A 57,671-nucleotide genomic window follows, 5' to 3' on the forward strand; every position below is an offset into this window, starting at 1 on the left:
GACCAGTATCCTCACCAACCTAACCGACATGATTGGGGCCAAGGTGCTGAACATTGCCAAGCAGGACTACGAGCCTCAGGGGGCCTCTGTGACCATTCTCATCGCCGAGGGCTCTATGATCCCTGCGGGGAAGACCCAGCTGGCTCATTTGGACAAGAGCCATGTGACGGTGCATACCTACCCGGAGTACCATCCGGAGACCAGCCTGGCCACCTTCCGGGTGGATATCGACGTAGCTACCTGCGGGGAGATCACCCCCCTGTCCACCCTGGACTACCTCATCGGGTCCTTTGATTCGGATATCATCACCATGGACTACCGGGTGCGGGGTTTTACCCGGGACCTGAGCGGCAAAAAGCTGTTCATGGACCACACCGTCACCTCTATCCAGGACTATATCAACCCCGAGACCCTGCGCCGCTACGACGCGGTGGACATCAACGTCTACGGGGCCAACCTGTTTCATACCAAGATGATGGTCAAGGACATTGACCTTCAGAACTACCTCTTTAAGACCGACGTGTACGAACTCCCGCCTCAGACCCGGCTGGAGATCATGAACAACCTGCGCCGGGAGATGATTGAGATTTTCAGCGGCCGCAATATCTACTGAGGAGAGGACCAAACATGAAGGAGCTGGACCAGACCAGGGCGCCCATCTATGAGGCTCTGGAGGAGTTTCGAAAAATGCGGGTGGTGCCCTTTGACGTCCCCGGCCACAAGCGGGGACGGGGTAATCCGGAGCTCGCCCGCCTGCTGGGGGAGACCTGCGTCAGCATGGACGTGAACTCCATGAAGCCGCTGGACAACCTGTGCCACCCGGTGTCGGTCATCCGGGAGGCGGAGGAGCTGGCGGCGGAGGCCTTCGGGGCCGCCCACGCCTTTCTCATGGTGGGAGGTACCACCAGCGCCGTGCAGAGCATGGTGCTGTCGGTGGTGAAGCGGGGTGAGAAGATCATTCTGCCCCGCAACGTCCACCGCAGTGTTATGGGAGCACTGGTGCTGTGCGGAGCCATTCCGGTCTATGTAAACCCGGAGTGCGACGACCGGCTGGGCATCCCCCTGGGTATGCGCCTGGAGGAGGTGGAGCGGGCCATCCGGGAGAATCCCGAGGCCAAGGCCGTGCTGGTGAATAACCCCACCTACTACGGTATCTGCTCCGACCTGCGGGGCATTGTGGAGCTGGCCCACCGGCACGGCATGCTGTGTCTGGCCGACGAGGCTCACGGCACCCACTTCTACTTCCACGAGGACCTGCCCGTCTCCGCCATGGAGGCGGGGGCGGATATGGCTGCGGTGTCCATGCACAAGTCGGGGGGCAGCCTCACCCAGAGCAGCCTCCTGCTCACCGGACCCGCCGTCCATCCGGGCTACGTCCACCAGATCATTAACCTGACCCAGACCACCAGCGCCTCCTATCTGCTGCTCAGCAGCTTGGATATTGCCCGGCGCAACCTGGCTCTTCGGGGCCGGGCGGAGTTTGGCCGGGTCATGGATATGGCCCGGTACGCCCGGGCGGAGATCAACGCCATCGGCGGCTATTACGCCTTTGGGCGGGAGCTCATCAACGGGGGCAGCGTCTACGACTTTGATGAGACCAAGCTGTCGGTGAACACCCTGGATGTGGGCCTGGCCGGCATTGAGGTCTATGACCTTCTCCGGGACGAGTACGACATTCAGATCGAGTTCGGCGATCTGGGCAACATTCTGGCCTACCTGTCCATCGGAGACCGGCCCCGGGAGATCGAGCGGCTGGTGTCCGCCCTCAGCGAGGTGCGCCGCCGCTTCGGCAAGAGCAAGGCGGGGCTCATGCGCCAGGAGTACATCGAGCCCCAGGTGGATGTCTCTCCCCAGGACGCCTTCTACGCGGACAAGGAATCCCTGCCCATTGACGAGACAGAGGGCCGGGTGTGCAGTGAGTTTGTCATGTGCTATCCCCCGGGCATCCCCATTCTGGCCCCCGGCGAGCGGATTACCCGGCAGATTCTGGACTACATCCACTACGCCAAGGCCAAGGGCTGTTCCATGACCGGGCCGGAGGACGCGGACATCCTCCGTCTGAACGTATTGAAAGGAGCGATTTGACCCACTATGGATCTCTGGTTTTCCGAGGCCCACTCCCCCGACGTGAAGCTGTCCATCCGGGTGGACAAGCAGCTTTACAGCGGACAGAGTGAGTTTCAGCGCATTGACGTGTTCCACTCCCCGGAGTTTGGCCGCTTCCTCACCCTGGACGGCTATATGATGCTCACCGAGAAGGACGAGTTTATCTACCACGAGATGATCACCCACCCCGCCATGGCGGTCCACCCTCATGTGCGGGACGTGCTGGTCATCGGAGCGGGAGACGGGGGCGTCATCCGGGAGCTGTGCCGTTATGACGACGTGGAGCACATCGACATGGTGGAGATCGACCCCCAGGTGGTGGAGGTGTGCCGGGAGTACCTGCCCAAGACCACCTGTTCCCTGGACGATCCCCGGGTGTCCATCCACTACGAGGATGGGCTGAAGTTTATCCGCCGGAAGGTGGACTGTTACGACCTCATCATCGTGGACTCCACCGACCCCTTCGGCCCCGGCGAGGGCCTCTTTACCCGGGAGTTCTACGGCAACTGTTCCAAGGCCTTGCGGGAGGACGGAATCATGGTCAATCAGCATGAGAGTCCCTTCTACGACGAGGACGCGGTGGCCTGCCAGCGGGCCCATAAGCGGATTGTGGAGTCCTTCCCCATCGCCAAGGTGTACCAGGCCCATATTCCCACCTATCCCTCCGGCCACTGGCTCTTCGGCTTTGCCAGCAAGAAGTACCACCCCCTGCGGGATCTGGATGAGAAGCGGTGGAACGAGCGGAAGCTGCCCTGCTGGTACTACACCACCACCCTGCACAAGGGAGCCTTTTATATCCCTGCCTATGTAGAGGAGTTATTAAGACATGTTGAAGCCGCAGATTGATGTTTATATGGGCTGCGACGCCCCCTGGGAGGAGGCGGAGACGGTGCTCTTCGGAGCGCCCTTTGACTCCACCACCTCCAACCGCCCCGGCACCCGCTTCGGCCCCTCCGCCCTGCGGCGGGAGTCCTACGGCCTGGAGCTTTACAGTCCATACCAGGACAAGGACCTCTCCGACTGCGCCGTGCTGGACAGCGGGGACCTGGAGTTGCCTATGGGCAGCTCGGCCCTGGCTCTGGAGGAGATTGAGGCCCGGGCGGCGGAGATCCTCTCCGCCGGTAAGCGGCCCTTCCTGCTGGGCGGGGAGCATCTGGTGACCCTGGGTGCCTTCCGGGCCGTGTTCAAGCAGTACCCCGACGTGCATATCATCCATTTTGACGCCCACGCCGACCTGCGCCAGGAGTACCTGGGGGTGGAGCTCTCCCACGCCTGCGTGCTGCGCCGGTGCTGGGACCTCACGGGAGACGGGCGCATTTTCCAGTTCGGCATCCGCTCCGGGGACCGCTCTGAGTGGCAGTGGGGACGGGACCATGTGTCCACCCACCCCTTTGATCTGGAGGGCTTGGAAGAACGGGTGAACGCCCTTGGCGACAAGCCTGTTTACTTTACGGTGGATTTGGACGTGCTGGACCCCTCGGTCTTCCCGGGCACCGGTACGCCGGAGCCTGGCGGGGTGTCCTTTGAGGCGCTGCGGCGGGCAGTAACCCTGGTTTGCAGCCGCTGCAACGTGGTAGGCTGCGATGTCAACGAGCTTTCGCCCCCCTATGACCCCAGCGGCGTGTCCAACGCCGTGGCGGCCAAGGTCGTGCGGGAAATGCTGCTAGCTCTGGATGCAAGTAAAAACACTTCACATTAAAATATGGGAGGAATTGGAAAATGGCAAAGGTTTTAATCATTGGCTGCGGCGGTGTGGCCGGGGTGGCCATCCACAAGTGCTGCCAGAACAGCGAGGTATTTGAGGAGATCTGCATCGCCAGCCGCACGGTGAGCAAGTGCGAGGCCGTGAAGGCTCAGCTGGAGGGCAAGACCAAGACTAAAATCACCACCGCCCAGGTGGACGCCGACAAGGTGGAGGAAGTGGTGGCCCTCATCAAGAAGGTGCAGCCCGACCTGGTGATGAACATCGCCCTGCCCTATCAGGACCTGACCATCATGGACGCCTGCCTGGAGTGCGGCGTCAACTACATGGACACCGCCAACTACGAGCCCGAGGACATCGACGACCCGGAGTGGCGCGCCGTCTATGAGAAGCGGTGCAAGGAGGAGGGCTTCTCCGCCTACTTCGACTACTCCTGGCAGTGGGCCTACAAGGAGAAGTTTGAGAAGGCCGGCCTCACCGCCCTCCTGGGCTCCGGCTTCGACCCGGGCGTCACCCAGGCCTACTGCGCCTACGCCCAGAAGCACCTCTTCGACCAGATCGACACCATCGACATTCTGGACTGCAACGGCGGCGACCACGGCTATCCCTTCGCCACCAACTTCAACCCCGAGATTAACCTCCGTGAGGTGTCCGCCCCCGGCTCCTACTGGGAGAACGGCCACTGGGTGGAGATCCCTCCCATGTCCATCAAGCGGGAGTATAACTTTGACCAGGTGGGGGAGAAGGATATGTACCTTCTGCACCACGAGGAGATCGAGTCCCTGGCCAAGAACATCCCCGGGGTGAAGCGCATCCGCTTCTTCATGACCTTCGGCCAGAGCTACCTCACCCACATGAAGTGTCTGGAGAATGTGGGCATGCTGTCCACCACTCCCATTGACTACGAGGGTCACCAGATTGTGCCCATCCAGTTCCTGAAGGCCCTGCTGCCCGATCCCGCCTCTCTGGGTCCCCGCACCGTGGGCAAGACCAACATCGGCTGCATCTTCACAGGCAAGAAGGACGGCAAGGAGAAGAAGGCCTATATCTACAACGTCTGTGACCACCAGGAGTGCTACAAGGAAGTGGGCTCCCAGGCCATCAGCTACACCACCGGCGTGCCCGCCATGATCGGCGCCATGATGCTGGTGACCGGCCAGTGGAACAAGCCCGGCGTCTACACCGTGGAGGAGTTTGATCCCGATCCCTACATGGAGGCCCTGAACAAGTGGGGTCTGCCCTGGCAGATCGAGGACAACCCGGTACTGGTGGACTGAGGCATGGAGCAGCTGCGCACCCCCTATTTTCTGGTGGATGAGACTTTGCTCCGCCGGAATCTGGAGATTTTGAAGGACGTGCAGGAGCGGGCGGGCTGTAAGATCCTTTTGGCTCAGAAGGCCTTCTCCATGTTCGTCTGCTACCCTCTGATTTCGGAGTACCTCTCCGGTACCACCGCCAGCGGCCTCTACGAGGCCCAACTGGGCCGGGAGCACTTCCCAGGTGAGGTCCATGTGTACTCCCCCGCCTACCGGGAGGAGGAGTTCGGGGAACTTCTCCAGTACGCCGACCACTTTGTCTTTAATTCCACCAAGCAGCTGGAGAAGTACGCTGCCCGCGCCCGGGCAGCGGGCAAGCAGGTGGGACTGCGGATAAACCCGGAGTGCTCCACCCAGGAGGGCCACGCCATCTACGACCCCTGTGCCCCCGGCTCCCGGCTGGGTACCACGTTGGAGAATTTCCGGCCCGAGCAGCTCTGCCTGCTGGACGGCCTTCACTTCCACACCCTGTGTGAGCAGAACTCCGATGACCTGGAGACGACCCTCCGGGCCTTTGAGGAGAAGTTCGGCCCCTACCTCAAGGGGCTTAAATGGCTCAACCTGGGGGGCGGCCACCACATTACCCGGGCGGACTACGACCGGGAGAAGCTCGTCTCCCTGGTAAAGGGCCTGCGGGAGAAGTACGGAGTGGAGGTCTACCTGGAGCCCGGGGAGGCAGTGGTCCTGAACGCCGGCTTCCTGGTCACCTCCGTGCTGGAGACCCTCCACAACGGCATGGATATCGCCATTCTGGACACCTCCGCCGCCTGCCACATGCCCGACGTGCTGGAGATGCCCTACCGCCCGCCGCTTAAAGACAGCGGCCAGCCGGGGGAGATGGCCTGTACCTACCGCCTTGGAGGCCCCACCTGCCTGGCGGGGGATATTATTGGGGACTACTCCTTCGACCAGCCCCTTCAGGAGGGGGACACCCTGGTCTTTGAGGATATGGCCCTCTACACTATGGTGAAAACCAATACCTTCAACGGCATGCCTCTGCCCGCCATTGTTTGGCGCAATACGGCAGGGGAACTGAGCGTTGTCCGGCAGTTTGGCTACCGGGACTTTAAGGGACGTCTGTCCTGAACGATGTTTCATAAAAACCGGTGGACCTTCCGTTTGGGGGTCCACCGGTTTTTTACAAGATAAAATTATGAAGTAAACTTCAGAATTTTCTTGACATGAGAAAGACACCGTGATAACATGAAGCTAACTTCATAAGAAGTTTACTTCACATATTGAGAGGCGGTGGGCTATGAAGACCAGAGTGAAAGAATTGCGTACCGCGGCAAAGCTGACCCAGCAGCAGCTGGCGGAGCTGGTTCATGTCTCTGCCCGGACCATTATTTCCATTGAAAAGGAACAGTACAGCCCCTCCCTGATGCTGGCCTACCGCATGGCCCAGGTCTTCGATGTGACCATAGAGGAACTGTGCTGTCTGAAAGAGAACAAGGAACTGGAGGATCAACAGTATGAAAATTTATAATCGGAAAGGATTTGCGTGGGGGCTGTTGTGGACGGCCTTGAGCGGCTGGCTGCTGATCCACTCGGTCCTGGCGCCGGAACCGGAGCCGGAAAAGCAAATCAAGAACATCGTGGTGGGGATTATCCTGCTGCTGGTGGGATTGAACGGGCTAAGCCGGGCGTTCTCTCGAAAGGCGTCCCGGGAGGACTACATTGAAGAGAAGGATGAGCGGAATCAGCTCCTGGCCCTGAAGGTAAAGGCCAGAACCCTGGATGTGATGATGGTGGCCATCTGCATTCTGGTGGTGGCAGGCGTGGCGGGATATATCCTCACGGGAAAACTTGAATGGTCATGCCTGGCTTTCGGCCCCTTCCTGCTGACGGGGGTCTATTGGATTTCGGAAGTGGTCATTTCTGTGCATTATGAGCGTCACAGCTGAGCAGAACGCATCCAGTCTTATAACAGATAAATTGCGCCGGGAACCAAGCTGGTTCCCGGCGCAATTTGTTGTTTATGAATGTACGCTTTGTTCCTCAATATGGGAAGGGGACTTCCGCCGGCGGCAAATCAGCCAGACTGCCGCCAGCAGAGCGGCAAGCCCGGCCCCACCCAACACAAAGACCAGGGGGGAGAGGCCGCCCTCATCCAGCAGGACCACCTGCCCCTGGACCGGGGCCTCCAGTACCAGATAGCTTCCGTCCAGCGTACTCTCGGCCCGGACCCAGGAACCGTCCTGATACAGGGCCGCCGCAGGATGCTCCGCGCCGTCCGTGCGCAGGCGCAGCGTGACCGTGTCCGACTGGCTTCCGGTGACGGTGTAGTTCCAGGCGGACACCGGCTGGGCGTCCACAGCGTCCCGGCCGGGGAGCTCAGCCTGGGTAACGGTCAGGGCCGCGTCCGGGGCAAAGGTCCCCTCCACCAGCAGCTGGGCCACGCCTTCCCGGTCAGCCAGAGTGGAGGTTGGGGACGCAAACTGTGCCTCAATCACCCGGGAGCGGCGAAGATTCGTTGCGGGGAATTGGGGCCACTGGCCGAATTCTCCATTTCGCTCCGGGGCCTGGGGTACCTTCGTGAGGTCCAGGTCGGCCCCGTAGGCAAAGGGGACCTCGGCCACAATCTTACCGTCCACCTTGAATTGATAGGAGAAGGTGAGAAAATCCTCCGGAATGCCGGACAACTGGGAGAAGGCATCGAAATCAAGCCCCTGGGCCAGTCCGGCCCGGTCCACACTGTCCAGCCCGGCCAAATCCTCAAAGAGATAGAAATTGTCGCTCAGATCGCCTTCCGCCTGGCCGGCAATGGCACCCAGGTACTCGCCCTGGCTGTCCGCCTGTACCATGCTTCGGCAGCCGCTGATGTCCTGACCCAATCCAGCGATGCCGCCCAGCCAGCTCTCGCCGGTGAGGTCCACCAGAGCGGCGCACCGGAGAATCTTGCCCCGGGTCCGTCCGGCAATGCCGGCGCAGTAGTCGCCGGTTACCTCCACACTGCCCCGGGCGGCGCAGTCCAGAATGGCGCCTACCTCACAGCGTCCGGCCACGCCGCCGCCGCACTCGTTCTTTACCGTCACGCCGCCGTCAAAGCGGCAGTCCCGGACCACGCAGCGCAGGGTAGCGTACACGTCGCTCAGCAGCTCCAGGTCTCCGAAGTCGAAGGTGGCCTCCGGATCGTCCCCCAGCTCTGGGGCGGCGGTGCCGATAATGCCTCCCACGTTGGTGTCACCGCTGACCTGAGCGGTACAGGTGCACTCGGCGATGAGGCCGGGCCCCTCCTCCACCTGGTCGGTGTCGGTGACGGTGAGCTCCGGCTCCTTCCCCAGATCCGCCACAGCCTGACGGACCTCCTCCAGCCGGTCCAGCATGGCCTGACTGGAGCTGTGGATGGCCTGACGGTCTTCCTTGGCCCACTGGGTCATCTGGTCGGCCTGATTCTGGATGACGGTGAGCTGAGCGTCAATCTCATCCGCCGCATCCTGCACCTGATTGCCCAGGGTGTCGGTGTAATCTTTCAGCAATGTCCGGATTTGCTCGGAGCCCTGACTGATGGCATCCAGATCGTTCTGGACGTCTTTGGAGAGAACGGACCACAGGTCCAGCAGGGTGTCCAGCGCATCATAGAGCTTGGACAGGCGCTTATCCATGTCCTTCCCTGTGTCCTTCATGGAGCTGGAGAGACGGTCGTAAATCTCCGACCACTGCTTGGGCAGCTGAGTGGCCAGCTGTGCAATCTCTTGGTTGGCAGCGGAGATGGCACTGAGATGTTCACTGAGACTGAGGTTAGGGAAGGGGAGCTGAAGGGCCTCGTCATACCGGCCCTCTGCCACCAGCGCGGCAACCTGAGCGATATAATCGTTCAGCTGATCCAGTTCTTGCTCCAAGGCCTGGCGGTGGGTACGAATGATCTGCAGCTGGGCGCGAATATCGGATAGCGTGCGCTCCATGACGGAAATGGAATCCTGAATTCCCGCATCTGCCTGGGAGAACAGCGTCTGCAAATCATCCAGCAGTTGGTCGGACTGATCCAAAACCGTCTGCAGTTCTTTCTCCGCGTCCTGATTGAACTGATCCAGACGATTGCTCAGGTGAGTCAGATTGTCGTGAATGGAGGTCGTGTAGTCATAAAGCTTGTCGGACATGGCCTGGAAATCAGCGTGGCCCTGACTGCCGGTGGAGTGGGTTTTGTCCTGAATGGCGGTGAGGGCATCGTGGATGACCTGGGCGTCCTCGATGCCACGGCCGGCCATGGCATCCAGCGTGTTGGTGAGATTGCTGAGTTCGTCCAACAGGCCGCCCAGACTGTCACTGAGAGCCTGGGTGGGGGAGTCGCTGTAGGTGAGGGTGGTGCTGGGCTCAAACTGGCCCACAATGCCGCCCACATCCTTTCGTCCCTGGATCAGGCCGGTATTGGAACAGCGGAGGATTTCCCCCGACTGCAGCCCGGCAATGCCCCCCATGTTGTAGCCCAGATGGGAGTAGCCCACCACGCCGGAGTTGGAGCAGTCCCGGATGGTGCCTCTGGACAGCCCGGCGATACCGCCCACGTTGGTGGGAATATCCTGGTTGGCCTGGGGATTGATAGAGCCGGAATTGGAGCAGGTATCCAGAGTGCCCAGGTTCTGCCCGGCAATGCCGCCGGCGTTGGTGACACCGGTGACCTGGGCGTTGCTGGAACAGGCCAGGAGGAGACCTTCTTCTCCGTTCAGACCCACAAGACCGCCCACATCCTCCTGCCCGGACACAGTGCCCTGGGCCGAGCAGCGACGGATGGTGCCGTAGTTCTCTCCGGCCAGAAGACCAACGGAGGAGGCGGTACCCTGAGGCTCCAGGGTGCCCGTCACCGTCAGGTCCTCCACCACAGCGCTCTGGGTGAGGGTGCGGAACAGGCCGATTTTGGAGCCCTTCTGGCTGCAAAACACACCGGAAATGGTGTGCCCGTTGCCGTGGAAGGTGCCCTGAAAGATGGGAACAGGGGTGCTGCCGCTGTCAGACAGGTCCAGGTCGGCGTTCAGCTCCACAGTCATCCCCTGGGACCACACGTCCCGGGTGCTCAGGCGGACAAATTCCGCCCAATCCTCCGGGAAGTTGATGGTAAATACCGCTCCCTCCGCCGCCGCGGGCAGAGTGAGGGAGGTGAGAAGGGCCAGACAGGTCAGCAGGGCCCAAAGACGCTTGGCGCGGTTCATGGTGTGTCGTCCTCCTGTTCTCCCGGGAGCTTCCGCTCCTGGTACTTGCTCTCGATGAGGGCGTCCACGCTGCCGTGGAGCACGCCCTTGAATTCGCCGTCCACGAAGCCGGAGACATGGCCCCGGATGTGGCCGTCCAAACGCATGGTGCCCTTGTTGAACCGCTGGGCCCGGTCGCGGTTGAGGGTGATGGCGGTGCGCTCGATGAGGGCGTCGCCCAGCATCAGCAGCTGGGGCAGCACGGTCATGACCAGAGCGATGGAGGTGACGGTGCCCCGGCCCAGGGTCTGGCCCACCGAGCCGATGGTGGCGTCGGTGGAGATGCCGCCGATGAGGAAGCCGGCCACTGCCATGATGGTACCCGAGGTGAGAATGGTGGGGAAGCTCTGGCTCAGGGCCTCCACTGCCGCCTGCTTCCGGTCCATGAGGGGTTTCAGCTCCAGATAGCGGTTGGTGATGACGATGGCGTAGTCGATGGTGGCGCCCATCTGGATGGAGCTGACCACCAGGTAGCTCAGGAAGAAGAGGTTGGTGCCGGTGAGTACGGGCACCGAGAAGTTAATCCAGATGGAGCCCTGGATGGTAAGGACCAGCAGAATGGGCAGGCCCGCGGACTTGAAGGTGAAGAGCAGAATCACCATGACAAACAGGGCGGTGAGAATGCTGATCTTCATGTTGTCCCCGGAGAAGGAGCTGGCCAGGTCAAAGGCATTGGTGGAGTTGCCCACCAGGATCACCTGGTCCCCATAGTAGTCCTGGGCAATGGCCCGGATCTCATCCAGCAGGGCGTAGGTGTCATCCCCCTCGGTGGGGACGTCGGCCACAAAGACCAGACGGGACCAATTTTCGCCCCGCAGCTGCTCCAGACCGATGTCCAGCTGCTCCCGCAGGTCCTCCACCTGTTCCTCCTGATCCGCTGTGAGGCTGACCACGCCCTTGTCCTTCTGCTCCAGAAGGAACTCGAATACGTCGATGAGGGGGACGGAGTAGTCATCCGGATTTTGGAAGATGGCTCCGTACTCCTCTACGCTGAGGCCGTAGGCCTGGTAAAGAAGCCGGGAAAGCTCAATGTCCACCCCGGCCAGCTCGGAGAACTGCCTTGGGTTCATCTGGTCGGTGAGCATCCAGCCGTCCTCCACCTCCTGGTTGGCAAGGCCGGTGGCCTGGGAGACCTGGGGGAGCTGGGATACCCGTTCCAGAATAAGCCCTTCCTTTGTATAGTCGCCCCGGGGAACCAGTACGGCGATGGTGTTCTTCTGGCCGAAGGTGTCGGCCACCTTCTCGTCGGCAATGCGCCAGTCGGGCTTGTTGTCGAAGTCGGTGTCGTTGGCGTCAAAGACGTAGTCACAGTGGGAGGACAGTACCGCCCCTACGACCACAACCACCAGGAAGATGGGGGGAAGAACATAGCGCAGCCGGACCACCGCTCTGCCCCAGAAGTTGATTTTGGGCACCAGATTACGGTGGCGGGTGCGGTCGATGGGCTTGCTGAAGAGCATCAGCAGGCCGGGCATCAGGAGAAAGACGCACAGCATGGAGTACACAATGCCCTTGGACAGGACGATGCCCATGTCAAAGCCGATGCGCAGCTGCATAAGCATCAGGGCCACCAGGCCGGAGATAGTGGTGAGGCTGGAGGAGGAGATCTCCACAATGGCCTTGCTCAGGGCGGCGATGTCGGCCTCCCGGGGCTCCAGTCCGTTGTCGCGCTCCTCCATGTACCGGTGGCAGAAGATGATGGCATAGTCGATGGCCAGGGCCAGCTGCAGCACCACGGCTATGGAGTTGGTGATGAAGGAGATGGTGCCGAAGATAAAGTTGGTGCCCATGTTCAGAATGGCGGCCGCCACAAAGACGATGAGATAAACGGGCACCTCCATGTAGCTTTTGGAGGTGAACAGCAGCACCACCACAATGACCACTGCGGCGATGGCCAGGATGACCGTCATCTCCTTCTGGAGGCTGGCGGACTCATCCCGACCAATCTGGGTAGAGGAATAGACATCATAGCCATCCAGCACCTGAAGGACCTGGTTCAGAGCGGCCTCAGTATCCGGATCACTCTCCTCCTTGTCGAAGGAGACGGCAAAGAGCGAGGAGGAGTCCTTGTAGTGGGCGTCGGTGTCATCAAATTCCACTTGGGAGACTCCGGGTACCTCGGCAATCTGCTCCGACAGGTCCAGAGCAGTCTCATAAGAGACGTTGGACACCATAATGTTAGCGGTGCCCAGAGTGATGAATTCCTCCTCCATAATGGTAAGACCCCGGCGGGTCTCGGTCTGGGCGGGGAGGTAGGAGGTGATGTCGTTGTTCACCTGTACCTTGTTGATGGAGGCGGCGGAGAAGAGAACCGCCGCAATAAAAATCAGATAGAAGGCCTTCCGTTTGTCCACAATGAAGCGGGCCAGCTTGGTCATGGGACTCTCGGTGCGGGTTTCCTGGGTCATGGGGTACACCTCACTGAATGGGAATAAACTGTTCCAGGTTGGCCAGCAAATGGCTGGCCGGGAGAGGGTGGCTGTCGGTAAGCCACCAGCGGATGAGGCCCAGCATGGCGCCGGTGTAGAAGTGGGCAGCCACCTGGGGATCCACCTGGGGCGATACGGAGCGGAACCGGGGCTCGGAGAGCAGGCGGCCCAGCTCCTGGGCGGCACACTCCTCCAGGGCGTGGACCTGTACGTCGGCTCCGCTGGTGATGCAGGCCAGGTACAGCTTCCGGTGGGCGTCAAAGAAGTCAAAGACATTCCGGGCCGCCGTCAGCAGGTATTCCCGCGGGCTGCGCTCCGGGTCGCGGGGCAGACAGGTGGAGATGCACTGCTGCTCCAGTCCCTCCAGCAGATAGCGCAGCAGCTCCTGCTTGTCGGTAAAGTGGGCGTAAAAGGTGGTGCGGTGGACCATGGCCCGGGCGCAGATGTCCACCACGGAGATGTCCGGAAAGGGCTTCTCCTCCATCAGGTGGGCCAGAGCCTCCACCAGCAGCTTGCGGGTTTTGCGCTGACGCAGATCCAAGTGTTCTTCCATGAGCTCTCCTCCAGAATGAAAGTGGAATGATCTTAGCATCAAAAACTACAAGTGTCAAGATAATATACAGATGTAGATTTAACAAAATGGAAGGAACCGGAAGCGCTCCTTTTGGCCCTCCCAGCAAAACCGCCCCGGAGCACAGAACTCTGGAGCGGAGAGCAGAAAATCCCCCGGCATGGACCCGTGATGCAGTCCATGCCGGGGGATTTTATAGATAGGGGAGATTACGCCGGTTCCTCGGCGAAGTTGCCGGTGTAGAGGCGGTAATAGGTGCCCTTCTTGGCGATAAGCTCGTCGTGGGTACCCCGCTCGATGATGCGGCCCTGATCCATGACCATGATGCAGTCGGCGTTGCGCACGGTGCTGAGGCGGTGGGCGATGACGAAGGTGGTCCGCCCGGTCATCAGGGCGTCCATGCCGTCCTGGACCAGCTTTTCCGTGCGGGTGTCGATGGAGGAGGTAGCCTCATCCAGAATGAGCACCGGGGGATCGGCCACGGCGGCCCGGGCGATAGCCAGCAGCTGCCGCTGGCCCTGGCTCAGGTTAGCGCCGTCGCCGGTGAGCATGGTGTCGTAGCCGTCAGGCAGGCGGCGGATGAAGCCGTCGGCGTTGGCCAGCTTGGCGGCGGCCATGCACTCCTCATCGGAGGCATTCAGGTTGCCGTAGCGGATGTTTTCCATGACCGTACCGGTAAAGAGGTGGGTGTCCTGAAGGACGATGCCCAGGGAACGGCGCAGGTCAGGCTTCTTAATCTTGTTGATGTTAATGCCGTCGTAGCGGATTTTGCCGTCGGCAATGTCGTAGAAGCGGTTTATAAGGTTGGTGATGGTGGTCTTGCCGGCACCGGTGGCGCCTACGAAGGCGATCTTCTGGCCGGGCTTGGCCCAGAGGCTGATGTTGTGGAGCACCAGCTTGTTTTCGTCGTAGCCGAAGTCCACGTCGTCAAAGACCACGCCGCCCTCCAGCTTGGTGTAGGTGATGGTGCCCTCCGCCTTGTGGGGGTGCTTCCAGGCCCAGACGTTGGTGCGCTCCGCACTCTCCACCATCTGGCCGTCAGCGGTCTCCTTGGCGTTGACCAGCTCCACGTAGCCGTTGTCCTCCTCAGGCACCTGATCCATGAGGTCGAAGACACGCTGGGCACCGGCGGCAGCGGTGACCACGAAGTTGACCTGCATGCTTACCTGGGAGATGGGGTTGGTGAAGCTCTTGTTCAGACCCACAAAAGTGATGACCGTGGCCAGATCCACGCCGGCCATGTTGTTGTTGATGGCCAGAATGGCGCCGACGATGGTTACCAGTGCATAGCTCAGCCAGCCGATGTTGGCGTTGATGGGCATAAGCAGGTTGGAGTAGCGGTTGGCCAGGTTGGCGCTCTGGCGCAGCTCCTCATTTACCTTGTGGAAGTCTGCCATGGCGGCGTCTTCATGGCAGAAAATCTTGACCACCTTTTGGCCGTCCAGCATCTCCTCAATGAAGCCGTCTACTTCGCCCAGAGCACGCTGCTGTTTGATAAAGTACCGGCCGGACAGGCGGGTGAAGTTTTTGGTGACGGCCAGCATGACCAGCGCGGTGAGGACCGAGATGACAGTGAGGGCGGGGCTGAGAATGAGCATGGTCACCAGTGTGGCGGCCATGGTGATGCCCGAGTTAATAATCTGAGGGATACTCTGGCTGATGAGCTGGCGCAGGGTGTCCACGTCGTTGGTGTAAACCGACATGATGTCACCGTGGGCGTGGGTGTCAAAGTACTTGATGGGCAGAGCCTCCATCTTGTGGAACAGGTCGTCACGCAGGCGGCGCAGGGTGCCTTGGCTGATGTTAACCATGATGCGGTTGTAGGCATAGGAAGCGATGACGCCCACGACCATGAAACAGCACAGCTGGATAACGTCCTGGAGCAGGCCGGAAAAGTCCTGAGAACCGTTTTCCAGCATGGGCTCCAGATAGTTGCGGATCAGGGTCTGGGGGAAGGTGGCTGATACCACGGTGCACACGGCAGAGACCAGGATGCACCCAATCACCAGGGCGAACAGGTATTTGTAATAATGAAGCATATAACGGAGGACCCGATTCAAAACCGCCGGGCCGTCTCCTTGTCTCATACGGGAATTCATGGGTTCAATCCTCCTCTCAAGCGGGCTGATCGAAGTCGCCGCCGCCCTTGACCTGGGACTCGTAGATCTCCTGGTAGATGGGGTTGGACTTCAGCAGATTTTCATGGGTGTCAAAGGCGTTGATGCGGCCGTTGTCCAGAACCAGAATGCGGTCGGCGCCCTCCACACTGGAGATCCGCTGGGCGATGATGATTTTAGTGGTTCCGGGAATCTTTTGGGCGAATGCGGCCCGGATTTTTGCGTCTGTGGCGGTGTCTACCGCGCTGGTGGAGTCGTCCAGAATGAGGACCTTGGGCTTTTTCAGCAGAGCCCGGGCAATGCACAGCCGCTGCTTCTGGCCGCCGGAGACGTTGTTTCCGCCCCGCTCGATGTGGGTGTGGTAGCCATCGGGCATGCGGTCAATAAACTCGTCGGCGCAGGCCGCCCGACAGGCCTCGACGCATTCCTCTTCGGTGGCATCGGGGTTGCCCCAGCGCAGGTTCTCCAGAATGGTGCCGGAGAAGAGGGTGTTTTTCTGCAGTACCACAGACACCTGGTTACGCAGGGATTCCATGTCGTACTGCCGCACGTCCACGCCGCCTACGCATACCGAGCCCTCATCCACGTCGTACAGTCGGCAGATGAGGTTGACCAGACTGCTCTTGCCCGAGCCAGTGCCGCCGATGACGCCAATGGTTTCGCCGGAGCGGATGTGCAGGTCGATGTCGGACAGGGCATTCTTGCCGCTGCCGTGCTTATAGGAGAAGCTCACGTGGTTGAAGTCGATGCTGCCGTTGGCCACGTCGTGAATGGGCTGCTCAGGGTTGTGCAGGTCAGGGGTTTCAGTAAGTACCTCCTGAATCCGGCGGATGCTGGCCGTGGACATGGAGATCATGACCACTACCATGGACAGCATCATCAGGCTCATGAGCAGAGACATGATGTAGCTGTATAAGCTGGTGAGGTCGGTGGTGGCCAGGGTGTGATCCACGACGATGAAGTGAGCGCCCAGCCAGGACACCATGATAATGCAGAAGTAGACGGCCAGCATCATGGCAGGGCCATTGAAAGCCAGAAGGCCTTCTGCCTTAACGAAAAGACGGTACAGGTTCTGGGAGGCGGAAGAGAACTTTTCGTTCTCATAGTCCTCCCGAACGAAGGCCTTAACCACCCGGATAGCGGAAATGTTTTCCTGGACGCTGGCGTTCAGATCGTCGTACTTCTGAAAGACCTGGTTAAAGATTTTCAGTGTCACCACCATGATGGCGCCGATAACCACCAGCAGAAAGGCCAAGGCGATGAGAAAGGTCAGGCTGAGCTTTACATTGATGATCATGCACATGGCAAAGCTGAAAATCAGGGTCAGGGGAGAGCGTACCGCAATGCGGATGACCATCATGAAGGCCTGCTGCACATTGGTGATGTCGGTGGTCATACGGGTTACCAGACCGGGGACGCTGAACTTGTCGATGTTGGAAAAGGAGAAGGTCTGGATGTTGGCATAGATGGCCTCCCGCAGATTAGCAGCCAGACCGGAGGAGGCACTGGCGGCAAAGCGGCCGGCGACCGCTCCGAAAATCAGACTGAGCAGTGCCATGACCACCAGAATGGCGCCGTAGCGGTACACTGCGGGCAGGTAGCCGGTTTCCAGACCTTCTGCCAGCAGACGGGCGGTAATAAAGGGGAGCAGGATTTCCATGATGACTTCCAGCGTCGTCAGGCCGATGCAGAAAAAGGTATCCCGCTTATACTGTTTGAGTTGTTGTAGGACTTTCTTCACAATCTTCACGCCTCCTGGAATCGTTTGGGGAATTGGTGTGTACGCACAGGTTCTGAATCATTTTTTTCTGCAGCCGGTCCAGCTCCTGCAGCTCCGCATCGGAAAAGCCCTCGTAGACCTGATCCCAGGCCTTGTGGACGGCCTGGTCCAGGAAGTGTCTCATCTGAGCTCCCTTTTCCGTGCCGAACAGAAGCTTGCGGCGCTCGTCGGTGGCACAGGGCTCCACCCGGACATAGCCTGCCTGGCGCAGCTGCTTGAGAATGCGGCATAGGGTGGCCTTGGAGAAGCCGAATTCCCGGTGTATGTCGGTCAGCGAGGTGCCCTTGGCAGAGTGGCTGAGAATAAAGAAAAGCATGTGTGCCTGCGATGCCGTCAGCCCCGCCTGGGACACCATCTGGTCGGTGAGCAGCTCCGTTCGAATGCTGATCCGCCGATTTTCCAGGGCCAGCGTTCGCCGGTCAGTTTTCACGTTGGTTCACCTCTTATTTTACATTGGTTCGAATGAGAACTGTTTTGTACGTTACTTTTTATAGCACAATCCCGCTTGCCTGTGAAATTCAAATGTGTTATCATCAATAAAAGAAATTTATTGTTTTATGTTGTTGCACAGAGACCGCAGAGACGGAAGGAGGCTTCTCCGTGAATACCACACAATTGGAATGTTTCATGGCAGTGGCAAACTTTTTGAATTTTTCACGGGCAGCGGAGCAGCTGCGAATAACCCAGCCGGCGGTGAGCCACCAGATTAACACACTGGAGGACGAACTGGGGACGAAGCTGTTTTTTCGGACCAGCAAGAACGTCCGCCTGACCCAGGCCGGGCACCTGTTCACCCAGTATGCCGGGGAAATTTTAAAGCTGACCGGCCTTTCCAAGGCGCGGGTGAGCGAGTGCCAGGAGACCATTCCTCAGCGGATGGGAATTGGCTGCCGGAATTTCCTGGAGCTTCGGCTGCTGCGGTCAGTGCTGGCTCCCATGCGCAAGGAAGTGCCCAAATTGCTGCCGGTGCTGCGGCTTATTCCCACAGCGGCGCTGGATCGCCTGCTGGAGGAGGACGACATTCAGGTGTTTTTCTCCTTGCAGGAGGCGGTGCCGAAGAAGATGGTTTACCGCGAGGTGGACCGCTGTCCGGTGGTTTGCATCTGCAGTAAGGAGCACCCGCTGGCCTCTTATGAGCAGCTCACCATCCAGCAGCTGCGGGAGGGAGGGCTGGTGGCTACCTGTCCGCCTCCCATCTATCCTCCGGCGCTGTTTTCGGTGCAGAACCAAGTCATCGGAGGACGGAGCCCGGAGCAGATGCTGTTCTGCGACAGTCTGGAGATCGTCCACGCACTGGTGGAGGCCGGATACGGCTTTGCGGTGATGCCAGACCTGGCCACGGCCCGTCTGCCCGGCCTGCGCTATATTCCCATTCCTGAATTTGAACCGCTCTCCTTTGGAGCGGTGTACCGCAGCGGTGGCCTGACTCCGGTGCTGCGCCTGTTTTTGTCTCAGCTGGAGGAGCAGGTAAAAGCGGGAAGAGAATAAAAAAACACCCTCCGGCAAGCTGAACGGCCGGAGGGTGTTTTTTATTTTAATAAGGTATAAACGGATGGTTACCGTACGTCGGATTCGTCGCCGGAAGCATGGGAGGTCCGCTTGCGGGAGATGCCTGAGGGGATGTGGGGGAGCTCTACGGAAAAAGTGATTTTGACCAGCCAGACGAAAAGCAGCAGAACCAGAATGGGAATGACGCAGGAGGTAACCAGCATCACGGCCAAAGCTTCCAGGAAATTGTTGACCATGTCGCCCACCTTGTCGGAGATACCGGAGGCGGCGCTGGAAATCCCGTCGGTGATTTTTCCAATCAGTCCGGCCAGGAAGCCCTCGTCCTCTCCAGCGCTGTTCTCTTCCGCGCTGCTTTCTACCTCGGCCGTGGTCTCCTTCGCCGTTTCCAGTGTAGAGCTAATGGAGGCACGGTAAGTGTCCTCAATGAGACCGGAGGCCTTAACGCTGACCGGAATGATGAGGACAATGGCGATGCCGAACAGGAGAAGCTTCCGGGCCATGGCAGCCAGAGAATCCCATTTTACGAAGAGACGGACGGTATACAGAATGCATGCGGCCGGGATCAGGAAGGTGAAGGCCGCATAGCCGGTGATAGTCAGCAGGTACTTTTCCAGATAGATGGCGCACAGTACCACCAGAAAGCCGGAGCTTAAATCAGCCAGTTTTTCTGCAATGGGGGTTGCCGCGTCGCCGGGCAGCAAGGTGATGGCGGCCGAGGCGGCGGTGGAGGCGGCAGTGAGCTCCAGCACGGTGCTCTGCTTTTCGTCCAGGGCGGCAATGGTTGCTTCGTGGAACTGGGGGGAGACGGCCACCTTTGTGATGACCAGTACGGAGAAGAGCGCAAAGAGAATCAGAAGTATGGCTGCGAGCAGCTGTTTGGAAGTACAAGTTTTCATTGGAATGTCCCTTTCTCAGCCGCGGAATGCCCGGAGCGTCGGAGCATAAATGCGGCGTATGTAGTCAGAATGTTTCTCGTGTGCTTGGCGCGTTCGGGGTGCGGAACATGTCGAAACCGGGCGAAGCGCCGCCCCCTATCATAGCACGCGGCTGACCGGTTGTCACCCGAAAGCGCGAGAAGAATCGACGAATTGGGGCGGGTGGCGCAGGAACTGGGATAACAGCCCTTCCAGTTCATGGAAAATGATGAATTGAGTAAGAACTATTTGTGAAATAGGTACAAATCTGCTATAATGAAAAAGAATAATTTGGCCGTGAATCGCCCAGAACGGGCGCCGGGACAGACTGCCCGGGAGGCACCTGCCCATGCCTGGAAAACGCTTCTTGTTGAAGAGAGCGGACCGTTTTCCACCGGCGGGACAAGCAGTCTGAATTCAGGTTTCCATCCAAGAAAGGACAGGTATCCCCGATGGCTGCAAAGACATTGTATACCGTAATTGTTGCCGATGATGAGGACGAGCTGAGAGAGGCCGTCTGCACCATGATCCCCTGGGAGGACTATGGGTTCCGTTTGGTGGGGGACGCCAGCAATGGGCTGGACGCGCTGCAGCTGGTGGAAAAGCATGAGCCGGATCTGCTGATGACCGACATCCGCATGCCCTTTATTTCGGGCATCGAGCTGGCCCGGCAGGTGCGGGAGATTCGTCCTGCCACCAACATTGCCTTTCTCAGCGGCTATGACAGCTTTGAATATGCCAAGCAGGCCATCCAGTACAATATTATCAGCTACATGCTCAAGCCGCTGACCATGGAGGGCCTGGGAGCAGAGCTGCGCGCCATCCGGCAGAAGATCGACGACCAGTTTGCCCGGTTCCGTCAGACGGTGCCCCGGAGTGACCGTCCGGATCTGCGGACAGCCATGCTGATGCCTCTGGTGCTGGACGACTACGCCGAGCCGGAGGAGGAGGCACAGCTGGAGGAGTACGGCCGGCAGTGCGGCCTGCTGCGGGACGTGGATGATCGGCCTTACTATACCGTGATGGTCTCTGCGGTGCTGAGTGAGGAAGGAAACAGCTGCACTACCCCCGCCTTTGTGGCGTCAGTGGACACATTGGCTGCCAAGTACCTCCGGGCGGTCAGCTTTTTTGCCTCGGGCAAGGTGGTTACCATCCTGCTGGGCAACCGGTCCGATTTTGAGGAGTACCTGCATATTCTGGCCGACGAGATTCCGCAGATGACCCAGCGTGTGCTGGGCAAGCGCTGCCGCATCGGCGTCAGCCGGGTGACGCGTACCCTGACCGGACTGCATGCTGCCTACCGGGAGGCGATGGAGGCCCTGCGTCAGAGCGACGGGACCGAGGGCAGCGCCCGGTTTGTCAGTGACCTGGAGCCCTCGGTCAAGGGAGGAAGCCTGCTGTGCAAGCGGGCCCTGGACACTCTGGACCAGCACTACATGGACGCCGATCTCTCCCTGGTCTCCCTCAGCGGCATGCTGGATGTGAGCCCCAACCATCTCAGCGCCTGCATCAAGAAGTATGCCGGTGAGACGTTTATCAATATTCTCATCCGCAAGCGGATGGAGGCGGCCCGGGAACTGTTGGCTGACTCCTCGCTGAAAATTCAGGACGTCTCCCAGCGGTGCGGCTATACCGACCAGCACTATTTCAGCTACTGCTTTAAAAAATACTGCGGAGAATCTCCCAACGCCATGCGCCGCAGACTGGAACTGGAAAAGGCGGGTGGAGCCGGTTGAAAAACAGAGGTTCGCGTCCAGGCCTGCGCATTACGGTGATTCTGGTCTCCATGGTTGTGGGTGTGGTGACGATTATTTTGTTTTGCTGCATCCTGCTGTTCCTGAGCCGCTACCGCAGCGCCATCGTGCAGAATGCCCGGACCAGCAGTGCCCAGGCTGTCTCCCAGGTGTCCAATACGGTGAGCAACTATCTTCAGGACATGGATCAGGCCATGGAACTGGTGGAGCAGTCCATGACGGAGAGTGCGGAAAGCCGGGATGAGCTGCTGGCTGCCTTTTTGAAGTTCCGCCCCGATGTGGTGGCGGTGACCAGCTACTCGTCCGACGGTGTCCTGCTGGATTGCTGGGCGCCCGGCCGGGAGCCCCGGGAGGAGATCTATCAGAATCTCTCCTTTAACTTGGAGCAGGCCAGAGCCACAGGGGAGCCCTATATGACGGCCCCTCATGTGGAGACTATTTTTGAGAGCTACTACCCCTGGGTGGTGACCATGACCGCGCCTCTGGAACCGGGAGGGGAAGCCGCCTGGGTGTCCCTGGATCTGAGCTTTTCCAGCATTTCCAGCTACATCAATAACGTCAGTATCGGTCAGCGGGGCTACTGCTTCCTGATGGATGGAGAGGGCAACATTGTCTATCACCCCCAGCAGCAGCTCATTTACTCTGGTCTGAAGTCGGAGAATACCGCAGCGCTGGCCGCTCTGGAGGATGACGTCTACGTGGATGACACGGTAATCTACTGTGTCACCAGCGTGGAGGGAAGCGACTGGCGGGCGGTCGGCGTCAGCTACGTGGATGAGCTGGTTAACCGCAACGTCAGCGATATGATTCGGCTGACCTGTGTGCTGGCGGTGGTGGTGCTGGTGGCGGCCCTGCTGGCCAGCTGGCTGCTCACCCGTATGCTGGGGCGGCCCCTGCGGGGGTTGGCCTCGGCCATGGAGAACTTTGAAGCGGATGCCGACCACTTCACTTACCGGCCGGTGGGAGGCACCCGGGAGGTGCAGGAGCTCTCGGATTCCTTCGGCCACATGGTGGTGCAGATCCAGCAGCTCATGTCCACCGTGCGGGAAGAGGAAATCAACCTGCGCAAGACGGAACTGAAGGCTCTCCAGGCCCAGATCAACCCCCACTTCCTCTATAATACCCTGGACTCCATCGCCTGGATGTGTGAGCAGGGGCGCAACGCAGATGCGGTCAAGATGGTTCATGCGCTGGCGCGGCTGTTCCGCATCAGCATCAGCAAGGGCCACGAGCTCATTCCCATTGCCAAGGAGATTGAGCACGCCGAGAGCTATCTGCAGATTCAGAAATACCGCTATAAAAATCAATTTACCTATGACTTCGAGGTGGATCCAGATTGCCTGGACTACTATTGCAATAAGATCACGCTGCAGCCCATCATTGAAAATGCCATCAACCACGGATTGGATCTCATGGTGGATGAGGGGCACATTCAGGTAAAGGTGGGCCAGGACGGCGACGACATTGTGTTCTGTGTTCAGGACAACGGCGTGGGCATGAGCGAGGAGCAGATCGAGTCCATCATGCGCCATGGGCCCAAGGACCGCACCGGCATCGGAATCAAGAATGTCAATGACCGGCTGAAGATTTACTTTGGCAAGGAGTACGGCCTGCACATTACCAGTGAGCTGGATGTGGGCACCTGCGTGGAGATCCGCATGCCGAAAATCCGGGAGGGAGACTATGAGACGAAATAGATGGGGGGGCCTGGCTGCGGCTGTCCTGATGGTAATGGGACTGTGCAGCTGTGCTGCGGGTACGACCACCTCCACCCAACATTCGGTGGCCCTGGTGGCCAAGTCCACCCAGACGGAGTTCTGGCTCTCGGTGTTTGCGGGGGCGGAGGCGGCAGCCACGGAGTACAATGTCAAGCTGACCATCGTGGGCCCGGAGACGGAGGAGGACTACGAGACCCAAAACCGGATGGTGGCCCAGGCTGTGGCAGACGGTGCCGAGGCGCTGGTCTTTTCTGCCATTGACTACGAGAACAACGCGGTGGCCATTGACGATGCAGCGGGCCAGGGTGTCCGGATCGTAGCCATTGACAGCAACGTGGATTCCTCCGCAGTGAGTACCTACATCGGTACGGATAACTACGCCGCCGGACAGATGGCTGCCCGGGCGGCCCTGGAACGGGTGGAGGGTGAGCTGAAGGTAGGGATTATCAACTACGACATCAGCAGTGCCAACGGACAGGAGCGGCAGCGGGGTGCGGCCGACATCTTTCAGGAGAGCGGACGGGCGGAGCTGGTTGCAGTGATCAACACGCTGGCAGAGGCGGGACAGGCGCAGGAGGACACTGCGGCGCTGCTGAAGAAGTACCCAGAGATCAATGTACTGCTGGCCTTCAATGAGCCAACCAGCGTGGGAGCCGCGGAAGCGGTGGAGAACCTGGGCCTCTCCGAACAGGTCTTTCTGGTGGGATTTGACTCCAACGTCATAACCATCGACGGACTGCAGGAGGGATCGGTGGATGCACTGGTTGTGCAGAATCCCTATGCCATGGGCTACCTGGGGGTGGAGAGCGCCTACAAGCTTTTGTCGGGGCAGAGCGGGGAGCTGGAGCAGACGGTGGACACCTCCACGCAGATTGTGGATCGGGAAAACCTCTTTTCCAGTGACAGTCAGAAGGCGTTATTCGCCTTTGAACAACGCAAGAATTGAGTATTTTCGACAAAAAATACTATTGCGTTTTTTGCAGGTTGTTATATTCACATAATTTTTTGCCCTTCTTTCGGTGAATTTTCACCTTGTTTTTCCTTGCCTTTTCCACTAACATTAAAAGTGCCAGATGGGGTTTGCATGTTTTTTATGGGAGCCCCATTAAATTGTAAGGCAAAGGAGAATAGTTATGAAAAAAGCACTTGCACTTGCCCTGGCAGCTGCCCTGTCCTTGAGCCTGGTGGCCTGCTCCTCCAGCAACGGCGGAAGCTCCACTTCCGGATCCAGCGCTGGCAGCAACACCTCCGCTGACAGCTCCAGCACTAAGGTGGCCAACAAGGACAAGCCCCTTGTCTGGTTCAACCGTCAGCCCTCCAACAGCTCCACCGGCGAGCTGGATATGACCGCTCTGAGCTTCAACGAGGACACCTACTATGTGGGCTTCGACGCCAACCAGGGCGCTGAGCTCCAGGGCACCATGGTTGTGGATTACATCACCAAGGCCATCGAGGCCGGCACCAAGATTGACCGCAATGGCGACGGCGTCATCGGCTACGTCCTGGCCATCGGCGACATCGGCCACAACGACTCCATCGCCCGTACCCGCGGCGTCCGTTCCGCTCTGGGCACCGCCGTTGAGAAGGACGGCGCTGTCGACAGCACTCCTGTTGGCACCAACGTGGACGGCAAGTCCACCTTCGTGAAGGACGGCGAGCTGACCATCGGCGGCACCACCTATGTTGTCCGTGAGCTGGCCTCTCAGGAGATGAAGAACTCCGCCGGCGCCACTTGGGACGCCTCCACCGCCGGCAACGCCATCAACACCTGGTCCGCCTCCTTCGGCGATCAGATCGACATCGTGGTTTCCAACAACGACGGCATGGGCATGGCTATGTTCAACGCTTGGTCCCAGGCCAACGGTGTTCCCACCTTCGGTTATGACGCCAACTCCGACGCCGTTGCTGCTATCGCCAACGGTTACGGCGGCACCATCAGCCAGCACGCTGACGTTCAGGCTTACCTGACCCTGCGTGTGCTCCGCAACGCTCTGGACGGCGTGGACATCGACACCGGTATCGGCACCGCCGACGAGGCTGGCAATGTCCTGAGCTCCGACGTGTTCCGCTATGACGAGGCTACCCGTTCCTACTACGCTCTGAACGTGGCTGTCACCGCTGAGAACTATCAGGACTTCACCGACTCCACCGTGACCTACGCTCCTGTTTCCTACCAGCTGGACGCCGCCGAGCACCCCACCAAGAACGTGTGGCTGAACATCTACAACTCCGCTGATAACTTCCTAAGCTCCACTTATCAGCCCCTGCTGCAGAACTACGACGATCTGCTGAACCTGAAGGTTGACTACATCGGCGGCGACGGCCAGACCGAGGGCAACATCACCAACCGCCTGACCAATCTGGAGACCTACGACGCCTTCGCCATCAACATGGTGAAGACCGACAACGCCGCCTCCTACACCGGCATCCTGGCTCAGTAATCTGACCGATGCGGCGAACTGGCGTAAATCCAATTTGATGAACAAGAAGTAACAGTTTGCCATTGGGGAGAAGGGATTCTCCGTCCGGGAGAACAACCTCTCCGCACGGAAGAAGAACTTCTCCCCAATGACGATTTTAGTAAATCCGGCAGAATTCGAGTTTTGCTGAAACTGTGCACATGCATGAACGGGAGTAACGAGAATGGCAGATGCGAGAGATGATATTGTCCTGTCCATACAGGGGATGAGCAAGTCCTTCGGCCGAAACCGGGTGCTTGATCATATCAATCTGGACGTGAAGCGCGGAACTGTCATGGGACTGATGGGCGAGAACGGCGCCGGTAAGTCCACAATGATGAAGTGTCTGTTCGGCACCTACCAGAAGGACGAGGGAAAAATTTACTTAAACGGAAAAGAAATCAGCTTTTCCGGTCCGAAGGACGCCCTGGAAAACGGAATTGCTATGGTGCACCAGGAGCTGAACCAGTGTCTGGAACGGAACGTCATCGACAACCTGTTCCTGGGCCGCTATCCCACCAATTCCCTGGGCGTTATTGATGAGAATTCCATGAAGAAGAAGGCCTCTGAGCTGTTCCGTAAGCTGGGTATGACGGTCAATCTGACACAGCCCATGCGGAACATGTCCGTGTCTCAGCGGCAGATGTGTGAAATTGCCAAGGCAATTTCCTATAATTCCCAGGTAATCGTCCTGGACGAGCCCACCTCCTCCCTGACGGTGCAGGAGGTTGACAAGCTCTTTGAAATGATGCGGATGCTGAAGGAGCAAGGCATTGCTCTGATCTACATCTCGCATAAGATGGACGAGATTTTTGAAATTTGCGACGAAATTTCGGTTCTTCGTGACGGCAATCTGGTCATGACCAAGAGCGCCAAAGAGACCAACATGAACGAGCTGATTGCAGCCATGGTCGGACGCTCTTTGGAAAGCCGTTTCCCGCCGGTGGACAACACCCCCGGGGATACCATTTTGTCCGTCCAGCACCTTTCCACCAAATATGCCCCGTACCTCCAGGATGTCTCCTTCGATGTGAAGGAGGGCGAAATCTTCGGCCTCTACGGCCTGGTGGGCGCCGGGCGCACCGAGCTGTTGGAGACTATCTTTGGTGTCCGCACCAGAGCGGCGGGCCGTGTTTATTTCAAGGGCCGGCTGATGAACTTCAACAACGCCAAAGAAGCCATTGAGCATGGCTTTGCCATGATTACGGAGGAACGCAAGGCCAACGGTCTGTTCCTGAAGTGCGACCTTACGTTCAATACCACCATCGCCAACCTGAATCAGTATAAGTCCGGACCGGCTCTGTCCAACCCCAAGATGGTCAAGGCCACCAACAAGGAGATCAAGATCATGCACACCAAGTGCATGGGCCCGGACGATATGATCGCCAGCCTCTCCGGCGGAAACCAGCAGAAGGTCATCTTCGGAAAATGGCTGGAGCGGGAACCCCAGATCTTTATGATGGACGAACCGACCCGCGGTATCGACGTGGGTGCCAAGTACGAGATCTACGAGCTGATCATCAACATGGCAAAGCAGGGGAAGACCGTAATCGTGGTTTCCTCTGAGATGCCGGAAATTCTGGGTATCACCAACCGCATTGGCGTAATGTCCAACGGACATCTGTCCGGAATTGTGAATACCAAAGAGACCAATCAGGAAGAGCTTTTGCGGTTAAGCGCAAAATACCTGTAAGTGTAGTGGGAGAAATTGCTTATGGTGACGGAAAATACGAAAATTCTTACGGCTGAGCAGGAAGCAAAGCTTCTTCAGCCCATCGACGAGTATGTCGGCGATATCCAGGCGAAAATCAATGAACTGCGCGCGGACGGCACGGATCGGGTCATCGAGATTCAGAGCAACCTCGACAACCTGAAGCGGGACCGCATCTACACCCAGGAGGAGAAGGCAGCCCGCAGCGCTCAGCTGTCCAAGGAGCTGGAGCAGGCCAAGGCCGTGGAGAACCAGCACAAGGACGAGGTTTCCAAGCTGATTGGTGAGGCTGAGCAGTACCTGAAGGCGCACTACAACACCGATTATTACCAGGCGGTGGTGGCCAGCTGCAAGGAGGAAAAGGCTGCAGCTCAGGTGAAGTACCGCCAGGCCGTGGAAGATCTCCAGAAGGAGCATCAGGCCACGGTTGCCAAGCTGAGCGACGCTCAGGAGATCAAGGACGAGAAGTACGTCCACAAGAATCGTCTCTTTGACGCCAAGATGCAGCTGGCCAAGGACCTGCAGGCCGTGAAGGATCGGCAGCACGCTGCCTTTGATCACAAGTATCACCTCATCGACCTGCTGCGCATGTCCCGGTTTACCTTCGGCGAGTCCATGGCCCAGCGGTGGGAGAACTACAAGTACACCTTTAACCGCCGGGACTTCTTCCTGAAGAACGGTCTGTACCTGGCCATCATCGTTGTCTTTGTGGCCCTTTGTATTATCACCCCCGTGGTGAAGGGTACCCAGCTGCTGACGGTGGACAACGTACTGAACATCCTTCAGCAGGCTTCTCCCCGTATGTTCCTGGCTTTGGGCGTGGCCGGCCTCATCCTGCTGGCCGGCACCGACCTGTCCATCGGACGTATGGTTGGTATGGGCATGACCACAGCTACCATTATCATGCACCAGGGTATCAACACCGGCGGCGTGTTCGGTCATATCTTTGACTTTACCGGCATGCCCGTCCTGGCACGGGTGTTCCTGGCACTGCTGGTTTGTATCGTTCTTTGTACCTTCTTTACCACCATTGCAGGCTTCTTTACGGCCAAGTTTAAAATGCACCCCTTCATTTCCACCATGGCCAACATGCTGGTTATCTTCGGTCTGGTGACTTACTCCACCAAGGGTGTTTCCTTTGGTTCCATTGATTCCACCATTCCCGGTATGATTATCCCCCGCATCGGAAAGTTCCCCACTATCATTCTGTGGGCCGTGGCGGCAGTGGTCATTGTTTGGTTCATCTGGAACAAGACTACCTTTGGTAAGAATCTGTACGCCGTGGGCGGCAACCCCGAGGCCGCCGCTGTCTCCGGTATCTCCGTGTTCTGGGTGACCGTGGGCGCCTTCATTCTGGCTGGTATCCTGTACGGCTTCGGCTCCTGGCTGGAGTGTATCCGCATGTTCGGTTCCGGCTCCGCCGCTTATGGCCAGGGCTGGGAGATGGACGCCATTGCCGCCTGCGTGGTCGGTGGTGTCTCCTTCACCGGTGGTATCGGTAAGATCTCCGGCGTTGTAGTGGGCGTGTTTATCTTCACCGCCCTGACTTACTCCCTGACTGTTCTGGGTATTGACGCTAACCTCCAGTTCGTTATCTCCGGCATTATCATTCTGGTGGCTGTTACCCTCGACTGTCTGAAGTACGTCCAGAAGAAGTAAGAGACAAAGGTCCGGCTGAGCCCGGAACCGTGTCTAACCTTGCAATTCCCCAAAGCCCCCGCAAGGCAGAACCTCTGTATCTGCCTTGCGGGGGCTTTTTTGCGCGGGAATACACAGGCCCATGACACCACGAAAGAAGGAGGGATGATCAGAGGATGGTATGGAGCTTAAGAGAAATTTAAGGGAATCTTTCTTGCTTTTGTGACGGGGCGTTGCTATACTGCCAATCATCAGACGAAAGACAATGAGGAAACGACTTATGAACTTCACTTGCCGGAGTCTATATCGTCAGAAGGAACTGACGGCCCTGTCGCGGGCACTGCGGAAAACCGTCCGGAAAAAATCACACCGGAAATTTCAAATCTACGGCTGGCTGAGTATTGGCCTGGGAATCTTCGTGGTGCTTTCCACCAGGCATGTATGGGTGAGATGGCTGGATAGCGCCGTCATAATCATGATGTTGGCGGTTTTCCTTTGGGGAGATGCGATCGATGGCTTCTTTGCCCGAAAGATGGCGCCAAAGGGAACGGAGGCGGTGACGCTGTCCTTTTCTCCGGAAGGCTATACCGTGGACAACGGGAGTTCAGTAACCCGGTGGAGCTACGAGCAGGTCCTGGCCCTGGCAGAGACCCGGGAGTATATCCTTCTGATTCTGGGAAACCGAGAAGGCGAAATTTGTGAAAAGGCTGGTCTGCAGGGCGGCACGCCCGAGGAGTTCCGAAGATTTTTGGCCGGAAGGACGCAAAAAGAAATCCTGTATATCGGGAGGTAAGCTGATATGAAGCGAGGAAAGAAAGCTTTGTTACTGGGCATTGCAGCCCTTTTTGTGGGAGGCGCGGCCTATAAGCGGATCATCCGGATGCCGTGGCAGGAATATACCCAGTATGCCCGTCGGATGGCAGAGCTGGACGATGCCATTGCCCGCAATGAGCTGGAAGGAAACCGAATCGATGGGAAAATCATCGTTTTCCCGCCGAAGTCGGAGTCGGTGGAGGAGCGCTACCATTTCTTCCTGAAGCTGAACCGGCGGAAGAGCCGGACTGCCATCCACAGCGAGATTGAGCGGATGGAGCAGCGTCTGGAGGAGTCCAGACAGTATGAGAACGCACCCAAAGAAGACCTGGAGGTCGTTTGGGTCCGTCCGGAACAGACGGAGTCCGAGCAGTAAGGGGAGTGCCATGAAAAAGTATCTCTATCCCGCGAAGCTAATCTGTGCGGCGCTGGGCCTTGCGATTTTGTTGGTGGTGATAGGCTCAGGTGCAAGCTATCCAAGCCCTGTGTTCCGAATCGGAGCTCCTTTGGCGATGGGGTTGATTGCTCTGGCGCTGCTGCTGATGATAGCCGATTGGGCATGTGAACTGCGGGACGCAGTCCGACAGCGACAGTCCATGGAAGTCCTGGGTTTGCTGCTGGGTGCCGCTGTTATGATAGGAATTTTTGTGTTCCGCCGGTAAGCGGAACGGGTTGAAAAGAACCAGGAACCGGCGTCTCACCGGAGACGCCGGTTCCTGTTGTTTTGTTCGATATAACGCGCACGGAAACCATTGGGGCGGTGGATTATAGCTGCAATCCCCGGTACCGGTTCAGGCAGGCGAGCATTTCCTGCTTCCTGGGCCGGGCCAGAAAGGATACTGCGGATGGGGTGTCGCAGAGGGCAGACAGGGTATGCTCCTCGATGAGGGAGTCCAGAGCCTCTGCAATCTGGCGCAGGTCCCGCGTTCCGTTCAGCAGATGTCTCTGGGCATAGAGTACGCAGCAGCCCAGGGCGGAGACCTGCTCACTGTCGGTCAGCTGCTCCACATTTCTTAAATCGATGGTTTCCCGGTTTATGGATATTCCATCCCGACCCATCGTTTTGAGCTTGACCCGGTCACCGCTGCGGAATTCCCGCGAAGGTCTGGGGCAGCGGTGGAACTCCGGCTTTTTGGCAGGGAGGGGAGGCTGGCCCTGGAGTGGGAAGGCGTCGGCCTCCTGTTTGGCCAGAGCGGTAATATCCCGGGGGATGTACCGGTCCATCTGAATGATGTGGTCGGCAATGTGGAAGTAAGACCCGGAGCTCCCGGCGACAAGGATTGTGGAGATGCCGTAGGTGTCATAGAGCTCCCGGACCCGGTCAAGGAAGGGCGTAATGGGTTCCATGTCCCGGTGGATGACCCGCTGCATCAGCTCGTCCCGGACCATAAAGTTGGTGGCACTGGTGTCCTCGTCCATGAGCAGCAGGGAGGTACCGGCCTCCATGCTCTCCACCACATTGGCCGCCTGAGAGGTACTGCCGCTGGCGTCCTCAGTGCTGAAATGGACGGTGTCTTTGCCGTTTGGCAGGTTGTTGATGAACATGGAGATGTCCGTGCGCCGGATGCTCCGCCCGTCCTCCGCCCGGATTTTTACTGCGGAAGCATCTGTGATTACATATTCCCGGCCGTCGCCTGCGATGTGGTTGTAGACACCCAGCTCCAAAGCCTTGAGGAGGGTGGACTTGCCGTGGTAGCCGCCGCCTACAATCAGGGTGATGCCCTTGGGAATGCCCATGCCGGTGAGCTTCCCGCGGTGGGGGAGCTCCAGCGTCACAGCCAGCTCCTTGGGGGACTGAAAGGGGACAGCATCTTTCATAGGCAGCGAGGAGACGCCGGAGGCGCGGGGAAGGATGCTCCCATCGGCTACAAAGGCGCACAGCCCCAGACGGGGAAGGGCAGAGCGGATATAGGCCTGATCCTCAGCCAGGTCGGCAATGGCCTGCAGCTGACGGCCATCCAGGTTCCGGTAAAACAGGGCGGACTCCACGCACCGGGGGAGCAGGTCGAAGAGAATCTTTTCCAATTCTCTGGCGTTGATGGTCCGGCCGTTGGCAGGGAAGCCCACCTCGAGACGCAAAAGGAGGTCGCCGCTCCGGGGATCCAGCTGGCAGGCGGTGCGCTCCAGAATCTGCGGGCCACAGCGGCTGATGGAAATGAGTCCGCTGTGCCCGGAGCCCTTGGCCTGGAAGGAGGCCTGGCCCGCCAGACGTCCGAACCGACGGGTCAGGGCGTCCTGCAGGGCGATGCGCTGACCGCGTGTCTCATAGAGTGCCTTGGGAAATCCTGCCTCGCTGCCCTTGACATGGATGCTCACCTTGGAGGGAGCGGCAAAGGGATCGCCCTGGACGTGGTCGATGGACAGAATATAGTTCGGGAACCGATAGCACCCCCTGGTGTCTTTGTAAGCGGAGTAGCTTCTCCGGTCAATCCGGGCGAGCAGATTTTGTAAATCAGATGCGGTCTGCATGGTAATTGCTCCTTCGGCTGCCGGGATCCACCCCTTTGTGATACAGGGGGACCAACAGCCCAGATATTTGATAGGTTACTTTGAGGATAGTCCATTTTGTATCCATTGTCAAAAATTTTTGGACGAAACACCCTGTGAAGGAAAGGAAAACGGAGGCACCGCACCGTGGAAAGTCGTTCTTGCATTCCGGAATTGTGCGTGTTAGAATAAAGATAAATTTTGAATGTTGTATTTATTTTGAGGAGGGGAACATGCCGAAGGTCGCCTATTCCGAGGAGGAGCGGGAACAAATCCGGTCAGCGCTTGTGAATACAGGGCTAAAGCTGATGGCTAAGCAGGGCTTTCAGCACACCACCGTGGAGCAGATTTATAAGGCCGTGGGCATTTCCCGTACCTTTTTTTACTCCTTCTTTCCCACAAAGGAGGACCTGATTTTAGAGGTGCTCTATGTCCAGCAGCCGAAGATTCTGGCCTTTTCCCGTTCTTTGATGGAGGACCCATCCCTGAGCTGGCGGGAAGGGGTCCGGCAGTTTATCCATGCCTGCTGTTATGGAGAGCGAAACGGAATCGCGGTTTTGTCGGTTGAGGAGCAGCAGATGATTTTCCGCCGCCTGTCGGAGGAGAGCTGTCGGGTGTTCCGGGAAAAGCAGGTAAGCCTCTTTGGTCACATTTTGGAGTGCTTTGGGATTGAGGCGAGCCGGGAGCGGATTCAGCTCTTTACCAACCTGAGTCTGGCGGTTATGGTGATCCGCCGGGCCATTCCCCAGGCCCTGCCGTTCCTTGTGCCCGAGGCAGCCGATGCCACCGTGGAGATTCAGATCAATACCATTGTGGACTGGCTGGAAAAGATGAAGGGACAGCCCGTCCAGTTGAAATAGTCAGCACAAAATCCGCCCGAACAGTGCGGTTCGGTCCTCTGTTCCGGCGGATTTTAATTTGGCAAAAATAAAAACAAAACTATATAAATGTTTTTATTTATGTGAGCCAGTCAGATGGAACAGGTTGTAGTCTGACTTGCAGAGAATAAAAATTATATTCAGGAGGAAATGACAATGGGATTTTTCAGCAAGCTGTTCAAGGGGCCGGAAGTGGACATGGAAAAGAGCAATGCCAACGCAAAGAAGATGCGGCTGCTGTTCAACCAGGTGGTGGAAAACGGGGATGACTACCGTCTTATCTATGGATATACGGAGGATGTGGCCCGCTTTAACTACGGCTTTGTCCACGGCAGCAAGACCAAAATCGGCAATCTGATTGTGGGCTGGAACGAGGCCAGCCAGACGATTGTGGTGGTGCCCACCGTCCCCGACCTCTCCGGATGTGGGGATCCCACCTATTACCGCCGCAGTGAAATTCTGAAGGCCTATCGGAACAAGTACCCCACCGATGCCTTTATCATCTATCCGGACAAAAAGGGCTACATCGGCATCAACGCCTATGACTGGCTGGAGGATGAGAGCCTCTATGTCTATGTGTCTCAGGAGGAGGAGCTGGCGGCCTTTACCGACTTCTTCCTGAACCACTACGCCACGAAGTGAGAACGCCATGCCGCTGAAAGAATTGGGGGCACTTTTGCTCCTGCTGGTGGTCGTGTTTGCCCTGGGAAATCTCTGGTTTCACATGGTGGAAGGGGTATTGGGCCGCATCAAGGGGCTGTTTCTGCGCCGAAAGGAGCCACCCGCATGGCACCCTCTCCCGTCGGAGGAGGAAAACCAGGACCACTGACCTGGAACAAGGATAAAAAGCCCGCAGCACAGGCTGCGGGCTTTTTTGTGCCTTGCGGGGTGTAACATCATATCCGCGCAGCAGAAGACGATTCCATGCAGAGGCAATCCCGAAAAATTGCCACGGAGGGGTGCAGATAGGGGCTGGGGCGGTAGGCAAACCCGATGTTTCGGATGCACTCAGGCTTGAGGGGCTTTTTGACCACCTGAAATCGGTTGGTGTCCACCACCAGGTCGTGGAGAAGGCTGACGCCCAGTCCGCTTTCCACCATGGAGAGAATGGCGTAGTCATCGCTGACCTCATAAGCCAGGTTGGGCTGAACGGAGGAGCTTTGAAAATAGAGGGAGATCTCGTTGTCCGCGTACTCCTTCAGACGGATGAAGGTCTCCTGAGGCAGCTGTTCAATGGGGAAGAAGGGGGCGTCGGCATAGGGGTGCTGAGGAGGAAGCACGGCCATGAGCCGGTCCTGTGTAATCTCGCGGACCACAAAATCGGAGTGGACCGGCAGGCGTACAAATCCGCAGTCAATCTCACCAGTTTTCAACCACTCCTCGATTTCCTGGTACTCTCCGTTTTTCAAAAAGACCTCCGTGTTTCCGCACTGCGCTTTGAACCGCTTGAGCGCCTTGGGGAGCAGACCGGCGGATACGCTGGCAAATACACCGATGCGCAGGGTACGGGGGCGATCCTGGTGAAAGCCCGCAATTTCGTCTGTGATCAGGTCCTGCAACTGGCAGATGCGGGCAATCTGCGGGGCAAGCTGGCGGGCCTCACGAGTGGGTGTCACCCCCTGTTTGCTCCGGATGAACAGTTCCATCTCCCATTCGTGCTCCAGTTCGGCGATCATTTTGCTGACAGCCGATTGGGTATAGTTCAGTGCTTCCGCGGCCTCGGTAATGGAGCCGTACTCCAGACAGAGCAAAAAAGCCCGATACTTCCGTGTGTTCATACATTCCATTTCCTCATAACAAATATAAATATTATTCCATTTTAATGTGTCTGGCTTTATGATATCATGACACCAGGAAAAACACAAGGAGTGAGCACAATGTATCATCTGTCCAGCCACCATTTTGTAACAGCCATGAGTGCGGAAAATTCCCCTGCCGTGACCGTGGAGAGCGGCGACGTTTTGTTGGTGGAAACGCTGGATTGCTTCGGCAACCGATTTTACCGGACGGAGCAGCAGGAGGGGGAGCCCGCCGCAGACAACCCCGCCACCGGCCCTATTTTGATCCGTCAGGCGGAGCGGGGGGACACTCTCAAGGTGGATATTCTGAAGATCAATATCGCCTCACAGGCGGTGATTGAGCAGATTGCAGGCAAGGGATGCCTGGGAAAACTGGTGGAGGAGGATGCCTTCAAAATTGTACCCGTGGAGCAGGGCCATGTGCGCCTGGGTGACCTGGATATTGCCGTGCGCCCCATGATCGGGGTCATCGGTACGGCTACGCCGGAGTGTACCTCCACTCTGACACCGGGAGCCCACGGGGGCAATATGGACTGCTCCAACATCACAGAGGGGTCCACGGTGTATCTCCCCGTGCTGGAGGATGGAGGCTATCTGGCGCTGGGCGATCTTCACGCGGTGATGGCCGATGGGGAGATCGGATACAGCGGGGCGGAGGTCTGTGGTTCTGTGCTCCTCCGGGTGACGGTGCTGAAGCACGTCTGCCTGCAGTACCCGGTGGTCAAGGAGGGGGCGTACTATTATTTCATTGCCTCGGCGGACAGCCTGGACGAGGCGGCGGAAAAGGCATCCCTCCAGCTGGCGGAGTATCTGACGGAGTATGGGGGAATGACATCTTCCGAGGCGGTGATGGCGCTGAATCTGATTGGCAGTCTGGGAATCTGTCAGGCGGTCAACCCCCAGAAGACGGTCAAGCTTCAAATTCACGAGAGCTGGCTGAAGCACCGCTTTCTTGCTGCCTGTCCGGTGTGATGGACGGCATATTCAGACAGAAAAGGATCTCTGAGCGCCGATAGAACCGTAGAACCATTTATATACAGCCCTCATCACGTCTCTGGACCGGAACGGAAGTGCAGACGGTGCAAGGAAATGAGGCGTGGTGGCTGGAAGAAGCAAAATGCCCTCCGGGAGATTTCCAGGAGGGCATTCTGGTTGGCTTGTAGGTTGGAGAGTCCCAGACGTTCAGGCCCCTGCCTGCTGGATTTCGGTCCCGGCGGTCAGATCCAGACCCCGGTCGCCGATTTCCACCGACCCGTCTTTCAGGGACAGGAAGGGGGAGAACTCTACGGTCTCATCCTCCCAGGTCAGGCGGATGGTAGCGTCGGCGAAGATATCACTGGCGTTGCACTGGAGCAGGAAGGGCTGGCAGTCCGGATCCCGGTAGATGAGAATGGGCTCGGAAGTGTCAAAGTCGTTGCGGTACAGGGACAGCTCCATGCCGGAGTACCGGGGAATAATCAGGTAGTAATCCCCGGAGGAGAGATAATGGACAGGAAGCTCATCGCTGTCCAGATACTGCTGCACATAGTAGTCCAGATCCTCAATTTGCTGATACCCCAGATAGGCGGCAGCGTAGAGCTGTCCCTCGGTAAAAGGGATGGCCTCCCGATGGCTGGATTGGGGCTGGGCGGAGCAGCCGGCGAACAGCCCCAGCAAAACCAACAGGGACAGGGTGCAGAAGATAGCTCTGTTTCGCTTCATCACGTTGTCCTCCCTTACGATGGGCCCACAGAGAGCGGGCTTTTCCATACAGTATGCCCTTCTTTAAGTGGGGTGTGTCCTCAGTATAGCAGATGAGACATGCGTAGGGAAGCCGTTCCGGGAGAAAAAAGAATGGGAGACAGAGAGAAAGAAACGAAGCTGCTACCTGGCAGCTGAGGCCGTTTCCAGTGCCCGCAGGATCCGGAATTCCCTGACCACAAAAAACACAGAGACCACAAAGGCGATAAAGTCGGCAATCGGCCCGGCCAGCAACACGCCAAAGATGCCAAGCCGCAGGGGCAGCAGCAGAATCAGCGGAATGAGGAAAAATACCTGCCGGGTCAGGGACAGCAGCAGACCTTTCAGAGCTTTCCCGATGGCGGTGAAGAAGTTGGAGGAGAGCAGCTGCACGCCGTTGACCAGCACCATAAAGAGGAAGGTGCGCATAAACAGAATAGCAAATTCAAAGTAGAGCGGATCCCCGTCGCCGAAGAGAGAGATAATGGGACCGGGGCAGAACTGAAACAGGCAGAATCCAACCGCTGAGACAACGAAATTCCACTTGATGGCCAGCAGGAACGCCTGCCGCACCCGGTCATATTTTCCAGCGCCATAGTTGAAGCCGATGATGGGCTGCACGCCCTGAGAAATTCCGACGATGATGGAGAGAAGAATGGCGTTGGTTTTCATGACAATGCCGCAGGCCGCCAGGGGGATTTCCTTGCCGTAGGCAGAGAGGGCACCATAATAGGTGAGGGAGTTGTTGAGTACGATCTGGACCAATGTGATGGCCACCTGATTGATGCAGCTGCTGATGCCCATATAGAGGGTGACCAGGTTGTCCCGGAAGTCCAGCCGGAAGCAGGAACGGGTCAGTTGGACCGTCCGGAACCGCCACAGATACCGCAGTGCCAGGGCGAAGGAGAGAAGCTGTCCCAGAATGGTGGCCAGAGCGGCGCCGAATACGTCCCAGTCCAGAAGAAAAATAAAAATGGGGTCCAAGATGGTGTTGACGATGGCTCCGGCCACCATGCAGAGCATGGAGTATCTGGGGCTGCCGTCTGCCCGGATCAGGTTGCTGATGCCGTTGGTGAGGATGAGGAAGGGCATTCCAAGCAACACCACTCCGGCATACTGCCGGGCGAAGGGCAGGACTTCCTCCGTGGCGCCGAACACCCGCAGCAGGGGAGTGAGGAAAAGTTCTCCGCAGATGAGATAGAGAAATCCGGCCCCCATCATCAGCACAATTCCGTTTCCCACCAGCCGGGCGGCGTGTTCCGGCTCTTTCTTGCCCAGGTAGAGGGAAAAACGGGCGGCACTGCCTATGCCCAGCAGCAGAGAGATGGCCAGACAAATGGTGGACAGGGGGTAAGAGACGTTGGTGGCGGCGTTGCCCAAATAGCCCACGCCCTGGCCGATGAAGATCTGGTCCACAATGTTATAAAGGGAGCTGACCAGCGTGGCGGTGATGCTGGGAATGGCAAAGCCTTTCAGCAATTTGGAAATGTTCTCGTATGCCAGTGGATTTTCAGCCATCAAACTCATCCTCCGTCCGTACCACGCCCTGTTTGGCCGCAATCTCCCTGCCAACCTGAAGCAGCGTACGTTGAAAATCGGCGCTGGCCTGTGCCGTCAGACCCTCCAACAGGGCCGCTTCCGTCTCTTCGCAGGCAGTCCGAACCTGACCGGCAATGGCCAGAGCCCGCTCCGTAGGGTAGAGCAGCCAGGTGCGCTTGTCCTGCTGGCTGGGGGTGCGGGTCAAAAAGCCCTTTTTCTCCAGCGCCGCCACCATGCGCACAATGTTGCTGGGGTGAACATAGACGCTGTCCAACAGGGAGTCCTGAGAAATTCCCGGCTGGTCACAGACTTTTAAAAGATACATATGTTGACTGCTGTTGAGTCCCAGCGGAGCCAGCCGCTCATCCAAATAGGATTTGGCAAACCGGTCTGCCACAGACAACCACTTCAGCAATTTCATGAAACTCGCCTCCTGTCGCCGTCTAGCATACAATAAAATGCGTGCGCACGCAATAATTAAAACGACGATTTTTCTCAATCTTTTTGGCCGCTCCATGCGCGTCTTTTCCGAGCCCGTCTGGTGCGCCGGGAGAAGGTAAGACCACACGGCTGTGGCCGGTTCCAGCATCCAGAGAGGTTAAGAAGACAGCATAAAAACGCCCCGTATCGTGCCTGGACGGCCGATACGGGACGTTTCTTGAAATAAAAGTGAGGGCTGAGATGGTTATGCCTCTGTGTGTGCCAGCCAGACAAAGCCGTAGGGGAAGAGCTCCACATGGCTGAGATCCTCAAAATGGCCGCCGTAAACGAGCTCATCGAAGGCGCCGGTCTCCGGACTGGAGACGGTGACAAACTCCTGGCTGAAGTTGAACAGGGCAATCAGCTTGCGGCCGTTGTACCAGCGCCCCACACCCAATACGTGGGAGTTTCCGGTGTCGAAGGTCCATACGTCAGCCCGGGGATCGAAGGCGGACTCTTCCGCCCGCAGCTGTTCCAGACGGCGCAGGCCCATGAACTGCTTGCCCTGGCGGGTGTCCGGGTCGTGGCGCAGCTGGGCCAGGTCCCACTGGAAGGCTCCACGGTGAAGGTACCGGCTGTCCGCGCGCTTCTCGTCGTCCTGATGGTAGGAGTAGTCGTTGAGCTGCCCCACCTCGTCGCCGCTGTATAGAACGGGGATTCCGCTCTGGGTGAGCATCCAGGCGTGGAGCATCAGATCGCAGGCGATGGAGCGCTCCAGCTTGAAGGGGTCCTTCTCGAAGTCGGCTGCCTCCACGCCGCACAGGGAGGCGGTGGTACCGCACAGGCGGGCATCCCCCAGACGGGGATCGTCGTTGTAAAGCTCGCCCCGGCTCTCACTGCCCGGCCATCTTCCAATGAACCAGTCGTTGAGGTACTTTTTGTGGGCCACCTCGTTGGTGCCGAAGTGCTCCCCCAGCCAGGGATAGTCCAGCCCCCAGCCGATGTCGTCGTGGCAGCGCAGGTAATTCAGGAAGAGGAAATCCCGGGGCAGGGCGGAGACAATGTCCATCTGGTGCCGCAGGAGGGAGACATCTCCCGTGGCCAGAGTGTGCCAGGTGGTGGCCATAGTGGTGACGTTGTAGAGCATGTGGCACTCGGGTTTGTCCTGGGTGCCGAAGTAGGGAACCACCTTGGCGGGCTCCATCACAACCTCACCCAGCAGCAGAACACTGGGACAGACAATTTCGCAGACCATGCGCATCATCCGCACCAGGGTGTGCACCTGGGGGAGGTTTCGGCAGTTGGTGCCCAGCTCCTTCCAGATGTAGGGGACAGCGTCCAGGCGAATGATGTCAATGCCCCGGTTGGCCAGGTAGAGGAGATTTTCCGTCATGTCGTTGAAGACCATGGGGTTGGCGTAATTGAGGTCCCACTGATAGGGATAGAAGTTGGTCATCACCACCTGCTGGCAGTCGGGAAGCCAGGTGAAGCTGCCCGGAGCGGTAGTGGGGAACACCTGAGGAACGGTCTTTTCAAATTCCCGGGGAATATCCCAGTTGTCGTAGAAGAAGTAGCGCTCCCGGTAGCCGGGTTCCCCGGCCCGGGCCTTCCGAGCCCACTCGTGGTCCTCACTGGTGTGATTCATCACGAAGTCCAGGCACAGGCTGATGTCCTTCGCCCGGCAGGCGTCGGCCAGGTACTCCAGGTCCTCCATGGTGCCCAGCTCCGGCTCCACGGTCCGGAAATCAGCGACGGCGTACCCGCCGTCGCTGCGGCCCTTGGGGCTTGCAAGAAGGGGCATCAGGTGGAGATAGTTGACGCCGCACTCCTCCAGGTAGGGCAGCTTCTCCCGCACGCCGTTGAGGGTGCCGGCAAAGGCGTTGGTGTAAAGCATCATACCCAGCAGGTCCCGGCGGCGGTACCAGTCGGGATCGGCCTCCCGGCGGGCATCCTGGGCCCGCAGGTCTTCCTTTCGCTCTGCCCAGCTCCGGCGGAGCATGTTCACAAAGTAATCAAAGGCATTCAGGTCGCCGTGGTAGAGCTCGCAGTAGAGCCACTTGAGCTCGTCGTAGTGCCGGGCCAGCCGCTGGTCAAAGACCGGATCGGCGGCCGCGGTCACCTTGGATGCTTCGGTGGTCTCCTCTGCCTTGGCAGCGCGGCTCTGAGCCTGCGCCGGCTTTTTATTTGCTCTGGGAGCAGTCTGCTCCCCGATGGATTTTTTGGTTCTCATTGGGTCTCCTCCTTTAGTCCTCCAGCTCCGCCAGAGTGGGCATGGCGGGAATGGCGCCGCTACGGGAACAGGTTTTGGCCGCCGCCCGGTTGGCAAAGGCCAGAATCGTCTCCAGCTCAGGAGCGGTGAGCTGGTCCAGCGGCGCGTCGCCCCGGCGGGTCAGACGGCTGAGCACGGCACCCAGGAAGGTGTCACCGGCGCCGTTGGTGTCGGCCACCGTGGTGGTTACGCCGGGTACCAGCCCGGTCTTGCCCTGCCAGCGGTAGAAGGCCCCGCCGGCGCCCAGGGTGATGAGCACCAGGCGCACGCCCTTTTCCTCCATGCGGCGGCTGCCCTCTTCGGGGTCCTCCGTGCCGGTGAGAAGGGGCAGCTCCTCGTCGGAGAGCTTGAGAATGTCCACCAGGGGCAGGGGGATGCGCATCCACTCCACGGCCTCCTCCTGACTGCTCCACAGGGCGTCCCGGTAGTTGGGGTCATAGCTCACCAGCACACCATGGGCCCGAGCTTCCCGGGCGGCAAACAGAGTGGCGGAGCGGGCGAGACCGGCAGTGAGGCTCACCGAGCCGAAGTGGAGAATCTTGGCCTGTTCCACCAGACGGGTGTCCACCTCCTCGGGGGTCAGAGCGCTGTCCGCGCCCCGGACAAAGCGGAAGGACCGCTCTCCGGTGGCGGAGACGGTGACCACCGCCATGGTGGTGGGGGCTGTGTCGGTGCGGACACCGGACACATCCACGCCGTTTTCCGCCAGCACGCCGGTGAGGTAGCTGCCGAAGCCGTCCCGGCCTACCTTGCCCAGAAAGGCCGTTTTGGCCCCCAGGCGGGCGGCAGCCACCGCCACGTTGGCGGGAGCGCCGCCGGGGTTGGCAGCGAGAAGGGGAACGTTTTGCGGGGTGGCGCCGGTCTGGGTCAGGTCGATGAGCACCTCGCCGATGGTAGTAATATCCGTCATGGCAAAGCCGCTTCCTTTCTGAAAAGAAGATAAGAATCAGAGGGTATCAATGGCATCAAAACGGCCCTCCAGCTGGGAGCCGAGATCATACACCACGTGACTGAGTACGTATTGTCCCTCGTTAATAAAAATTTCAATTAGGTTGGGGTCCACAAAGATGTCCAGGCGGCAGCTGCCCTCGGGCAGCCGGGGGCTCCGGGCGGTGAGTCGGACCTGGGAGAGCCCGGCAAATACGTCGCTGCGGTCGCCCTCCACCTGGCCGTCCCGCATGCGAATGCGGTAGCCGCCCAGGTTTAGGCAGTCCCCTTCCCGGAGTGTGGTCTGGAGCCGGACGGGCCGGTGGTCCGCCAGGGGGGAGAGGTCGGAAACCGATTTTGTAAAGCAGGCGGACACGTTGGGGTGTACCGGGAAGCAAACCCGGCCATCCCGCACTTCCACCACCCGGGGCAGGCTCATCATGCCGTTCCAGGGGCCGCGGCCATCCCCAAAGTCGGGAGCGGGCTGAGGCATCCGCATCCAGCCCACCAACACCCGGCGGCCCGCCTCATCCAGGGTGCTCTGGGGGGCGTAGAGGTCCAGGCCGTAATCCAGGAAGGAGAGGGGCTCCGCCAGGGTCATCCGGCAGGATTCCGGGTCAAACTCCGCCCGGGCGTACATGGCCTGATCGGAATAGGCCAGACCGTCCGCTGTAATGCCCATGGGGGAGCCGAAGAACAGATAGCCCTCCTCCAGCTTAGCCAGGTCGGGGCACTCCAGAATCCTTCCCAGCTCCGGGGCGGCGTACTGGTTGGCGTAGGTCCAGGTGAGTCCGTCCTCGCTGCGGTAAAAGAGAACGCGCCCCATGGTGCCCCCGCAGGTGCTGCCCAGCACCATGCGGTAGGAGCTGCCCTCCTTCCACACCTTGGGGTCCCGGGTGTCCTTCCGGTCACCCTGGTCCGGGTCTGTAATTACCGGGATAATCTGCTGCTTATCGGTCCAGTTGTCAAAGTGCCGCCCGTCGGGGGAGACCACCATAGCCTGGCTGGTTTCAAACTGGTCACCCTCGGCTATGTGGATGTCCTCCGGCTTGGGCTGGGTATAGCGTACCGCCGAATAGTAGAGATGCATCCGGCCATCCAGCTCCAGAGCGCTGCCGGAGAACACACCATTCTGGTCGTAGTCCTTGGTGGGGAAGAGGGCGACACCCAGGTGCTTCCAGTGGACCAGATCCCGGCTGACCGCATGGCCCCAGTGCATGGTGCCCCAGCGGGGGGCGTAGGGAAAATGTTGGTAAAAGAGGTGGTATTCCCCTTTATAGTAGATAAAACCGTTGGGGTCGTTAATCCAGTTTCCCGGTGCCCGCAGGTGCAGAATATCTTCGGTCAATGTGGTTCACTCCATATCTTGCTGGTCTTTGCATAGGCTGTGTTCCGCCGCTCCATAAAAATCGGGAGCCCCTTAGCAGAGGCTCCCGATGAATAGGCTGCATTGCCGGCCCCATGCCGACAGGGTGGATGGCCTCCATGCAAACATGAATTGTATCACACCGGGAGCGGTTTTGACAGTCCTTATTTCACCGCGCCGGATACTACGCCGCCGATGATCTGCTTCTGGAGGATGACATACAGAATCAGGATGGGGATGACGCACAGCAGAAGGCCTGCCATGATGGTGCCGTAGTCGGCGGAGTAGGTGCCGTAGAAGCTGTAAGTGGACAGAGGCAGGGTGAGCAGCTCCTTATCGGTGAGCACCAGGGAGGGCAGGAGGTAGTCGTTCCAGAAGGCCAGGGAGTTCAGAATGACCATGGTGGAGATGATGGGCTTGAGGAGGGGCAGAACGATCTTGAAGAAGGTCTGAGCATGGGTGCAGCCGTCGATGTAGGCGGCCTCCTCCAACGCGATGGGGATGTTGCCCTTAATAAAGCCATGGAACATAAAGACCGACATGGCCATGGAGAAGCCGGTGTGCATGAAGATCAGGGTGATGCGGTGGTTCAGTACGTTGAGGGTGCCGCCGTAGATGCTCACCAAGGGAATCATGATGGCCTGGAAGGGGATGATCATGGAGGCTACCATGAGAGCAAAGGTAAGCTTGGAGAACTTGTTGTTGTGGCGGACGATGTAATAGGCCAGCATAGCGGCCAGCAGGGTCACCAGAACGGTGGCGGAGACGGTGACGATGAGGGAGTTTTTAAAGGCGTTGAGGAAGTCCATCTGGGTAAAGGCCTTGACGAAGTTGTCGAAGGACAGGCCCTTGATGGTGAAGAGCCAGGAGAAGGGGCTCTTGATGATGTCCCGCTTTTCCTTCATGGAGTTGATGACCACCATGATGAAGGGGAACATGTAGGCGATGAAGATGATGATGAGGCCGGCCATAGCCAGGGCGTTGGTTACCTTGCGCTTGGTGCCGCCGATGGAAGAGTTGTTCATTATGCCTCGACCTCCTGTCTCTTGGTGATATACACCTGGATGCCGCTGATGATGGCTACGATGACGAACAGAATGAGGGCTTCCGCCTGGCCTACGCCGAACTGACGGGAGGTGAAGGCCTTCTCATACACGTGCATGGCGGCCATTTCCGTGGTGCCGTAGGGAGCACCGGCGGTCAGGGAGAGGTTGACGTCGTACACCATGAAGGCTCTGGAAAGGGTGAGGAAGAGGCAGATGGTGATGGAGGACATCATGAGGGGGAGGATGATGCTCTTCAGCTTCACCCAGCCGGTGGCACCGTCAATGCTGGCGGCCTCCATCACGTCCTGGTTAAGGCCCATAAAGCCGGCCACGTAGATGAGGATCATGTAGCCGGACAGCTGCCACACGGAGACCAGCACCAGAGCGGCAAAGGCCAGACTGGGGTCGGACAGCCAGGAGCTCTCAAAGAGGCTCCAGCCGGTGGCCTCGCCCACGCCCACAAACACGCGGGAGAACACGAACTGCCAGATGTAGCCGAGAACCAGGCCGCCGATGAGGTTGGGGGTGAAGAAGCCGGCCCGGAAGAAGTTCTGGCCCTTGATGCCGCGGGTCAGCAGGTAAGCGATGCCGAAGGCCAGCACATTGACGATAATGACCACAAAGATGACGTACTTGAAGGTCAGCAGCAGGGAGGACCAGAACTGGGTGTCCTTCAGCACGCTGGCAAAGTTGTCAAACCACACGAAGTTTTTGACGGAAGACACGCCGTTCCAGTCCGTCAAAGTGAGATACACGCCGTAAAGAAATGGGATGATGACCACGGCAAAGAAGCAGAACATACCGGGCAGCGCGAAGCCGCAGAAATCTTTCCCTCCGCTTTTTCTTTTCATTTCAGCTCCTCCTCCTTATTGCTGCTGGGCCCAGTAGTCCTCGATGGAGGCGATGAGCTCAGCTCGATCGCTGCGCTGGGCCAGGTACTTCTGCATGGCGGCGCCGAGGACGGACCAATGGTCGTTGGGGACGATGGCGGAGGCGTTGAAGGCGGCTCCGTCGTGCACGTGATTGTAGATGTCACGGCTGAGCGGATCGGAAGGCTCATAGGGGTTATTCTGGAAGGGGGGAATAATGTTGCAGGTCTTGACCAGCATCTGCTGGCCGATTTCGCTGTAAACGATCCAGTTCAGGAACTCCTTGGAAGCGGCCAGCTGCTTCTCCGTAGCCACCACGCCGTCCAGCATCACCTGCTTGGAGGGGGAGGCCTGAATCTGACAGTTCACAAAGTCGTCGGGGTCGTTGTTCATGAAGTAAGGCAGGAAGCCGTACGCGTCATCCTTCTCCGCATCGGCGTCCTCCAGGTTGGGCCAGGCCCAGTTGCCGTTGAACCAGAAGGCGGTCTTGCCGTCCACCAGGTCGATGGCCATCTCGTCGTAGTCGGCGCCCAGGGGGTCGCTGGCGGCCACATTGTACTTCATCAGCACATCGAACATATCCAGGAACTGGGACATACGGTCGTAGGTGGTGAGATCCAGCTGACCAGCCTTAATCTGCTCAATAACCTCAGCCGCTCCGGCAGAGGTGCCGTCGTAGGTCTCATAGATGTACTGCAGGTGGTGGGCACCCAGGGACCAGTCCTCCATGGCCAGGGAGACGGGGTGCTCCATGCCGGCCTCCACCAGACGGTCCAGCAGGGCGACGAAGTCGTCCAGCGTCCGGATGGAGGCGGGGTCGAAGGTCTCACCCAGGGTGTCTTCGATGACCTGCTTGTTGTAGATAATGCCGCGGCCCTCGATACACAGGGGGAAGCTATATACCTTGCCGTTGACCTCGGTGAGGTAGCCCTCAGCCTCCTTCAGCCAGGCCTCGTTGGACAGGTCGGCCGCCTTTTCCTCGGCCAGGGCGATGACGTCGGTGGTGTCCAGGATGGACATGGTGGGCGGATTGCCCGAGTTGTAGAGGCTGACAACCTTGGTGTAGGGGGAGTCGCCGTCGGTGACCGGCATGACCTCCACGTGGACGCCGGACTTCTTTTCGAACTCCGCGCTCATCTCCACCAGGGCGTTTTGGATCTCAGCCTTGGAGTTGAGCAGCGTGATGCTGGTCCCCTCCAGGGAGGGATCATACCGGAAGGTGTCAACTGAGGTGTCAATGGGTTCCGCCTCATCCACCTGGTTGGGGTCGTCCGGATTGCTTGCAAACCCGAACCGGACTCCGCTGACAGCTGCTGCGGTCAGGGCGCCCAGCGCCACAACCACAATCAGCACGGATACGATCGCTTTTTTCATGATCAATCCTCCTGCTCCTAAAAAATCAACAAAACACAAGATGGAACCGGTTACTTTGGGGTTATATTAACACTTTGTGAACGGATACGTCAATCGTTTGTGGGCAAATAACCGAACTTTGTAAATAATAGCTGATTTGCTTTGGTCACAATTATACACATTTCACAAGGACGGGGGAAGCCCTTGTGGTTGTGCAATTGCGTCCTTTCTGATATAATGGCGAAAACATGCCCGGCGCGGAAAATGCCGGCGGAACAGGGGCACTGCTATGGAATCCAAAAAGAAGATTACCTTCGATGACATCGCAAGGTACACCAATTTTTCCAAGACAACCATCTCCAGGTATTTCAACAACCCGGATTCCCTGGCACCGGAGAGCCAGCGGATTATTTCCGAGGCGCTGGCCAAGCTAGACTACAAAGAGAACAAGGTGGCCCGCATCCTGGCCAACGGCCAGACGGAGTTTATCGGCATTATCCTGCCGGAGTTTTACCACCGGTTCTTCTCTGAGGTCCTCAATCAGATTCTCTCCACTTATGAGACCTACGGCTATAAATTTCTGGTGTTCGTGGGCAACCGGAATGAGGAGAGTGAGCGGCGGTACATTCAGGAGCTGATGGCCTATCAGATCGAGGGAATGCTGGTCCTCAGCCACACCATCTCCTCGGAGGAACTGGCCCAGCTGCAGATCCCCATTGTCACGATGGAACGTGAGGACAGCCAGGTGTGCAGCGTCAATACGGACAACTATTCCGGCGGTTATCAGGCTGCGGGGCTGCTGGACGAGCACGGCTGCGACGTACTCATCCATATCAATTCGCCCACGGATCCCCATATTCCGGCTTATGGACGAATTACGGGCTTTCAGGACTACTGCAGCGAGCATGGGCTTCGGCATGAGGTCATGTTCCGCCCGGTGGACCGCTCCCACGAGGAGGACCAGGCCATTCTCGAGGATATTATCAGCACCCTGGAGGAGCAGTACCAGGGCCAGAAGAAGGGCATTTTCCTCTCCAACGATACCCTGGCCAGCACCCTTCTGAATCTGCTGTTCCGGAAGTACGGGCATCTGCCCGAGGACTACCGCATTGTGGGCTTTGATAACTCCCCGGCATCCCGGGAGGCCATCATCCCCATCAGTACGGTGGGACAGCAGGTGGATAAGCTGGCCCAGGAGGCGGTGCGCCTGGTGGTGGAGCAGATCAATGCCCGGAAAGAGGGGCGGTTCCACCCGGGCAAAAAGCCGGTACACAAGATCATCGATCCGGTTCTCATCCGCCGGGAGTCCACGGAAGGACGGAGCGCGGATACCTGAGAAGCTTGTCTCATTTTATGACATTTCCTTTGACGGTATGACAAGGAAACACAGCGGAACAAAATGACGTCCCGGGATCACGCAGGAATCCCGGGGCGTCATTTTGTGTTTTATTTTGCATCCAGTGCCCAGACAGCGGCTTGCCAGGGCTCCAGGGTCATGGGTCCGGGAGCGGCGGGAGCTTCCGCCCAGTTGGCGATGAGGAGGCGAGCCTTTTGACCGGCCAGTTCCTTCGGGGGAACGAAGGAAGCCGGGGTGCCGGAGAGGTTGCACACCACCAGGAGCGTTTTACCCTCCAGGGTGCGGGTGTAGGCAAAAAGTTGGGGGTCGTCGGGCAGAATCAGCTGATAGCTGCCGTAGACGATGAGGTCCCGGTCGGGGGAAGTGCGGCGCAGAGCGATAAGCTTCTGGTAGTAGCGGAAGACGGAATCCGCCCGGCCAAGCTGCTCCCTGGCGTTAATCTGGGTGTAGTTGGGGTTGACCATGATCCAGGGGGTGCCGGTGGTAAAACCGGCGTTGGAGGAGTCATCCCACTGGAAGGGGGTCCGGGCGTTGTCCCGGCTCTTGTAGGCGATGGCCTCCAGCAGCTCCCCGGCGGGGAGCACGCCCCGGGCGGTCAGGTCATGGTAGGCGTTGATGGACTCCAGGTCCCGGTAATTCTCAATGGGGCCAAAGGGCACGTTGGTCATGCCAAGCTCCTCTCCCTGGTAGACATAGGGGGTGCCCTGCATCATGTGCAGGCAGGTGGCGATGCACTTGGCCGAACGCTCCCGCCACTGGGGAGAGTCGTCCCCCAGCCGGGAGACGATGCGGGGTTGGTCGTGGTTGCAGAAGTAGAGGCTGTTCCAGGCCACCCCGTCCAGCTCGTTCTGCCACCGGGAGAGCAGCTTTTTCAGGGCCACCAGATCGATCTTCCGGGTGCTCCACTTGCCCAGAATGGCGTCGCCGCCGTCCAGATCCACGTGCTCAAACTGGAACACCATGTTGAGCTCGGTGCCCTGGGCATTGGCGTACTGCTTGGCCTGGTCGATGGTCACCCCGGCGCACTCGCCCACGGTGAGCAGGTCGTAGCGGGAGAGCACTTTCCGGCGCATCTCCTGGAGGTACTCGTGGACGTGGGGGCCGTTGCAGCAGCCCAGATTGCAGGAGGCGTAGGGGGCACCTCCGGTAGGCATATCGGGCAGGCCCTCCTGCTTGGAGATCATGGAGATGACGTCCATACGGAAGCCGTCGATGCCCTTGTCGCACCACCAGGTCATCATGTCAAACACCGCCTGGCGGACCTGGGGATTGTCCCAGTTCAGGTCGGGCTGCTTGGGGGAGAAGCAGTGGAGGTAGTACATCCCCGTGGCCTCGTCCTTTGTCCAGGCCGGGCCGGAAAAGGCGGAGCCCCAGTTGTTGGGCTCCTTTCCGTCTTTGCCCTCCCGCCAGATGTAGAAGTCCCGCTTGGGGCTGTCCTTGGACTGACGGCTCTCCACAAACCAGGAATGCTCGTCGGAGGTGTGGTTGACCACCAGGTCCATGACAATTTTCAGTCCCCGGGCGTGGGCCTCGGCCAGCAGGCGGTCGAAGTCCTCCATGGTGCCGAACTCGTCCATGATGGCCTGGTAGTCGCTGATGTCGTAGCCGTTGTCGTCATTGGGGGAGCGGTACACCGGGGAGAGCCAGATGACGTTGACGCCCAGCTCCTTGATGTAGTCCAGCTTGCTGGTGATGCCGGGCAGATCGCCGATGCCGTCTCCGTTGGAATCGCAGAAGCTGCGGGGGTAAATCTGGTAGATGACGCTCTCTTTCCACCATGCCTTGTTCATGTCGATGACCTCCCTTACACTGCCTCAATGTGATACTGAACCGCCTGACACTCATCCAGGAAGGGAAGGGGCAGTCCCGCGTACATGAGCTCGTCGCCGCCGTAAATCTGGCCGTCGATGCGGTAGTCGCGCTCCGGATCCAACCCCTTGAGCCGCAGCAGGGGCCGTACCGGGTTGGCGTGGCGCTGGGTCTGGACCAGGCCCACCAGGGCGTGGCTCCGGTCCTGAGAGACGTGCATCCAGGCGCAGAAGCTGTCCTCCGGGCGGAAGGGGTCGCTAAGACGGTAGTAGTCTCCCCGCATGACCAGTTCCCAGTCGGTGCGGAAGGCGGCAATCTGCTCCCGTACCTGGGCAAGCTCCTCCTGAGACAGCTCGTTGAGATCCAGCTCGTAGCCGAAGGTGCCGGCGGCAGCCACTACGCCCCGGGTGTGGAAGGGAGTGGAGCGGTGGGTGAGGCCGTTGGGCACGGCGGAGACGTGGGCGCCCATGGAGGCGCAGGGGTAGCAGAAGGAGGTGCCGTACTGGATGCGCAGACGGTCCATGGCGTCGGTGTTGTCGGAGCACCAGATCTGGGGGGTGTAGTAGAGCATGCCGCAGTCGAACCGTCCGCCGCCGCCGCTGCACCCCTCGATGAGCAGGTCGGGGAACTCCTGGTGGAGGGCCTCCAGAATCTCATATACCGCCAGCACAAAGCGGTGGTACACCTCGCCCTGGCGCTGGGCGGGCAGACCGGCGCTCCACACGTCGGTGAGGCTGCGGTTCATGTCCCACTTGACATAGGAGATAGGGGCGCTTCTGAGCATGGCGCGCAGGTTGCCCAGCACGTACTGCTTTACCTCCTCCCGGGTGAGGTCCAGCACCAGCTGATACCGGCCCCGGGTGACGGGACGGCCGGGTACCTGGAAGGCCCAGTCGGGATGGGCACGGTAGAGCTCGGAGTTTTCATTCACCATCTCCGGCTCCACCCAGATGCCGAACTTCATGCCCAGCCCCTGGATCCGCTCCGCCAGGGGGGCCAGACCGCCGGGGAGCTTCTTCTCATTGACGTTCCAGTCGCCCAGTCCGCCAAAGTCGTCGTTGCGCTCGCCAAACCAGCCATCGTCCATCACCATCATCTCCACGCCCACCTGGCTGGCGGCCTTGGCGATGGAGTAAATCTTGTCTGCGTCAAAGTGGAAGAGGGTGGCCTCCCAGTTGTTGATGAGAATGGGGCGGCGCTGGTCCTTCCAGGGTCCCCGGCACAGGTTGAGGCGGATGGCCTTGTGGAACAGACGGCTCATGTGTCCCAGACCCTGGGCGGAGAAGACCATGGCCGCCTCCGGAGCGGTAAAGGTCTCGCCGGGCTGGAGCAGCCAGGAGAAGTGGAAGGGGTGGATGCCAAGAGTCATCCGGGTCTCGTGGAACTGGGTGTGCTCCATAGAGGCCAGGAAGTTGCCGGAGTAGACCAGGGCCATGCCCCAGCAGCGGCCGGCGTCCTCGGTGGTATCTTTGTCACAGAGGACGAAGAAGGGGTTCTGCTGGTGGCTGGAGGAGCCCCGCACGCTGCCCGCGGTGTGCGTGCCCTGAGTGAGGGTGGCCCGCACCGGCTCACGCTCCCGGGCGTAGGCCCCACCCAGGGTGATGAAGTCGTGCTCCCCCACCGGGAAGTCAAGACAGGCGGAGGCCACCCGGGTGAGCCGCACCGGGGCGGAACCGTCGTTGCGTACCCGGACGGCCCGGGTGATGAGGTCATATTCCTCCAGCACGCCGTAAAGAAGCTCCACCGTCAGACCGCTGCAGCAGTCCTTCAGCTCCACCGTGAGGGTCTGGGCAGTGACGCCCTCGCCGTAGAAGGCAGGCAGACCCTCCAGGGCGTACTTGCCCTCCTGAATGGTGTGGCGGACGTAGCGGAAATCCGCGGTGTGGCTGCCGTTTTCCAGATCCGCCTCCAGGGAGGGGAGCCGGAAATCGCCCACGCCGCTGGAGGAGTACTCCTGGGGCTGGGTGTCCAGGGACCAGGTGCGGTCCAGCCCCACCTCATCTGGATTGGGGGAGAAGCCGCGGTCCTCCGGGCAGATGAGCCGGGAGAGGTCGCCGCCCCGGAGGCGCGGACCGTAGTAGGTGTGCAGCAGCACCCCAGTGGAGTGAATCTTCATCTGGTAGCTGGTGCGGTGGGTGTTCAGCGTAATGGTACGCTGCGAAGCGTCATATAGAATCATGGGAGGGTCATCCTTCCGGCGTAAAATCTAAGCCGCCCATGGCGGTTGTCGAGCCTATTGTATCACATCAGAACCATTTTTCCAGACCAAATACAGGTTGCGGCAAAGCTTTGTTTATAATCGCCAAAAAAATGGAACCGGTTTCATCATTCCTACAAAAAAGTTTTCAAAGGCAAGATTTCTCTTGATTATTTTGAAAAACCGTTGTTAAATCATAGGCAAGATGACCTGGGCGGTGACTGGAGCGGCCCGGCGGCGGGACTGCGCCCAGCCAGGTTGACAAAGTACGGCTTCCCCTGGCTACTCCATTTCCAATAGCCATGCGGGGCCCAGAGAAGGAGGAAAAGGACCGCCGGCCGGCGGTGCGGCAGTGTGGAGACCTGCCGTAAACCTGTTCGGGTTCTGCTCCCGGGCGGGAAGGCCTTTTCGCGGAGGCGGGAAGGTCACGGCCAAGGTGTATGGCAACTGTAAGCCTGAAGCACATCTTCAAAATCTACGATGGAAATGTAACCGCAGTGAGCGACTTCAATCTGGAGATCGCCGACAAGGAGTTTATCGTGCTGGTAGGCCCTTCCGGCTGCGGCAAGTCCACCACCCTGCGGATGGTGGCCGGCCTGGAGGACATCAGCAAGGGTGAGCTGCGCATTGATGACAAGCTGGTCAACGATGTGGAGCCCAAGGACCGGGACATCGCCATGGTGTTCCAGAGCTATGCCCTTTACCCCCACATGACGGTGCGGGAGAACATGGCCTTCCCCCTGAAGCTGCGGAAGATGGACAAGGCGGAAATTGCCCGGCGGGTCAATGAGGCCGCCGAAATTCTGGACATCACCCAGTACCTGGACCGCAAGCCCAAGGCGCTGTCCGGCGGCCAGCGGCAGCGCGTGGCCATCGGCCGTGCCATTGTCCGTGAGCCCAAGGTGCTGCTGATGGATGAGCCTCTCAGCAACCTGGATGCCAAGCTGCGTAACCAGATGCGGGCGGAGATCATCAAGCTGCGCCAGCGGATCAACACCACCTTTATCTACGTTACCCACGACCAGACCGAGGCCATGACCCTGGGCGACCGGATTGTCATCATGAAGGACGGCCTTGTCCAGCAGATCGGCACCCCCCAGCAGGTCTTTGACAGCCCGGTGAACCTGTTTGTGGCTGGCTTCATCGGCACCCCCCAGATGAACTTCTTCCGTTCCAACCTGGAGAAGACAGCGGACGGCTATGTGATCCGCTGCATGGGCGCCGCCATCCCTGTGGCGGCGGATATGGCGGCCAAGCTGGCGGCCAAGGGCCAGGAGAGCGCTGAGATCATTCTGGGCGTGCGTCCCGAGCACATTACCCTTCAGGCCAGCCCTGAGCAGGCCATCGCCTGCACGGTGGAGGTGTCCGAGCTGATGGGCAGCGAGTTCTACCTCCATGGCACCGTGGGCGAGGGGGCCGAGCAGCAGAACCTGGTCATGCGGGTGCAGACCAGCGAGCTGTCCGACGAGTACCGTTCCGGCGTGCCCTACGGCACCAAGCTGAACTTCACCTTCCACAGCAACCTCATTCACCTCTTTGACTCCGCCACCGAGAAGAACCTGCTGGCGGACTGAGAGATATCTTCAAAACGAAACAGAGACGGCCCGGAGCATGTGCTCCGGGCCGTTTTTTATGGAATTTCCAACACATAATGGCGGTAGGCGCTGATGATGCTGGTGGAGCCCCGTTCCGTCCGCCGGGGAAGTCCCGAGCCGTAATTGAGGTGGACATGGCCGTGGATAAAGTACCGGGGGCGGTACCGGTCCAGCAGGTCCACGAAGCACTGAAACCCCTGGTGAGGGAGGTTTTCCAGGTCGTTGATGTGCCGGGCGGGGGCGTGGGTAAGGAGAATGTCGAAACCCTGATGGCGCCAGAGCTGAAGGCGCAGGCGGGCAATCCGGCGGCGCATCTGCTCTTCGGTATACATATTTCCGCCGGGACGGTACCGCAGCGAGCCGCCCAGCCCCAGAATCCGAAGTCCCTGGCAGACCACAATCTGGTCCTCGGCGCAGATGCAGCCCTCCGGAGGAAAGGCCTCCAGCTGGTCATCATGGTTACCCCGCACATAGACCACCGGGCAGCCGGACAGAGTCCCCAGAAATTCCAGGTATTCCCGATGCAGGTCGCCGCAGGAGAGGATCAGATCAAATCCGTCCAGTCTGCCCGGCACATAATGATCGTAGTAGAGGGAGGATTCCTCATCCGATACCGCCAGAATCCGCAAAATTGTTTCCTCCTTGGAACACCGGACGTTCCCTCACACACGGGACGGAGCGTCAGTTGATCGTTTCTTTTGTGGCGTCCACGCCTACAATGCCCACCGTGGCCTTTCCAGTGGGGCTCAGTTCGTCGTAGGCGGGCAGGGAGCCCACCACATTTTCCACCAGCCAGTCCATGGTGATAATCCGTTCCACATCCAGAATGTCACCCTCCGCCACCTGCTTGTGGCCGCTCTGGTCGTAGATGGGGCCCCGGAAGGGGTGGCAGCTGCCGCTTCGGATGCCGTCCCGCAGCAGGTCGGCCAGCTTCCGGGTGCTGTCCGGCAGGCGGAAGGAGCAGCGGAGATCCACCACACCGGAGGAGAGCCCCCAGTAGTAGTTCAAAGCCTTGTGGCTCTCCTCGTACTCCATCTGGAAGGAGCGGTCCTGAATGCGGCGGAGAATGGCCTCATAGTAGACTCCCCAGCGCCAGACCGGCATGGCCAGATTGACCTGGTGGTCGCCCTCAATGACGGACAGGCCGAAGTTGTGGCCGGGGGCGCCCCGCCGGGCCAGATCCTGGGCGGAGATGAGGCGGATCCCCTTTTCCGTCAGGCGCTGAGCAGCAGTCTTGGCGTCCTCCACCGAGGACCACTCCAGGTAGACCCGGGCCAGGGGATTGGTGAGCTGCACGCCCAGGGCAAAGGCGTTGATTCCGGCTACCTGGCCGAAAATGGGATAGTCGCAGATATAACCAACCGGGTTGTCACCGGCCAGAGCGCCGGCAATGGCGCCGGTGATGAACTTCACCTCGTACATCCGGGCGTAATAGGTGCGGATGTAGCGGTGGGAGGTGTTGAGGGAGCAGTTTAGAATGATGACCTCGGGGTGGTCCACCGCCGCCCGCAGGCTGGCGGGCAGCAGGAGGGGAGAGGTGGTGAAAATCACGTTGCTGCCCTCGCTGATCACCTTCTGGAGGGCCTCCAGGGGGTCGCCGTCCATGGCGTTGAACTGAGCAGTGGTCTCCAGACCGTCTTTAAAGACGCGCTCCAGATGCTTCCTGCCCCGCTCGTGTCCGTAGGTCCAGTCGGAGCGCTCCGGGTCCTTGTCGTGGAGAAAAGCGGCCCGAAGGAGCTTTTGCTCGCCCTTGGGCAAAAACCAGGAGAAGAGACTGGGGCTCTTTTTCTCGGCCTCCTCTGGGAAGAGCTTGACGTCAATGGGCTCCTCCTCCTGCTGGAGGGTAATTTCCTCCCACACGCGGGCCACCGCAGTCTGAATTTCCTCGGCGCTCTTGCCCATCAGCGCCTCATAGCCGTAAATTTTCAAAAAGGCCAGCATGGCGTCGCCCACCGTGGAGGTGAGGCGGTCGCCTCCCTGGGCCTCGTAGGCCTGATGAAAGCGGTAGTAGGCCGTGGAGAAATCCCGCCGGTCGTTTTCGCTCCAGGCCTGGCCAGGCTGTTTACCCAGCTGCTTTTGCAGCTCGGCGTAGCTGCCCGGCTTGGAGAACTCCAGAAAGTTGATTCGGCTGCACTGGTAGAAGTCCACAAACTCATAGTACAGCTCAATTTCCCGGCTTCCGTCCCGCTGGGGCAGAATCCGGGTGACCTGAGCACTGATGCTGTTGGCGTCAAAGAATTTCAGAACACTGACCCGCTTGTGGCCTTCCTCCACGTAAAAGCGGTTGCGGTACTCCCACACCTTGATGGGATCCCAGATGCCCTCCTCCAGGTGGGCCTGGCACAGCTGCTGCCACTTTCCGGCAAATTCCGTGTTGGCGCCCATCAGAGGCATGAAGCTGCGGGAGAAGGACTGGGTGCGTCCCAGGGACTTGGTACCCACCACAAACTCCAGCGGAATCAGAATGGTTCCCAGGTTGGTGGTGTGCCCCAGCTGCTCCTCGCCCACAAATTCGCTGAGAACAGGCAGATAGGGGGACTCGCCCCGGGCGGTACAGGAACGGAATTCCTTTTGCCCCCGTTTGAGGGCTTCGTAATAATACAGATTTGGCACAGAAGGGCCTCCTCTCAAAAAGTCCTGCCCATAGGGTATGCGCCGGACGGACCGCTATGCTTTGGGTGTCTGCGTTCTATCCATAGCATACCACAAATACGAAAGAATTCCAGATGAAATCCATTTTTTTGAAGCTGCGTTTTTGAAACGGCGGACGGGGCCTGGGGAGACAAAAAAGGCCCCCGCCGTGAGACAGGGACCTTCTCGGATTATGAAGGGGAGCGTTACAGATGGTTGTATGCTTCGTCGGTGACGGCTTCCAGCCACTCGTTGGAGCAGTTCTCGCCGGGTACCTCCAGCGCCAGATGGGAGAACCAGCTGTCCGGAGCAGCGCCGTGCCAGTGCTTTACTTCCGGCGGGATGTTGACCACGTCTCCGGGGTGCAGCTCCCGGGCCTCCTGGCCCCACTCCTGGTAATAGCCCCGGCCGGCCACGCAGATCAGAATCTGGCCGCCGCCCTTGGAGGCGTGGTGGATATGCCAGTTGTTGCGGCAGCCCGGCTCAAAGGTGACGTTGTATACCCCCACCTGGCTGGTGGAGAGGGGCTGCAGATAGCTCTGGCCCACAAAATACTGGGCAAAGGCATCATTGGGAGCGCCGATGGGGAAGACCATCTCCTTTTGATGCTGGCTTCTGCCGTCCATGCCGGCGTCCTCCTCTGCCCAGACCTCCTTGGCCATGCGGAAGGCAGCCCAGGCCTTGGGCCAACCGGCATAAAAGGCGGCGTGGGTGAGAATCTCGGCAATCTCCTGCCGGGTGATGCCGTTCTGCTTCGCGGTTGTCAGATGGTACTGGAAGGAACTGTCCACCAGCCCCTGGGCCATGAGGGCCACCACCGTCACCAGGGAGCGGTCCCGCAGGGAGAGCTTATCCTCCCGGCTCCAGACCTCGCCGAACAATACGTCATCATTGAGCTGTGCAAATTTGGGGGCAAACTCCCCCAGGGCATCTCTGCCCGCCGTCTGCTTGACTGCCATATGAATGTTACCTCCTATGCAAGTGAAAAGGTGACCTGGACCGTTCCTTCGCCCAGCTTGGCCTGCAAATCGGTGGGGTCATCAATTTTGGCCAGCCGGGTAAAGGTCCAGGAGTTGGTGCCGTAATAAATGGTGATCTGATTGCCCTGATAGAGGATTACATCGCCGGGCTCCGTGGTGATGGATGTGTCGCTGCGCGTCAGTGTGGTGCCCAGGGGGCCCAACTTCTCAAAGCCGCCGTAGTCCTCCATGGAGACGGTCAGCGGCCCCTGAGCAAGAAGCTCCTGAAACGCACGGGCGGAGGGGTTGTCCTCAAAGGAGGCCAGAAGCTCATAATCTCCCACGGTAATCTTCAAAGCGGACACCTCCTGTCCGGATGCGTCATCGGAAGAGAATGGGAATTGAACGGAAGGCTGCTCCGGAGCTGCCTCCTGGGATGAGCTGGTTTGGTTTCCGCCTGTGCTGCAGGCGGAGAGGACCAGAAGAGCCAGAAGCATACAGAGTAGCCCGGCCACAGATTGCTGCATTCCCCTGTGCATCATTTCAAATAAGTCTGGAAGAACTGCTGGATTTTGTCGAAGGGAATGATGTCCTTCCGGTCATAGAGGTCGGTGTGGACGGCTCCGGGGAGAATAAGCAGCTCCTTGTTGTCGGTGTAGGGATTGTCTTTGACCATGTCGGCAAAGGCGTCCCGGCTGAAGTAGCAGGAATGGGCTTTCTCCCCGTGG

At 59.0% G+C, this 57,671-nt stretch carries 49 protein-coding genes (2 of these 49 only partly in view); 24 read left to right on the forward strand and 25 right to left on the reverse strand.

All coding sequences use genetic code 11. The annotated features are described in order from the left end of the window. The 8 genes from speD to AC3YUO_RS06005 form a co-directional block, all read left to right on the forward strand. On the forward strand, window positions 1-613 hold the 3' portion of the coding sequence (gene speD / locus AC3YUO_RS05970; RefSeq protein WP_118642594.1) for an adenosylmethionine decarboxylase. 146 nt of this gene lie to the left of the window's left edge; only the last 613 of its 759 coding nucleotides appear in the window; its start codon lies off the left edge, out of view; it ends in the stop codon at window positions 611-613. Window positions 614-627: 14 nt separating this feature from the next. Further along, window positions 628-2,085: an aminotransferase class I/II-fold pyridoxal phosphate-dependent enzyme gene (locus tag AC3YUO_RS05975; RefSeq protein WP_489962118.1), complete on the forward strand. Its 1,458-nt coding sequence runs from the start codon at window positions 628-630 to the stop codon at window positions 2,083-2,085. Between the two features lie 6 nt (window positions 2,086-2,091). Continuing rightward, window positions 2,092-2,952 (forward strand): polyamine aminopropyltransferase, encoded by an 861-nt coding sequence (gene speE, locus AC3YUO_RS05980; RefSeq protein WP_118642235.1) that lies wholly within the window; start codon window positions 2,092-2,094, stop codon window positions 2,950-2,952. Next, window positions 2,933-3,805, forward strand: coding sequence for an agmatinase (gene speB, locus AC3YUO_RS05985; RefSeq protein WP_489962119.1), 873 nt, complete (start codon window positions 2,933-2,935; stop codon window positions 3,803-3,805). The genes speE and speB overlap by 20 nt, the downstream gene beginning before the upstream one ends. Window positions 3,806-3,825: 20 nt before the next feature. Next, window positions 3,826-5,085 carry a saccharopine dehydrogenase family protein gene (locus AC3YUO_RS05990; protein WP_489962120.1) on the forward strand — a complete coding sequence of 420 codons (1,260 nt, stop codon included), beginning with the start codon at window positions 3,826-3,828 and terminating at the stop codon, window positions 5,083-5,085. Window positions 5,086-5,088: 3 nt separating this feature from the next. Further along, the gene (gene nspC / locus AC3YUO_RS05995; protein WP_489962121.1) at window positions 5,089-6,210 is read left to right on the forward strand and encodes a carboxynorspermidine decarboxylase; all 1,122 of its coding nucleotides are present in this window, start codon (window positions 5,089-5,091) and stop codon (window positions 6,208-6,210) included. Window positions 6,211-6,379: 169 nt separating this feature from the next. Continuing rightward, window positions 6,380-6,610, forward strand: a complete 231-nt coding sequence (locus AC3YUO_RS06000) for a helix-turn-helix transcriptional regulator (RefSeq protein WP_489962122.1) — start codon at window positions 6,380-6,382, stop codon at window positions 6,608-6,610. After that, window positions 6,597-7,028, forward strand: a complete 432-nt coding sequence (locus AC3YUO_RS06005; protein WP_489962123.1) for a hypothetical protein — start codon at window positions 6,597-6,599, stop codon at window positions 7,026-7,028. The genes AC3YUO_RS06000 and AC3YUO_RS06005 overlap by 14 nt, the downstream gene beginning before the upstream one ends. Before the next feature lie 72 nt (window positions 7,029-7,100). Here the strand turns inward: AC3YUO_RS06005 and AC3YUO_RS06010 are convergent, their stop codons facing one another. The 6 genes from AC3YUO_RS06010 to AC3YUO_RS06035 all read right to left on the reverse strand — a co-directional run bounded on the left by AC3YUO_RS06010 (window position 7,101) and on the right by AC3YUO_RS06035 (window position 17,637). Then, complete coding sequence (locus AC3YUO_RS06010) at window positions 7,101-10,271, reverse strand: GLUG motif-containing protein (protein WP_489962124.1); 3,171 nt, start codon at window positions 10,269-10,271, stop codon at window positions 7,101-7,103. Continuing rightward, a complete protein-coding gene (locus tag AC3YUO_RS06015) occupies window positions 10,268-12,718 on the reverse strand; it encodes an efflux RND transporter permease subunit (protein ID WP_489962125.1) in 2,451 nt (816 codons plus the stop codon). Before AC3YUO_RS06015 ends, AC3YUO_RS06010 begins: the two co-directional genes overlap by 4 nt. 10 nt (window positions 12,719-12,728) lie before the next feature. Further along, window positions 12,729-13,292, reverse strand: coding sequence for a TetR/AcrR family transcriptional regulator (locus tag AC3YUO_RS06020; RefSeq protein ID WP_489962126.1), 564 nt, complete (start codon window positions 13,290-13,292; stop codon window positions 12,729-12,731). A gap of 227 nt (window positions 13,293-13,519) precedes the next feature. Beyond that, a complete protein-coding gene (locus AC3YUO_RS06025) occupies window positions 13,520-15,409 on the reverse strand; it encodes an ABC transporter ATP-binding protein (protein ID WP_489962127.1) in 1,890 nt (629 codons plus the stop codon). Between the two features lie 16 nt (window positions 15,410-15,425). Beyond that, complete coding sequence (locus AC3YUO_RS06030) at window positions 15,426-17,168, reverse strand: ABC transporter ATP-binding protein (RefSeq protein WP_489962128.1); 1,743 nt, start codon at window positions 17,166-17,168, stop codon at window positions 15,426-15,428. Then, window positions 17,134-17,637, reverse strand: a complete 504-nt coding sequence (locus AC3YUO_RS06035) for a MarR family winged helix-turn-helix transcriptional regulator (RefSeq protein ID WP_489962129.1) — start codon at window positions 17,635-17,637, stop codon at window positions 17,134-17,136. The genes AC3YUO_RS06030 and AC3YUO_RS06035 overlap by 35 nt, the downstream gene beginning before the upstream one ends. Window positions 17,638-17,807: 170 nt before the next feature. Between AC3YUO_RS06035 and AC3YUO_RS06040 the strand changes: the two genes are divergently transcribed. After that, on the forward strand, window positions 17,808-18,695 hold the full coding sequence (locus tag AC3YUO_RS06040; protein WP_489962130.1) for a LysR family transcriptional regulator: 888 nt from the start codon (window positions 17,808-17,810) through the stop codon (window positions 18,693-18,695). Between the two features lie 68 nt (window positions 18,696-18,763). Here the strand turns inward: AC3YUO_RS06040 and AC3YUO_RS06045 are convergent, their stop codons facing one another. Continuing rightward, entirely contained in the window at window positions 18,764-19,612 is an 849-nt protein-coding gene (locus AC3YUO_RS06045; RefSeq protein WP_489962131.1) for a hypothetical protein, read from the reverse strand. 485 nt (window positions 19,613-20,097) lie between these two features. On the opposite strand from AC3YUO_RS06045, the gene AC3YUO_RS06050 reads away from it, so the two are divergent. From AC3YUO_RS06050 to AC3YUO_RS06090, 9 genes are all read left to right on the forward strand, one after another. Continuing rightward, window positions 20,098-21,366 carry a response regulator gene (locus AC3YUO_RS06050; RefSeq protein WP_489962132.1) on the forward strand — a complete coding sequence of 423 codons (1,269 nt, stop codon included), beginning with the start codon at window positions 20,098-20,100 and terminating at the stop codon, window positions 21,364-21,366. Between the two features lie 35 nt (window positions 21,367-21,401). Further along, complete coding sequence (locus AC3YUO_RS06055) at window positions 21,402-23,081, forward strand: cache domain-containing sensor histidine kinase (protein ID WP_489962133.1); 1,680 nt, start codon at window positions 21,402-21,404, stop codon at window positions 23,079-23,081. Continuing rightward, window positions 23,068-24,048, forward strand: a complete 981-nt coding sequence (locus tag AC3YUO_RS06060) for a substrate-binding domain-containing protein (protein ID WP_489962134.1) — start codon at window positions 23,068-23,070, stop codon at window positions 24,046-24,048. The genes AC3YUO_RS06055 and AC3YUO_RS06060 overlap by 14 nt, the downstream gene beginning before the upstream one ends. A 187-nt stretch (window positions 24,049-24,235) precedes the next feature. Continuing rightward, on the forward strand, window positions 24,236-25,543 hold the full coding sequence (locus AC3YUO_RS06065) for a substrate-binding domain-containing protein (RefSeq protein ID WP_489962135.1): 1,308 nt from the start codon (window positions 24,236-24,238) through the stop codon (window positions 25,541-25,543). Between the two features lie 202 nt (window positions 25,544-25,745). Beyond that, window positions 25,746-27,254, forward strand: a complete 1,509-nt coding sequence (locus tag AC3YUO_RS06070; RefSeq protein WP_489962136.1) for a sugar ABC transporter ATP-binding protein — start codon at window positions 25,746-25,748, stop codon at window positions 27,252-27,254. A 21-nt stretch (window positions 27,255-27,275) separates the two neighbouring features. Further along, entirely contained in the window at window positions 27,276-28,931 is a 1,656-nt protein-coding gene (locus AC3YUO_RS06075; RefSeq protein ID WP_489962137.1) for a galactose/methyl galactoside ABC transporter permease MglC, read from the forward strand. Window positions 28,932-29,190: 259 nt separating this feature from the next. Continuing rightward, window positions 29,191-29,703: a YcxB family protein gene (locus AC3YUO_RS06080; protein WP_489962138.1), complete on the forward strand. Its 513-nt coding sequence runs from the start codon at window positions 29,191-29,193 to the stop codon at window positions 29,701-29,703. A 6-nt stretch (window positions 29,704-29,709) separates the two neighbouring features. Then, a complete protein-coding gene (locus tag AC3YUO_RS06085; RefSeq protein ID WP_489962139.1) occupies window positions 29,710-30,099 on the forward strand; it encodes a hypothetical protein in 390 nt (129 codons plus the stop codon). 10 nt (window positions 30,100-30,109) lie between these two features. Continuing rightward, window positions 30,110-30,385 (forward strand): hypothetical protein, encoded by a 276-nt coding sequence (locus AC3YUO_RS06090; RefSeq protein WP_489962140.1) that lies wholly within the window; start codon window positions 30,110-30,112, stop codon window positions 30,383-30,385. A gap of 103 nt (window positions 30,386-30,488) precedes the next feature. Here the strand turns inward: AC3YUO_RS06090 and AC3YUO_RS06095 are convergent, their stop codons facing one another. Continuing rightward, the gene (locus AC3YUO_RS06095) at window positions 30,489-32,192 is read right to left on the reverse strand and encodes an ABC-ATPase domain-containing protein (RefSeq protein WP_489962141.1); all 1,704 of its coding nucleotides are present in this window, start codon (window positions 32,190-32,192) and stop codon (window positions 30,489-30,491) included. A gap of 251 nt (window positions 32,193-32,443) precedes the next feature. Between AC3YUO_RS06095 and AC3YUO_RS06100 the strand changes: the two genes are divergently transcribed. From AC3YUO_RS06100 to AC3YUO_RS06110, 3 genes are all read left to right on the forward strand, one after another. Beyond that, window positions 32,444-33,070, forward strand: coding sequence for a TetR/AcrR family transcriptional regulator (locus AC3YUO_RS06100; RefSeq protein ID WP_489962142.1), 627 nt, complete (start codon window positions 32,444-32,446; stop codon window positions 33,068-33,070). Window positions 33,071-33,244: 174 nt separating this feature from the next. Next, window positions 33,245-33,730 (forward strand): hypothetical protein, encoded by a 486-nt coding sequence (locus AC3YUO_RS06105; RefSeq protein WP_489962143.1) that lies wholly within the window; start codon window positions 33,245-33,247, stop codon window positions 33,728-33,730. Between the two features lie 7 nt (window positions 33,731-33,737). Next, window positions 33,738-33,917 carry a hypothetical protein gene (locus AC3YUO_RS06110; RefSeq protein WP_489962144.1) on the forward strand — a complete coding sequence of 60 codons (180 nt, stop codon included), beginning with the start codon at window positions 33,738-33,740 and terminating at the stop codon, window positions 33,915-33,917. 67 nt (window positions 33,918-33,984) lie between these two features. Here the strand turns inward: AC3YUO_RS06110 and AC3YUO_RS06115 are convergent, their stop codons facing one another. Beyond that, complete coding sequence (locus AC3YUO_RS06115) at window positions 33,985-34,866, reverse strand: LysR family transcriptional regulator (RefSeq protein WP_489962145.1); 882 nt, start codon at window positions 34,864-34,866, stop codon at window positions 33,985-33,987. 99 nt (window positions 34,867-34,965) lie between these two features. Here AC3YUO_RS06115 and AC3YUO_RS06120 point away from each other — a divergent pair, with 99 nt between their 5' ends. Beyond that, a complete protein-coding gene (locus AC3YUO_RS06120; protein ID WP_489962146.1) occupies window positions 34,966-35,859 on the forward strand; it encodes an acetamidase/formamidase family protein in 894 nt (297 codons plus the stop codon). A gap of 210 nt (window positions 35,860-36,069) precedes the next feature. Here AC3YUO_RS06120 and AC3YUO_RS06125 read toward each other — a convergent pair whose 3' ends face one another. The 9 genes from AC3YUO_RS06125 to AC3YUO_RS06165 all read right to left on the reverse strand — a co-directional run bounded on the left by AC3YUO_RS06125 (window position 36,070) and on the right by AC3YUO_RS06165 (window position 46,416). After that, window positions 36,070-36,588, reverse strand: coding sequence for a hypothetical protein (locus AC3YUO_RS06125; protein WP_489962147.1), 519 nt, complete (start codon window positions 36,586-36,588; stop codon window positions 36,070-36,072). Between the two features lie 162 nt (window positions 36,589-36,750). Then, complete coding sequence (locus AC3YUO_RS06130) at window positions 36,751-38,124, reverse strand: MATE family efflux transporter (RefSeq protein WP_489962148.1); 1,374 nt, start codon at window positions 38,122-38,124, stop codon at window positions 36,751-36,753. After that, window positions 38,117-38,566: a MarR family transcriptional regulator gene (locus AC3YUO_RS06135; RefSeq protein WP_489962149.1), complete on the reverse strand. Its 450-nt coding sequence runs from the start codon at window positions 38,564-38,566 to the stop codon at window positions 38,117-38,119. The genes AC3YUO_RS06130 and AC3YUO_RS06135 overlap by 8 nt, the downstream gene beginning before the upstream one ends. A 264-nt stretch (window positions 38,567-38,830) precedes the next feature. After that, complete coding sequence (locus AC3YUO_RS06140) at window positions 38,831-40,795, reverse strand: alpha-amylase family protein (RefSeq protein WP_489962150.1); 1,965 nt, start codon at window positions 40,793-40,795, stop codon at window positions 38,831-38,833. A 13-nt stretch (window positions 40,796-40,808) separates the two neighbouring features. Continuing rightward, window positions 40,809-41,744 (reverse strand): carbohydrate kinase family protein, encoded by a 936-nt coding sequence (locus AC3YUO_RS06145; protein ID WP_489962151.1) that lies wholly within the window; start codon window positions 41,742-41,744, stop codon window positions 40,809-40,811. A gap of 36 nt (window positions 41,745-41,780) precedes the next feature. Then, entirely contained in the window at window positions 41,781-43,109 is a 1,329-nt protein-coding gene (locus AC3YUO_RS06150; protein ID WP_489962152.1) for a glycoside hydrolase family 32 protein, read from the reverse strand. A gap of 182 nt (window positions 43,110-43,291) precedes the next feature. Then, window positions 43,292-44,152: a carbohydrate ABC transporter permease gene (locus AC3YUO_RS06155; RefSeq protein WP_489962153.1), complete on the reverse strand. Its 861-nt coding sequence runs from the start codon at window positions 44,150-44,152 to the stop codon at window positions 43,292-43,294. Further along, window positions 44,152-45,024 (reverse strand): carbohydrate ABC transporter permease, encoded by an 873-nt coding sequence (locus AC3YUO_RS06160; RefSeq protein WP_489962154.1) that lies wholly within the window; start codon window positions 45,022-45,024, stop codon window positions 44,152-44,154. Before AC3YUO_RS06160 ends, AC3YUO_RS06155 begins: the two co-directional genes overlap by 1 nt. Before the next feature lie 15 nt (window positions 45,025-45,039). Further along, window positions 45,040-46,416 carry an ABC transporter substrate-binding protein gene (locus AC3YUO_RS06165; protein ID WP_489962155.1) on the reverse strand — a complete coding sequence of 459 codons (1,377 nt, stop codon included), beginning with the start codon at window positions 46,414-46,416 and terminating at the stop codon, window positions 45,040-45,042. Window positions 46,417-46,684: 268 nt separating this feature from the next. Here AC3YUO_RS06165 and AC3YUO_RS06170 point away from each other — a divergent pair, with 268 nt between their 5' ends. Then, window positions 46,685-47,731 (forward strand): LacI family DNA-binding transcriptional regulator, encoded by a 1,047-nt coding sequence (locus tag AC3YUO_RS06170; RefSeq protein ID WP_489962156.1) that lies wholly within the window; start codon window positions 46,685-46,687, stop codon window positions 47,729-47,731. A 110-nt stretch (window positions 47,732-47,841) separates the two neighbouring features. Here the strand turns inward: AC3YUO_RS06170 and AC3YUO_RS06175 are convergent, their stop codons facing one another. After that, window positions 47,842-49,542 carry a glycoside hydrolase family 13 protein gene (locus tag AC3YUO_RS06175; RefSeq protein WP_489962157.1) on the reverse strand — a complete coding sequence of 567 codons (1,701 nt, stop codon included), beginning with the start codon at window positions 49,540-49,542 and terminating at the stop codon, window positions 47,842-47,844. 14 nt (window positions 49,543-49,556) lie between these two features. After that, the gene (locus AC3YUO_RS06180) at window positions 49,557-51,740 is read right to left on the reverse strand and encodes an alpha-galactosidase (protein WP_489962158.1); all 2,184 of its coding nucleotides are present in this window, start codon (window positions 51,738-51,740) and stop codon (window positions 49,557-49,559) included. A gap of 458 nt (window positions 51,741-52,198) precedes the next feature. Here AC3YUO_RS06180 and AC3YUO_RS06185 point away from each other — a divergent pair, with 458 nt between their 5' ends. After that, entirely contained in the window at window positions 52,199-53,332 is a 1,134-nt protein-coding gene (locus AC3YUO_RS06185) for an ABC transporter ATP-binding protein (protein WP_489962159.1), read from the forward strand. Between the two features lie 56 nt (window positions 53,333-53,388). Here the strand turns inward: AC3YUO_RS06185 and AC3YUO_RS06190 are convergent, their stop codons facing one another. The 5 genes from AC3YUO_RS06190 to AC3YUO_RS06210 form a co-directional block, all read right to left on the reverse strand. Further along, the gene (locus AC3YUO_RS06190; RefSeq protein ID WP_489962160.1) at window positions 53,389-53,982 is read right to left on the reverse strand and encodes a metallophosphoesterase family protein; all 594 of its coding nucleotides are present in this window, start codon (window positions 53,980-53,982) and stop codon (window positions 53,389-53,391) included. A 52-nt stretch (window positions 53,983-54,034) separates the two neighbouring features. Then, window positions 54,035-55,966 carry a BMP family ABC transporter substrate-binding protein gene (locus tag AC3YUO_RS06195; RefSeq protein WP_489962161.1) on the reverse strand — a complete coding sequence of 644 codons (1,932 nt, stop codon included), beginning with the start codon at window positions 55,964-55,966 and terminating at the stop codon, window positions 54,035-54,037. Window positions 55,967-56,190: 224 nt separating this feature from the next. After that, on the reverse strand, window positions 56,191-56,943 hold the full coding sequence (locus AC3YUO_RS06200) for a carboxymuconolactone decarboxylase family protein (RefSeq protein WP_489962162.1): 753 nt from the start codon (window positions 56,941-56,943) through the stop codon (window positions 56,191-56,193). Window positions 56,944-56,957: 14 nt separating this feature from the next. After that, on the reverse strand, window positions 56,958-57,299 hold the full coding sequence (locus tag AC3YUO_RS06205; protein ID WP_489962163.1) for a cyclophilin-like fold protein: 342 nt from the start codon (window positions 57,297-57,299) through the stop codon (window positions 56,958-56,960). Window positions 57,300-57,481: 182 nt separating this feature from the next. Then, window positions 57,482-57,671 carry the final stretch of an alpha/beta hydrolase gene (locus AC3YUO_RS06210; protein ID WP_489962164.1) on the reverse strand. 785 nt of this gene lie beyond the right edge of the window, so the window shows 190 of its 975 coding nt (coding positions 786-975); its start codon lies beyond the right edge, outside the window; the stop codon is at window positions 57,482-57,484.

Source organism: Pseudoflavonifractor sp. HNCC25GI2 (genome assembly GCF_058136395.1).

Excerpts from the sequence above, each read along its gene's own strand:
- AC3YUO_RS06070 (WP_489962136.1), top strand. The coding sequence starts at position 25,746 with ATGGCAGATGCGAGAGATGATATTGTCCTGTCCATACAGGGGATGAGC.
- AC3YUO_RS06100 (WP_489962142.1), top strand. The coding sequence starts at position 32,444 with ATGCCGAAGGTCGCCTATTCCGAGGAGGAGCGGGAACAAATCCGGTCA.
- nspC (WP_489962121.1), top strand. The coding sequence starts at position 5,089 with ATGGAGCAGCTGCGCACCCCCTATTTTCTGGTGGATGAGACTTTGCTC.
- AC3YUO_RS06060 (WP_489962134.1), top strand. The coding sequence starts at position 23,068 with ATGAGACGAAATAGATGGGGGGGCCTGGCTGCGGCTGTCCTGATGGTA.
- AC3YUO_RS06065 (WP_489962135.1), top strand. The coding sequence starts at position 24,236 with ATGAAAAAAGCACTTGCACTTGCCCTGGCAGCTGCCCTGTCCTTGAGC.
- AC3YUO_RS06090 (WP_489962140.1), top strand. The coding sequence starts at position 30,110 with ATGAAAAAGTATCTCTATCCCGCGAAGCTAATCTGTGCGGCGCTGGGC.
- AC3YUO_RS06160 (WP_489962154.1), bottom strand. The coding sequence starts at position 45,024 with ATGAAAAGAAAAAGCGGAGGGAAAGATTTCTGCGGCTTCGCGCTGCCC.
- AC3YUO_RS06020 (WP_489962126.1), bottom strand. The coding sequence starts at position 13,292 with ATGGAAGAACACTTGGATCTGCGTCAGCGCAAAACCCGCAAGCTGCTG.
- AC3YUO_RS06125 (WP_489962147.1), bottom strand. The coding sequence starts at position 36,588 with ATGAAGCGAAACAGAGCTATCTTCTGCACCCTGTCCCTGTTGGTTTTG.
- AC3YUO_RS06180 (WP_489962158.1), bottom strand. The coding sequence starts at position 51,740 with ATGATTCTATATGACGCTTCGCAGCGTACCATTACGCTGAACACCCAC.
- AC3YUO_RS06145 (WP_489962151.1), bottom strand. The coding sequence starts at position 41,744 with ATGACGGATATTACTACCATCGGCGAGGTGCTCATCGACCTGACCCAG.
- AC3YUO_RS06105 (WP_489962143.1), top strand. The coding sequence starts at position 33,245 with ATGGGATTTTTCAGCAAGCTGTTCAAGGGGCCGGAAGTGGACATGGAA.
- AC3YUO_RS06165 (WP_489962155.1), bottom strand. The coding sequence starts at position 46,416 with ATGAAAAAAGCGATCGTATCCGTGCTGATTGTGGTTGTGGCGCTGGGC.
- AC3YUO_RS06085 (WP_489962139.1), top strand. The coding sequence starts at position 29,710 with ATGAAGCGAGGAAAGAAAGCTTTGTTACTGGGCATTGCAGCCCTTTTT.
- AC3YUO_RS06155 (WP_489962153.1), bottom strand. The coding sequence starts at position 44,152 with ATGAACAACTCTTCCATCGGCGGCACCAAGCGCAAGGTAACCAACGCC.
- AC3YUO_RS06115 (WP_489962145.1), bottom strand. The coding sequence starts at position 34,866 with ATGAACACACGGAAGTATCGGGCTTTTTTGCTCTGTCTGGAGTACGGC.
- speE (WP_118642235.1), top strand. The coding sequence starts at position 2,092 with ATGGATCTCTGGTTTTCCGAGGCCCACTCCCCCGACGTGAAGCTGTCC.
- speB (WP_489962119.1), top strand. The coding sequence starts at position 2,933 with ATGTTGAAGCCGCAGATTGATGTTTATATGGGCTGCGACGCCCCCTGG.
- AC3YUO_RS06095 (WP_489962141.1), bottom strand. The coding sequence starts at position 32,192 with ATGCAGACCGCATCTGATTTACAAAATCTGCTCGCCCGGATTGACCGG.
- AC3YUO_RS06075 (WP_489962137.1), top strand. The coding sequence starts at position 27,276 with ATGGTGACGGAAAATACGAAAATTCTTACGGCTGAGCAGGAAGCAAAG.
- AC3YUO_RS06200 (WP_489962162.1), bottom strand. The coding sequence starts at position 56,943 with ATGGCAGTCAAGCAGACGGCGGGCAGAGATGCCCTGGGGGAGTTTGCC.
- AC3YUO_RS06130 (WP_489962148.1), bottom strand. The coding sequence starts at position 38,124 with ATGGCTGAAAATCCACTGGCATACGAGAACATTTCCAAATTGCTGAAA.
- AC3YUO_RS06110 (WP_489962144.1), top strand. The coding sequence starts at position 33,738 with ATGCCGCTGAAAGAATTGGGGGCACTTTTGCTCCTGCTGGTGGTCGTG.
- AC3YUO_RS06140 (WP_489962150.1), bottom strand. The coding sequence starts at position 40,795 with ATGAGAACCAAAAAATCCATCGGGGAGCAGACTGCTCCCAGAGCAAAT.
- AC3YUO_RS05975 (WP_489962118.1), top strand. The coding sequence starts at position 628 with ATGAAGGAGCTGGACCAGACCAGGGCGCCCATCTATGAGGCTCTGGAG.
- AC3YUO_RS06170 (WP_489962156.1), top strand. The coding sequence starts at position 46,685 with ATGGAATCCAAAAAGAAGATTACCTTCGATGACATCGCAAGGTACACC.
- AC3YUO_RS06080 (WP_489962138.1), top strand. The coding sequence starts at position 29,191 with ATGAACTTCACTTGCCGGAGTCTATATCGTCAGAAGGAACTGACGGCC.
- AC3YUO_RS06015 (WP_489962125.1), bottom strand. The coding sequence starts at position 12,718 with ATGACCCAGGAAACCCGCACCGAGAGTCCCATGACCAAGCTGGCCCGC.
- AC3YUO_RS05990 (WP_489962120.1), top strand. The coding sequence starts at position 3,826 with ATGGCAAAGGTTTTAATCATTGGCTGCGGCGGTGTGGCCGGGGTGGCC.
- AC3YUO_RS06010 (WP_489962124.1), bottom strand. The coding sequence starts at position 10,271 with ATGAACCGCGCCAAGCGTCTTTGGGCCCTGCTGACCTGTCTGGCCCTT.
- AC3YUO_RS06135 (WP_489962149.1), bottom strand. The coding sequence starts at position 38,566 with ATGAAATTGCTGAAGTGGTTGTCTGTGGCAGACCGGTTTGCCAAATCC.
- AC3YUO_RS06025 (WP_489962127.1), bottom strand. The coding sequence starts at position 15,409 with ATGAATTCCCGTATGAGACAAGGAGACGGCCCGGCGGTTTTGAATCGG.
- AC3YUO_RS06175 (WP_489962157.1), bottom strand. The coding sequence starts at position 49,542 with ATGAACAAGGCATGGTGGAAAGAGAGCGTCATCTACCAGATTTACCCC.
- AC3YUO_RS06005 (WP_489962123.1), top strand. The coding sequence starts at position 6,597 with ATGAAAATTTATAATCGGAAAGGATTTGCGTGGGGGCTGTTGTGGACG.
- AC3YUO_RS06000 (WP_489962122.1), top strand. The coding sequence starts at position 6,380 with ATGAAGACCAGAGTGAAAGAATTGCGTACCGCGGCAAAGCTGACCCAG.
- AC3YUO_RS06120 (WP_489962146.1), top strand. The coding sequence starts at position 34,966 with ATGTATCATCTGTCCAGCCACCATTTTGTAACAGCCATGAGTGCGGAA.
- AC3YUO_RS06185 (WP_489962159.1), top strand. The coding sequence starts at position 52,199 with ATGGCAACTGTAAGCCTGAAGCACATCTTCAAAATCTACGATGGAAAT.
- AC3YUO_RS06045 (WP_489962131.1), bottom strand. The coding sequence starts at position 19,612 with ATGAAAACTTGTACTTCCAAACAGCTGCTCGCAGCCATACTTCTGATT.